The 57,671-nt window shown below is 34.8% G+C and carries 50 protein-coding genes, 4 riboswitches and 1 other annotated feature (2 of these 55 only partly in view); of the genes, 10 read left to right on the top strand and 40 right to left on the bottom strand.

The features are described 5' to 3' along the window. From CLOST_RS02415 to CLOST_RS02385, 7 genes are all read right to left on the bottom strand, one after another. Positions 1-1,384, bottom strand: the start of a protein-coding gene (locus tag CLOST_RS02415; RefSeq protein ID WP_013360680.1) for an efflux RND transporter permease subunit. Its footprint begins 1,760 nt before the window's first position; the window shows 1,384 of its 3,144 coding nt (coding positions 1-1,384); it begins with the start codon at positions 1,382-1,384; the stop codon falls past the left edge of the window. A gap of 3 nt (positions 1,385-1,387) precedes the next feature. Then, the gene (locus CLOST_RS02410; RefSeq protein ID WP_013360679.1) at positions 1,388-2,545 is read right to left on the bottom strand and encodes an efflux RND transporter periplasmic adaptor subunit; all 1,158 of its coding nucleotides are present in this window, start codon (positions 2,543-2,545) and stop codon (positions 1,388-1,390) included. A gap of 44 nt (positions 2,546-2,589) precedes the next feature. Continuing rightward, on the bottom strand, positions 2,590-3,204 hold the full coding sequence (locus CLOST_RS13435; protein ID WP_013360678.1) for a TetR/AcrR family transcriptional regulator: 615 nt from the start codon (positions 3,202-3,204) through the stop codon (positions 2,590-2,592). A gap of 349 nt (positions 3,205-3,553) precedes the next feature. Beyond that, entirely contained in the window at positions 3,554-4,429 is an 876-nt protein-coding gene (locus tag CLOST_RS13430; protein ID WP_013360677.1) for a copper amine oxidase N-terminal domain-containing protein, read from the bottom strand. 193 nt (positions 4,430-4,622) lie between these two features. Further along, on the bottom strand, positions 4,623-5,828 hold the full coding sequence (locus CLOST_RS02395) for an ABC transporter permease (RefSeq protein WP_041487080.1): 1,206 nt from the start codon (positions 5,826-5,828) through the stop codon (positions 4,623-4,625). Positions 5,829-5,831: 3 nt separating this feature from the next. Next, the gene (locus tag CLOST_RS02390) at positions 5,832-6,545 is read right to left on the bottom strand and encodes an ABC transporter ATP-binding protein (protein WP_013360675.1); all 714 of its coding nucleotides are present in this window, start codon (positions 6,543-6,545) and stop codon (positions 5,832-5,834) included. A 99-nt stretch (positions 6,546-6,644) separates the two neighbouring features. After that, positions 6,645-8,030: an efflux RND transporter periplasmic adaptor subunit gene (locus tag CLOST_RS02385; protein WP_013360674.1), complete on the bottom strand. Its 1,386-nt coding sequence runs from the start codon at positions 8,028-8,030 to the stop codon at positions 6,645-6,647. Between the two features lie 206 nt (positions 8,031-8,236). Between CLOST_RS02385 and CLOST_RS13425 the strand changes: the two genes are divergently transcribed. Beyond that, positions 8,237-9,460: a C40 family peptidase gene (locus CLOST_RS13425; protein ID WP_013360673.1), complete on the top strand. Its 1,224-nt coding sequence runs from the start codon at positions 8,237-8,239 to the stop codon at positions 9,458-9,460. Positions 9,461-9,484: 24 nt separating this feature from the next. On the opposite strand, the gene CLOST_RS02375 is transcribed toward CLOST_RS13425, so the two are convergent. From CLOST_RS02375 to CLOST_RS02330, 10 genes are read right to left on the bottom strand one after another with little or no spacing between them, the layout of a single operon-like run. Then, on the bottom strand, positions 9,485-9,883 hold the full coding sequence (locus tag CLOST_RS02375) for a GtrA family protein (protein WP_049779742.1): 399 nt from the start codon (positions 9,881-9,883) through the stop codon (positions 9,485-9,487). Continuing rightward, complete coding sequence (locus tag CLOST_RS02370; RefSeq protein WP_013360671.1) at positions 9,867-10,283, bottom strand: sugar 3,4-ketoisomerase; 417 nt, start codon at positions 10,281-10,283, stop codon at positions 9,867-9,869. The genes CLOST_RS02375 and CLOST_RS02370 overlap by 17 nt, the downstream gene beginning before the upstream one ends. Before the next feature lie 34 nt (positions 10,284-10,317). Then, on the bottom strand, positions 10,318-11,409 hold the full coding sequence (locus CLOST_RS02365; RefSeq protein ID WP_013360670.1) for a DegT/DnrJ/EryC1/StrS family aminotransferase: 1,092 nt from the start codon (positions 11,407-11,409) through the stop codon (positions 10,318-10,320). Next, the gene (locus CLOST_RS02360; RefSeq protein WP_041487079.1) at positions 11,393-12,898 is read right to left on the bottom strand and encodes a glycosyltransferase family 39 protein; all 1,506 of its coding nucleotides are present in this window, start codon (positions 12,896-12,898) and stop codon (positions 11,393-11,395) included. The genes CLOST_RS02365 and CLOST_RS02360 overlap by 17 nt, the downstream gene beginning before the upstream one ends. Beyond that, positions 12,885-13,898 (bottom strand): hypothetical protein, encoded by a 1,014-nt coding sequence (locus tag CLOST_RS02355; protein ID WP_013360668.1) that lies wholly within the window; start codon positions 13,896-13,898, stop codon positions 12,885-12,887. The genes CLOST_RS02360 and CLOST_RS02355 overlap by 14 nt, the downstream gene beginning before the upstream one ends. A 26-nt stretch (positions 13,899-13,924) precedes the next feature. Beyond that, positions 13,925-14,857 carry a glycosyltransferase family 2 protein gene (locus CLOST_RS02350; RefSeq protein ID WP_013360667.1) on the bottom strand — a complete coding sequence of 311 codons (933 nt, stop codon included), beginning with the start codon at positions 14,855-14,857 and terminating at the stop codon, positions 13,925-13,927. A gap of 2 nt (positions 14,858-14,859) precedes the next feature. Continuing rightward, complete coding sequence (locus tag CLOST_RS02345) at positions 14,860-15,417, bottom strand: acyltransferase (protein ID WP_013360666.1); 558 nt, start codon at positions 15,415-15,417, stop codon at positions 14,860-14,862. 27 nt (positions 15,418-15,444) lie between these two features. After that, a complete protein-coding gene (locus CLOST_RS02340) occupies positions 15,445-16,458 on the bottom strand; it encodes a hypothetical protein (RefSeq protein ID WP_013360665.1) in 1,014 nt (337 codons plus the stop codon). 17 nt (positions 16,459-16,475) lie between these two features. Beyond that, positions 16,476-17,078, bottom strand: coding sequence for a retron system putative HNH endonuclease (locus tag CLOST_RS02335; protein ID WP_013360664.1), 603 nt, complete (start codon positions 17,076-17,078; stop codon positions 16,476-16,478). Beyond that, positions 17,065-18,159, bottom strand: coding sequence for an AAA family ATPase (locus CLOST_RS02330; RefSeq protein ID WP_013360663.1), 1,095 nt, complete (start codon positions 18,157-18,159; stop codon positions 17,065-17,067). Before CLOST_RS02330 ends, CLOST_RS02335 begins: the two co-directional genes overlap by 14 nt. A gap of 179 nt (positions 18,160-18,338) precedes the next feature. On the opposite strand from CLOST_RS02330, the gene CLOST_RS02325 reads away from it, so the two are divergent. Continuing rightward, complete coding sequence (locus CLOST_RS02325; RefSeq protein ID WP_162091637.1) at positions 18,339-19,121, top strand: DUF3298 and DUF4163 domain-containing protein; 783 nt, start codon at positions 18,339-18,341, stop codon at positions 19,119-19,121. Between the two features lie 162 nt (positions 19,122-19,283). Here the strand turns inward: CLOST_RS02325 and CLOST_RS02320 are convergent, their stop codons facing one another. The 5 genes from CLOST_RS02320 to lysA all read right to left on the bottom strand — a co-directional run bounded on the left by CLOST_RS02320 (position 19,284) and on the right by lysA (position 26,367). Continuing rightward, a complete protein-coding gene (locus CLOST_RS02320) occupies positions 19,284-21,278 on the bottom strand; it encodes a thioester domain-containing protein (RefSeq protein WP_013360661.1) in 1,995 nt (664 codons plus the stop codon). Positions 21,279-21,376: 98 nt separating this feature from the next. Further along, a riboswitch (cyclic di-GMP riboswitch) is annotated at positions 21,377-21,465 on the bottom strand. 209 nt (positions 21,466-21,674) lie between these two features. Beyond that, positions 21,675-22,946 (bottom strand): hypothetical protein, encoded by a 1,272-nt coding sequence (locus CLOST_RS14070; protein ID WP_013360660.1) that lies wholly within the window; start codon positions 22,944-22,946, stop codon positions 21,675-21,677. 98 nt (positions 22,947-23,044) lie between these two features. Then, positions 23,045-23,137, bottom strand: a riboswitch (cyclic di-GMP riboswitch). Between the two features lie 113 nt (positions 23,138-23,250). Beyond that, a complete protein-coding gene (locus tag CLOST_RS02310; RefSeq protein WP_013360659.1) occupies positions 23,251-23,793 on the bottom strand; it encodes a sigma-70 family RNA polymerase sigma factor in 543 nt (180 codons plus the stop codon). Between the two features lie 247 nt (positions 23,794-24,040). Then, a complete protein-coding gene (gene rfbB, locus CLOST_RS02305) occupies positions 24,041-25,090 on the bottom strand; it encodes a dTDP-glucose 4,6-dehydratase (RefSeq protein WP_013360658.1) in 1,050 nt (349 codons plus the stop codon). Between the two features lie 11 nt (positions 25,091-25,101). Then, positions 25,102-26,367, bottom strand: coding sequence for a diaminopimelate decarboxylase (gene lysA, locus CLOST_RS02300; RefSeq protein WP_013360657.1), 1,266 nt, complete (start codon positions 26,365-26,367; stop codon positions 25,102-25,104). Between the two features lie 126 nt (positions 26,368-26,493). On the opposite strand from lysA, the gene CLOST_RS02295 reads away from it, so the two are divergent. Both CLOST_RS02295 and CLOST_RS02290 read left to right on the top strand, forming a co-directional pair. Beyond that, positions 26,494-27,207, top strand: a complete 714-nt coding sequence (locus tag CLOST_RS02295) for a DUF4412 domain-containing protein (protein ID WP_013360656.1) — start codon at positions 26,494-26,496, stop codon at positions 27,205-27,207. 158 nt (positions 27,208-27,365) lie between these two features. Continuing rightward, on the top strand, positions 27,366-28,712 hold the full coding sequence (locus CLOST_RS02290; protein WP_013360655.1) for a M20/M25/M40 family metallo-hydrolase: 1,347 nt from the start codon (positions 27,366-27,368) through the stop codon (positions 28,710-28,712). 128 nt (positions 28,713-28,840) lie between these two features. Here the strand turns inward: CLOST_RS02290 and CLOST_RS02285 are convergent, their stop codons facing one another. Continuing rightward, entirely contained in the window at positions 28,841-30,829 is a 1,989-nt protein-coding gene (locus CLOST_RS02285) for an elongation factor G (protein ID WP_013360654.1), read from the bottom strand. 413 nt (positions 30,830-31,242) lie between these two features. Here CLOST_RS02285 and CLOST_RS02280 point away from each other — a divergent pair, with 413 nt between their 5' ends. Then, complete coding sequence (locus CLOST_RS02280; protein ID WP_013360653.1) at positions 31,243-32,427, top strand: pyridoxal phosphate-dependent aminotransferase; 1,185 nt, start codon at positions 31,243-31,245, stop codon at positions 32,425-32,427. Positions 32,428-32,482: 55 nt separating this feature from the next. Here the strand turns inward: CLOST_RS02280 and gcvPB are convergent, their stop codons facing one another. The 5 genes from gcvPB to CLOST_RS02255 form a co-directional block, all read right to left on the bottom strand. Next, positions 32,483-33,940: an aminomethyl-transferring glycine dehydrogenase subunit GcvPB gene (gene gcvPB / locus CLOST_RS02275; RefSeq protein ID WP_013360652.1), complete on the bottom strand. Its 1,458-nt coding sequence runs from the start codon at positions 33,938-33,940 to the stop codon at positions 32,483-32,485. Beyond that, the gene (gene gcvPA / locus CLOST_RS02270; protein WP_013360651.1) at positions 33,937-35,280 is read right to left on the bottom strand and encodes an aminomethyl-transferring glycine dehydrogenase subunit GcvPA; all 1,344 of its coding nucleotides are present in this window, start codon (positions 35,278-35,280) and stop codon (positions 33,937-33,939) included. The genes gcvPB and gcvPA overlap by 4 nt, the downstream gene beginning before the upstream one ends. 3 nt (positions 35,281-35,283) lie before the next feature. Then, positions 35,284-35,664: a glycine cleavage system protein GcvH gene (gcvH, locus tag CLOST_RS02265; protein WP_013360650.1), complete on the bottom strand. Its 381-nt coding sequence runs from the start codon at positions 35,662-35,664 to the stop codon at positions 35,284-35,286. Between the two features lie 111 nt (positions 35,665-35,775). Beyond that, positions 35,776-36,873: a glycine cleavage system aminomethyltransferase GcvT gene (gene gcvT / locus CLOST_RS02260; protein ID WP_013360649.1), complete on the bottom strand. Its 1,098-nt coding sequence runs from the start codon at positions 36,871-36,873 to the stop codon at positions 35,776-35,778. Between the two features lie 185 nt (positions 36,874-37,058). Further along, a riboswitch (glycine riboswitch) is annotated at positions 37,059-37,161 on the bottom strand. 133 nt (positions 37,162-37,294) lie between these two features. Then, positions 37,295-37,594 (bottom strand): hypothetical protein, encoded by a 300-nt coding sequence (locus tag CLOST_RS02255; protein ID WP_013360647.1) that lies wholly within the window; start codon positions 37,592-37,594, stop codon positions 37,295-37,297. A gap of 257 nt (positions 37,595-37,851) precedes the next feature. Between CLOST_RS02255 and CLOST_RS02250 the strand changes: the two genes are divergently transcribed. The 4 genes from CLOST_RS02250 to CLOST_RS13415 are packed head-to-tail and all read left to right on the top strand — an operon-like array spanning position 37,852 to position 41,693. Next, entirely contained in the window at positions 37,852-38,934 is a 1,083-nt protein-coding gene (locus tag CLOST_RS02250) for an HlyD family secretion protein (RefSeq protein ID WP_013360646.1), read from the top strand. Positions 38,935-38,945: 11 nt separating this feature from the next. Then, positions 38,946-40,094, top strand: a complete 1,149-nt coding sequence (locus tag CLOST_RS02245) for an ABC transporter permease (RefSeq protein WP_013360645.1) — start codon at positions 38,946-38,948, stop codon at positions 40,092-40,094. After that, positions 40,087-41,190 (top strand): ABC transporter permease, encoded by a 1,104-nt coding sequence (locus CLOST_RS02240; protein ID WP_013360644.1) that lies wholly within the window; start codon positions 40,087-40,089, stop codon positions 41,188-41,190. The genes CLOST_RS02245 and CLOST_RS02240 overlap by 8 nt, the downstream gene beginning before the upstream one ends. A 5-nt stretch (positions 41,191-41,195) precedes the next feature. Continuing rightward, a complete protein-coding gene (locus tag CLOST_RS13415; protein WP_013360643.1) occupies positions 41,196-41,693 on the top strand; it encodes a MarR family winged helix-turn-helix transcriptional regulator in 498 nt (165 codons plus the stop codon). Positions 41,694-41,845: 152 nt separating this feature from the next. On the opposite strand, the gene CLOST_RS02230 is transcribed toward CLOST_RS13415, so the two are convergent. The 11 genes from CLOST_RS02230 to rfbA form a co-directional block, all read right to left on the bottom strand. Then, entirely contained in the window at positions 41,846-43,549 is a 1,704-nt protein-coding gene (locus tag CLOST_RS02230) for an MASE3 domain-containing protein (RefSeq protein WP_013360642.1), read from the bottom strand. A gap of 238 nt (positions 43,550-43,787) precedes the next feature. Next, positions 43,788-45,041 carry a serine hydroxymethyltransferase gene (locus CLOST_RS02225; protein WP_013360641.1) on the bottom strand — a complete coding sequence of 418 codons (1,254 nt, stop codon included), beginning with the start codon at positions 45,039-45,041 and terminating at the stop codon, positions 43,788-43,790. Positions 45,042-45,188: 147 nt separating this feature from the next. Continuing rightward, positions 45,189-46,340 (bottom strand): 3-isopropylmalate dehydrogenase, encoded by a 1,152-nt coding sequence (gene leuB, locus CLOST_RS02220; protein ID WP_013360640.1) that lies wholly within the window; start codon positions 46,338-46,340, stop codon positions 45,189-45,191. Positions 46,341-46,363: 23 nt separating this feature from the next. Beyond that, positions 46,364-46,873, bottom strand: a complete 510-nt coding sequence (gene leuD, locus CLOST_RS02215) for a 3-isopropylmalate dehydratase small subunit (RefSeq protein WP_013360639.1) — start codon at positions 46,871-46,873, stop codon at positions 46,364-46,366. Position 46,874: 1 nt separating this feature from the next. Next, the gene (gene leuC / locus CLOST_RS02210; protein ID WP_013360638.1) at positions 46,875-48,143 is read right to left on the bottom strand and encodes a 3-isopropylmalate dehydratase large subunit; all 1,269 of its coding nucleotides are present in this window, start codon (positions 48,141-48,143) and stop codon (positions 46,875-46,877) included. 23 nt (positions 48,144-48,166) lie between these two features. Beyond that, on the bottom strand, positions 48,167-49,870 hold the full coding sequence (leuA, locus tag CLOST_RS02205; protein WP_013360637.1) for a 2-isopropylmalate synthase: 1,704 nt from the start codon (positions 49,868-49,870) through the stop codon (positions 48,167-48,169). Between the two features lie 146 nt (positions 49,871-50,016). Next, positions 50,017-50,267: a binding site (T-box leader), on the bottom strand. A gap of 86 nt (positions 50,268-50,353) precedes the next feature. Further along, on the bottom strand, positions 50,354-50,815 hold the full coding sequence (gene ribH, locus CLOST_RS02200) for a 6,7-dimethyl-8-ribityllumazine synthase (RefSeq protein WP_013360636.1): 462 nt from the start codon (positions 50,813-50,815) through the stop codon (positions 50,354-50,356). Further along, the gene (locus tag CLOST_RS02195; protein ID WP_013360635.1) at positions 50,812-52,029 is read right to left on the bottom strand and encodes a bifunctional 3,4-dihydroxy-2-butanone-4-phosphate synthase/GTP cyclohydrolase II; all 1,218 of its coding nucleotides are present in this window, start codon (positions 52,027-52,029) and stop codon (positions 50,812-50,814) included. The genes ribH and CLOST_RS02195 overlap by 4 nt, the downstream gene beginning before the upstream one ends. Before the next feature lie 118 nt (positions 52,030-52,147). Further along, positions 52,148-52,825, bottom strand: coding sequence for a riboflavin synthase (ribE, locus tag CLOST_RS02190; RefSeq protein ID WP_013360634.1), 678 nt, complete (start codon positions 52,823-52,825; stop codon positions 52,148-52,150). 79 nt (positions 52,826-52,904) lie between these two features. Continuing rightward, positions 52,905-54,053, bottom strand: coding sequence for a bifunctional diaminohydroxyphosphoribosylaminopyrimidine deaminase/5-amino-6-(5-phosphoribosylamino)uracil reductase RibD (gene ribD, locus CLOST_RS02185; protein ID WP_013360633.1), 1,149 nt, complete (start codon positions 54,051-54,053; stop codon positions 52,905-52,907). Positions 54,054-54,261: 208 nt separating this feature from the next. After that, a riboswitch (FMN riboswitch) is annotated at positions 54,262-54,380 on the bottom strand. Positions 54,381-54,431: 51 nt separating this feature from the next. Next, positions 54,432-55,295, bottom strand: coding sequence for a glucose-1-phosphate thymidylyltransferase RfbA (gene rfbA, locus CLOST_RS02180; RefSeq protein ID WP_013360632.1), 864 nt, complete (start codon positions 55,293-55,295; stop codon positions 54,432-54,434). A gap of 171 nt (positions 55,296-55,466) precedes the next feature. Between rfbA and CLOST_RS02175 the strand changes: the two genes are divergently transcribed. Next, entirely contained in the window at positions 55,467-55,664 is a 198-nt protein-coding gene (locus CLOST_RS02175; RefSeq protein WP_013360631.1) for a CsbD family protein, read from the top strand. 67 nt (positions 55,665-55,731) lie between these two features. Here CLOST_RS02175 and CLOST_RS13410 read toward each other — a convergent pair whose 3' ends face one another. Beyond that, on the bottom strand, positions 55,732-57,671 hold the 3' portion of the coding sequence (locus tag CLOST_RS13410) for a methyl-accepting chemotaxis protein (RefSeq protein ID WP_013360630.1). 292 nt of this gene lie beyond the right edge of the window; 1,940 of the gene's 2,232 nt are visible here — the last part of the coding sequence; the start codon falls outside the window, past its right edge — the gene reads right to left on this strand; the stop codon is at positions 55,732-55,734.

Below are 57,671 nucleotides of genomic sequence, written 5' to 3'. Positions count from 1 at the left end.
AAAGCTGCTTGAATATAATCGCCGTAAATCCTTCTACGAAAACAATTGGAAGGAAAACTGCTACAGTAGTTAATGTCGAAGCAAAAACCGCCATACCTACTTGCTTTGTTCCCTCAATTGCAGCTTTTTCCATTTGATAGCCTTCTTGCTCAGCTAAACGGTAGATGTTTTCAAGCACAACAATCGAGTTGTCAACGAGCATCCCTACTCCAAGTGCCAATCCACCAAGAGATATAAGGTTTATACTTAAATCAGCAAAATACATAAGTGCAAAAGTTGTTACTATAGATACTGGTATTGCTATACCTACAATAAATGTAGATCTTATATTCCTAAGGAAAAGGAATAAGATTATAACAGCTAAAAGTCCTCCTCCAACTGCACTAGCTACAACATTGCTGATAGATTTGTTTATAAACTCACTTTGGTCCATAGCAATTTCCATATTTATATCTGGATATTCTGCTTTTAATTTACCTACTTCTAGTAATACAGATTCAGCAACCTTAACTGTATTTGCAACTGATTGCTTACTTACACTAAGAGAAATACTGCTTTCTCCATTATATCTAGACATCGAATTAATATCTTTATATTTTTCTTCAACAGATGCAACGTCATAAAGTCTTATACTCTCTCCACTTCTAAGTGTAAGCGGGATATTTCTTATTTCATCTACAGTTCTAAATTCACCTGTAGTACGTACAATCAGCTCTTGATCTCCTCGTTTAACTGTCCCTCCAGGAAGATTTAGATTTTCACTTCTCAGCACATTTTGAATCTGAGCTATGCTTAGGCCATATCCTGAGAGCTTGGCTTGATTAAGTTCAACTCTGATTTCTTTTTCTTTTCCACCAGAAGATGAAACTGAAGCAACTCCATCTAGTCTTTCTATTCTACTTGATATATCATCTTCAACTATGCTTTGAAGCTTATCTATAGGCATTTGAGACGACATACTAAGTGCTATTACTGGCATTGCGTTAGGGTCAATTTTAAGCACCATAGGAGTTCCTGATCCATCAGGCAAGGCTCCTTTTACCATATCAACTTTTTCTCTCATCTCTAGAGCTGCAAAGTCCATATTGGTTCCATATTGAAATTGAACTATTATAATTGAGCTTCCTTGTCTAGAATAAGAACTTATTGCATCTAAATCCGAAACCGTTGAAAGTACTTGTTCTAGAGGCTTTGTTACCAGAGTTTCCATCTCAGCTGGAGCTACTCCAGAATAATCCACACTAACTATAGCTACAGGGACTTCTATTTCGGGATATAAATCCACCGGCAACCTGTTTAAAGACACAAGCCCTAGAAGTACCGCTATTAGCATTAACATAACTGTTGTTACTGGTCTTTTAACCGACATTCCCGATACAAACATAATTTATTCCTCCTGCTTTACAACGCTGACTAATGCCCCATCCTCTAGGAAATTTTGTCCTTTTACAACTACTTCCATACCTTCGTTTAAGCCTTCAGTGATTTCTACCATCTTACCATTGTCTAGCCCTGTCTTTACTGAAATTAATTTTGCTTTATCTTTCTCTATAATATAAACAATTGTATTTCCTTCTTTTACTACCACTGCTTCAGATGGAATAGCTATTACTTGATTTCTAGACTCTGTAGTTATATTTATCTCTGCAAACATACCTGCTTTTACTTCGCTAGGTGGGTTTGAAACTAAAATTTCCACAGGATATGTCAAGCTTCCTTGACTTGGAGGTAGTATTTCCTTAACTTTACCTGATAAAATAGTGTCTCCTGCTGATTTAACATTAATATCCATAGCTTCTCCAACTACAAAATATTTAATTAAATTCTCTGATACATCTACCTTCATAGTGAGATTCGCTAAATTAGAAATTTTAATTGCTGGTCCCCCTCCAAATACATTTCCTGAATTTACATTTACAGCTGTTATTGTTCCGCTTATAGGTGCTGTAACAGTAAAATCACCTAGTGCTATATTGGCATCAGAAAGGCTTCCTTTTGCTGTATCTACAGCAACTTGAGCTTGATAATACTGAGTCTTTGCAAGCTCTAAACTAAGTGGTGAAGCTGCAAGTTCTGCTTGCTCTAGCTGAGTAAGTGGTATAGCTCCTGCATCATAAAGCTGTTTGCTTCTTTCATAATTAAGCACTGCGTTGTTGTATTGCTGCTCAGCTCTTTCCATAGATATTCTGGCAGTTTCTACTGCTGTTTGAGCATTTTCAACAGCTGCCTTGGCATTTCTAACTGCTGATTGAGCATTTTGAGAATCCAAAGTAAAAAGCACTTGTCCTTTACTTACTACTTGTCCTTCTTTTACAGAAACGTTTGTGACCTTGCCCATAACCTTCGGCACCACATCTACCTCGTCAGATGCTTTAAACGAACCTGATATTGTCGTTTCAACCGATATATCATCAAGTACAGACTGCATAGTTTCTACTGTTATCTTCTTTTCTTCTACCACCTCTGGTTCAGCCTTTTTACTGCAGCCTGAAACTACAAGTGAAATCATCAAGATTCCAGAAATCAAATATTTAAGTTTCTTCATAATTACCTCCTAAAATGTATCGTAAATGTTATCGTGTGCTAAAATCAGTTTCTATTTCTAACTCCATTTAAGAAAATATCAATTGCTATTTTTACGTCCTCCTCAATACTTACATTTTCATCTCTCATGCCATGTACATGCTCCATAAAAATAACAAAAATCATGCCGGAGAAGTATCTCATAGCGCTTCTTGTATTTATATCATCTCTAAATACACCACGCTTAAAAAAGTTATCAAAGGATTTTGTTAATATATCATTGACCTTTTCTCCTATTTCTTTTCTAAATAATTCCTGAATCTCATTATGAAATGAAAGCTCATTCATAAATATCATGATAATGCTCTTATGCTCCTCCATGAGTTTGTATCTATTCATTACAAGCTCATATAAAAATTTTTCTATGGATTCATCCTTATATTTCTCAGATAAATCAACGAGAGGCTTAATCGCAATATCTTCTGCAAACATCTCTATTCCATAAGTTGCTATATATAAGAGCAAATCTTTCTTAGTTGCAAAATATCTGAAAATAGTACCTTCAGAAACTTCAGCTCTTTTTGCTATCTCACTAGTAGATGTAGCTGAATATCCTTTCTCACAAAACAATTCACAAGCTGCAGATGATATTTTCAATTTCGTCTGCTCCGATTTTTTCACTTAATCAACTGCCTTTCTATACAGAAATAAATATTAAAGTCCACGAAGTAATATGTAGTTATCAGTATTTCTATAAGTCCTTAGTGGATTATAAATAAAAATAAGTGAGTGCTCACTCATTTTAAGAATTACTTTTCTATTCTACACCACATAGCGCTCGGTATCAATAGTAAAATCACATAATTAATGCAATTCTAATGTTAAAAAAGAGTAACAAAAATAAATTGTCTAAAAATAACTTTTTAGCACAAAAAAACTTCCAAATAAGATGATGTAAGTATAATTACACTATCTACTTGGAAGTATTTTATTCGAAATTCTTATTGATTTAAAATCCTGCTATTTGAAATTACTTTGAAACATAAGCTTTTGCAAACTCTTCATACGAAACTGGAGTCATCGCTAGAGTCTTTTGACCAGTGCTTGAAGTATCTTTTAGCAGTATGATTTTCCTGCCATTATAAGTAAGCTCTTCCATATTAAAGGTTCCACTGATTAAATCTGAGCTTATGGTAACTGAGCTTCCACTTACAGTATAAGTACCTTTGCCTATAGTACCTGAGGTGATTCCTTTGATATCTGCATTCATTGAGCTGTTAAACTGAATAGCAAAACGCTGTTTACTTAGGTTTTCAGCAACATAGGTCCCTGATAGTACATTTGATTTTGGAGCTGTATCCTTTGCTGGTGCTGTAATGCCTGGAACAGTAGGTGGTACTACTGGGTCTACTACAGGAGGAACAACCGGGCCCACTCCTGGTATAGTAGGCTGAAATATATCTGGAGCTAGCCCCGTAGATACGTAAGCAGCATAATTAACACCATCCCACGCTACACTTGAGCCTAAATATGATGAAGCAAAAGCAAGTGGCACCATAGTTCTGCCATTTATAATCTGAACAGGAGTGTCCATAGTAACTGACTGTCCATTTACCTTTGCACCTGTTTTATTAATAAATAATTCTACTTTTAAATCCCCTTTTGTACCTGTTACCTTTTGCTGAGGTTCATCCCAAATAACAGTAGCTCCAAGAGCTGAAAATAAAGCATTAAATGGAACCATAGTTCTACTGTTTCTAATCACTGCCGGCTGGTCAGTCATAAGTGGAACCCCATCCACAAATATCTGTACTGTAGAAGGCGCCGCTAAGCTTGTAGTTGCTGTTATTAAGCTAAATAAAGCTAAAAATATAAAAATAAAAATCGATTGTCTGAACTTGTTCATCATGACCTCCTGAAATGATATAAGCGCACAAACCATATGTGATTTATGTTTCATTTGTTTTGTATAAATTGTAATAGCCAAAGTAAAAGAGAGTAAGTTTACTCTCTTTTTATACTTTATCATTATAAATCAAATATACTATATTTATGTTACAAATTAATAACTAATCCAAGATATTTTTTATACAATCTGCTTATTCATAACGAAGGGCATCTATAGGGTCGAGTTTTGCAGCTCTGTTTGCAGGATAAATTCCAAAGAACATACCTACTACAGCAGAAAACACTACGGCAATAATCACTATCCCTGGTGAAACAACTGGAGGAACTGATAAAACTAGTGAAACAATAGAAGCAAAGACTATTCCAAGAGTTGTTCCTATTATCCCTCCCGTTGCCGAGACTATCATAGACTCAACTAAAAACTGGAGTAAAATGTCTTTTCTTCTTGCTCCTAAAGATTTTCTAATACCTATTTCCTTAGTTCTCTCCGTTACGGAAACTAGCATAATATTCATAATACCTATTCCTCCTACCAAAAGGGAAATAGCCGCTATAGCTCCTATGGCAAGTGAAAGAGTGCTCAGTATCTGATCTATACTATTTTGCTCGCCTTGAGTTGTATTTACAATATAAAACCCAGGCTCTCTTTTTTTCATTTTAGCTAGAAAATTAGCAATACTATCTCCTACTTCTATGGAAGATTTAGATTCATTTATTTTCATATCTATACTACCCATGTACATTAGCTGAGATGAAAAAATCGAGTAGGGCATATACATTGTAGTGCTATCAGAGCTCATCATTCCATCAAAAATGGATTTTTTCTTTTCATATACACCTACTATTTTAGCATCTGCTGGCTGACCTTCTACAGATATTCTAATAGTTTTTCCAACAGCGTTTTCTCCTGGGAAAATTTTATCTGCCATAGCTTTATCCACGACACTTACATATCTTCTGGATTTGATATCAGCCTCTGTAATAAATCTTCCTTTAACAAGGTCCATATTGACCATTTTTTCATAGCCATTTGCAACGCCTTCTGTACTAACCTTTGCTTTTTTTCTTCCACTTATAGCTTCAGTGTTTTCATAAGTAGATGGAGCAAGATAAACTATATCTTCCTTATATTTTGCTTTTACTTTATCTATGTCTTCCATTGTAAAGTAATCCGAATCTCTTATTTCTTCCGAGTAAGGCATGTAAATTACTACTCTGTTTTTTCCAAAGGCTTCAAACTCTTTTGCAATAACAGCTTTTGAGGTTTCACCTAAAGATGCTATGGTAATAACCGATGAAATACCTATTATTATACCTAGCATAGTCAAAAATGACCTCATTTTATTAGCCCGTATACTAGACAGGGCAAGCTTTATATTTTCCATTATAAGTAACATTTTTTACCTTCTTTCATCACTTACTATCTGTCCATCTTTAAAGGTAACTATCCTATCTGTATACTCAGCTATATCTCTCTCATGAGTAACTATGATAACAGTTTTACCTTCTTCATTTAGATTCCTAAATATCTCCATAATCTCTATACTCGATTTCGAATCTAGGTTTCCAGTTGGCTCGTCAGCTAGCATTATAGGTGGCTCATTGGCAAGAGCTCTAGCTATTGCCACTCTTTGTCTTTGCCCACCTGAGAGCTCATTTGGCATATGGTGAATTCTATCTCCAAGTCCTACCTTTTCAAGTAACTGCTTGGCTCTTTCATGTCTGTCATTCGCATGCATCTTTGCATATATCATTGGTAGCTCTACATTTTTTACAGCAGAGGTTCTTGCAATTAAATTAAACGACTGAAATACGAAGCCAATTTTCTGGTTTCTTATAAACGAAAGCTCATCCTCTGATTTTTCCTTAATATCTATTCCCTCTAAGAAATAGTTTCCCTTTGTAGGTCCGTCTAGGCATCCTATTATATTCATTAGAGTTGATTTACCTGAACCAGAGGTTCCCATTATAGATATAAACTCACCTTTTTCTATAGTCAAATCGATGCCTCTTAGTGCCTGAACCTCTACACTTCCCATTATATAAATCTTATATAACTCTTTTAGCTCCAATAAAACATCTTCTGAGTTTTTACTTTCCACTGAAGTTTGCATAGCTTTCTCCTTTTATAATTAGTATGCAAGACTCCTGTAGCTACATTAGCAATTGTTACTGCTTGAATAGTCAGGATTGCTCTTGCTTAATTATTAATCTTAATTTTCAGTCTTGATTTCAGCTCCCATTTCTGGCATTTTCTCCACCTTCATTCCATCTATATAGCTTGGATCAGGAGATAGTACTACTGAATCATTTTCCTTAAGCTCTGATGATATGACCTCAAGCTCTACATCGCTTTCTAGTCCTAGCTCAACAGGCACTCTTTTTAGAACGTTATCTTTTTCTATCACTAGATAATTTTTTCCATCTTCTTCTAAAACAGCTTCATAAGGCACCTTAAATACGTTATCTTTTTGCTCAATCATAATTTTTGCAGAAGCAGTAACTCCAGCTATTAGTCTTGGGTCCTCGTCTACTATATCAAGTATAACTGGTATAACCATTTCCTTGCTGTTTCCACCTTCCTTAGGCTCTCCAGTTGGTGAAATATTATATACAAGAGCATTTACTTTATCACTGCCAAGCACATCTGCAGATATTTCAGCTCCTAAACCTGCTTTTATGCTTCCGATATCAAATTCACTTATAGATACCTTCATTCTAAGGTCAGATAGATTTTCTACTACAAACAGAGGTTTATTGTCATCGCTGGCTTGAGGAGTTCTTCCTAATCTAGCATTAACTCTAGTAACAGTTCCGCTTATTGGGCTTTTAATATACACCTTTTCCAAATCCTGCTGTTTCTGATTCAATTGCTCTCTTTTTATTTCTAGAGCTTTTTTGTCAGAAGCTTTAGGCGACTGTTCATCTATAGTTTTCTGTACATCCAATTTTGCTTTTCTAAGCCCATCCTTAGCAAGCTCTAATGCTATTTCTGATTTTTGAACGCTAATCTCAGCTTGAGTATATTCTTCCTTTGGAATAGCTCCACTTTCAAATAGTGCTTTTTTTATTTCAAGCTGTCTTTTAGCTTCATCGTATTCTATCTGAGATTGATTCACAGAAATATTAGCAGAAGCTGTCGAAGTATCTAGCTTTGACTTTGAATCTATATTTTCTTTATATTGTAGTTCAGCTAGCTCCAAATCCTTTTGCGATAGATTTATTTCTTGCTTTAAATCCTTATCATCTAGTACAGCTAATACTTGACCTTTTTCTACATAATCTCCTTCTTTAACATTGATTTGAACTATTTCATAATTTAGTGATGAAGAAATTTCTGCACTGTCAGTTCCTTCTATTTTTCCAGTTATGGATAGACTATGCTCTATAGTTCCTTTTGTAAGAGGCATAGTTGTAACCATAGGATTTTGTTCTCCTTTACTTTTGCTCCATGCAAAAATAGAGGCTCCTAAAATCACTATTATAAGTACTGGGATGATAATTTTTTTCTTGCCTTTAAAAAACTTTTTCTTCTCTTCTTTTACTGAATCCTGTTCACTAGTTTTTTTGAAACGATTTTTTAGTTTTTCTAAACCCATTGTATTTTCTCCTTTTTTTATAATGTACACAATTAGTGTATTGTTTGTAATAATACACTAATCATTATACAGCACATAATTGATTTTGTTTTCAAAAAAATCAAACTGTTACTTTTTTGTAATTAAAGGGTGTTATTTAAAATTTTTTTGTGTTATAATTTTTTAGTACCATACCAAAATAACCAGAAAGTTTGGAGGAAGTTCTTATGATTAAAATTTCGAAAGAAATCAAGAGAAAACTTCTGCAAAATAGAATATACCTATTTTCGCTAGCTGCTCTTGTTTGTCTTTTAGGCTTTTTAGTCTACTACCAACCCGGTGTAGGTTATGAGGTAAAGCTAAATGAAAAACATGTTGGATTCGTAAAAAGAATCTCTCATGTAGAAAAAATGATGACTCAGCTCGATACAGAGCTTCGTGAATCAAAAGGTAAGGATATCACTTACGAAGCAAATCTCGAGTACAACAAAGGGAAGTTAAATGGAAATGATTTGACTGAGCAAGAAGACATGAAACTATCTGCTATGTCTGCTTTGGAAATCAAATCACCAGGCTATCTAATTAAGTCAGACGGTAAGGTACTCATGGCGGTAAAGGATGAAAAAACTGCCCAGAATATATTAGATGCCATCAAAGCTCCATTTGTAGCTTCAAAACAAAATGCAAAAGTAGAATTCGTTCAAGAAGTAAATCTAGTAAAAGCTGAAAAAATCAACATAGAAAAAATCTTAAATAGCTATCAGGCACTCGCAATAGTTAAGTCACCAACAAGCGCTTCTACAGTTTCTCGTTCTAGTGTTAGCAGAGAAATTCCTGAAACAGAAGTAGCAGAAGAAGGTAAGCCTCTGATAGATGTTAAGGTTACTTATCAGGATAATGTAAATCTACCAATATATAAAGCAGAGCAAAGAGTAGCCGACTCTACCCTGACTGAGGGAACTACAAAAGTTAAATCAGAAGGTACAAACGGCATTAAAGAAGTAGTTAGAGAAGTAGTAGAAATAAACGGTGAAGCTGTCGAGAAAACTGTTATAAGCGAAACAGTTGTTGAGCCTTCATCACCTAAAATCGTAGCTTATGGAACAAAACCAAAGGTTTCAGGAGTAGTAGCAATAGCAAAAGATTACATAGGAGTACCATATAAATGGGGTGGAACCACTCCAAAAGGCTTTGATTGTTCAGGCTTTACTCAATATGTATTCAGAAAAGCTGGAGTTAGCCTTCCAAGAACATCATCAGCTCAAGGCAAGGTAGGAACTAAAGTATCTAGAAGCGAGCTTCGTGCTGGAGATTTAGTAATGTTCCCAGGCCATGTAGGTATCTACATCGGAAGTGGAAAATTCATTCACTCTCCTAGCCCTGGAAAAAGCGTTCGTATAGACGATTTAAGTACAAGAAAGAACTTCCTTTACGGAAGAAGAGTAAATTAAGCAGATAAAATTAAGGCCTCTTCATTATGAAGAGGCCTTTTTAAATGTCCAAAGCTTTTGAAGTACATAATTATAAAATAGAACTAAACACGTCACACCGATTTGTCCAAGCACTGGATTAAATCCAATTAGGTTTACAAGAGCATATAGCAGCCCCGTATTTATAACAAGTGCGGTAAGATATACACTTACAAACTTAGAAAGATTTCCTATTGTTTTTTCTTCCTTGAAAACGAACTTAGTATTTAGTAGATAGCTTACAGCTATACCTGCTATATACGCCAGTATGCTAGCTAAAATATAGTATAAATCCAATCTTAAAAGCAAAATATAAATTATAAAGGAAAAACCTGTATTAATTGCTCCCACAAGTGCAAAGCCGAAAAAACTGCTGTTTTTTATCTTATTAATCAAGTTTGCCATCATTCACTTCCCTGACAAATTCATCATAGTCTCTTATATATTCTGAAGCATCATAAGACATGCTAGATAATACCAGTAAAATAGAGTCGCTAGAGAATTCGCACATATCCTTCCACACCATTTTATCGAGATAAACTCCCTGATGGGCTTTATTTAGAATTACGGTATCCTTTTGCCTTCCATCATCTATCACTATCTTGACACTTCCTTGAAGATTTATAAGCATGAACTCAGACTCTCTATTAGCATGCTGTCCTCTTACTACACCGTCCTTTGTTCCGTAGATATAAAAAATACGCTGAATTAAAAACGGAACCTCTTTATTACTTTCTGCGACAACTAAATGACCTCTAGGATCTCCTAGTTCCTGAAAATCTATAACTTTAAACTTTTTATCCATACAACTCTCCATTTCCTCAAAAACCGAATTCTTATTAATACTTATTTAAGCATTTTATGGCATAGTCTACTTCTTCTTTAGTCATTCCGTTGTAAATAGGCAAACTCACTACCTCGTTCGCATAGCTTTCTGTTATAGGATAATCCCCTTCTTTATATCCCAAATACTCGTAAGCCTGACTAAGATGAGGAGGTATGGGATAATGAATAACGCTTCCTATATTACATTCATTTAAATAACTGATAAATTCTGCTCTATCTTTTACCCTTACTACAAATAAATGCCATATAGGCATAGCCTTGTCCAAAATTTTTGGCAAAATAATCTTAGGGTTATCAACTTCACTTAGGTACCTTTTAGCTATATCTATACGCTCCTTATTTAGTTCATCTAGATATTTTAGCTTCACTCTTAGAAGACCTGCCTGAAGCTCATCTAGTCTAGAGTTATATCCTACAACCTCATTGTAGTATCTTTTCTCACTGCCATAATTTCTAAGTACTCTGATTTTATCAGCAAGCTCGCTGTTATCAGTTACTATAGCTCCTGCATCTCCAAAAGCTCCTAAATTTTTGCTCGGATAGAAGCTAAAGCAGCCTATATCTGAAAATCTTCCTGTCATGATGCCATCATAGGTTGAACCATGAGACTGAGCGCAGTCCTCAACCAAGTATAGCTTATGCTTATCACATATTTGCTTTATACTTTTCATATCACAAGGCTGTCCATATAAGTGAACTGCCAAAATTGCTTTCGTTTTTGAGGTGATAAGGCTTTCTATCTTTGATGCATCTATATTGTAATATTCATCTGGCTCACAAAATACAGGTACTGCATTGTTCATGCTTATTCCCATCACGCAGGCAATATATGCATTTCCAGCAACTATAACCTCATCACCAGCTTTTATATCAAGTGCCCTAAAGGCTAGCACTATTGCATCTAGGCCACTCGCTAATCCAACGCAGTGACGGCTTCCTAAATATTTAGCAAACTCAGTTTCAAACGCTTCAACCTCTTTGCCAAGTATATACCATCCACTTCTAAGCACCTCTAAAGCTTTAGCTTCATATTCCTCTTTATGCATCATAAACTGTCTATCTAAAACATTAAACGCTACCTTCATAAGTACTTCTCCTTTCGCCTATCGATGCCGCCGCAAGTGCTGTAATCATAGGCATTGCTATATATCCGTATCTAGGCTGCATTTCTATAAGGGTATGAAGACAAACAAACCCTACAAACAAAATCAGCCCAAAATAAAATTCCGGTTTAATTTCATTTTTATAGTAGCCTCTTGCAAGCTTCAGCATTATAGCTAGAATAAGAGCGCTGTAAAAAGCCTGCACATAATAAAAATGATAATTGAGCCATACTAGCATATCATTTGTCGCTTTAGGATTAGATTCAAGCTCTACTGTAGACCAGTAAAGTCCTCCAAAATCTCCGGCCCCCCACTGAGTGCGGTACTTGTTCGAAATAAGAGTAAGCACCTTATCCTTATCCGATAGCCTTTGCTCTAATCTTTTTCTAGCTTCTATCTCAGCCTTATCATAGTCAAAGCCAACATCTCTAAGCAAGTCATAATCTTCCTGATTCCACATTCCATTGCTCTCGTGATTAAACCCTGCATTTATATATAAAATAAGGTTTCCGCCAGTATCCCAGGTAGGCTTTTGGAATACTCCTGCCCATATAAAAATATAATTTAATACAAAAGTAGTCACATACATAGCTACTAGCATAAGTACGAGACATAAAGGCCCTAAAAGCGCTTTATCCAGCTTCAAAGGCTTCCCTTTTTTTCTTTTTTGAATTAGAGAATATGAAGAAAAAATAAGCATATGCATTATAATTGCTATTACAAATATTGGACCTACAGATCTAAACAGATTTCCAAGCGAAAGCAGTGCTCCTACAGCCACCAAATAAAGAGGATGAATTTTCTTCTTAAAAACCTTTAAATAAAGTAGCACCGCAAAATAAAATACTGGGGCTGCTAGATTTTGAGAATCCAAAATATTATTAAAGAAAATAAATGGAGAATTTATAGCCATGATAAAAATAGCAGTAGCTTTTTTTCCATTTGATAACTCTCCAGAAATCAAATAAACCAATAAAGCTGTCAGAAGTGACAAGCCTATATTTACAAACTTCATCGCCATAAGACTAGAGCCTGTAATCATATGAATAAGACTATAAAACAAGGTAGTAAAGGCAAGATGAGGATAGGTATAAAGATATCCGTTTTTTTGAAATCTGCTGAAATTTCCCTCAGCTATTTCTCCAGCGCTTTCCCACATACGTCCAAAATCTGAAATCTGAATAGTACTCACTGAGTTTGTCCAGTAGAGTCTTATTAGCAGTCCAGCAAATATTATTATGCCAATAATAGCATAATAAACTGCCTTTTTATTTTTAAATTTATCCATAAAATAATCCACAGCTATAAATATAAGTAAAAAGCCTAAAGTAAGAACTAAGCTTTTAAGCACTGGAGCTTTAAAGTTTGGAGATGCTATGTAGTTTATATATACGAAAATTGACAAAAATAGAAAAAAACTAAGTATTATTAGCGCCTTAGAAAAAAGGTCTTTAATTTTAGTCACTATCATAGCTCCCCCTAGTCTGCCATAAAAATACAGGCTTAAAATTCGTGTGACAACCTATAGTCTTTTTGAATCTAAGTAGTCCATGACTTATTTTATCATCTGCCGTTGATGGACCTATATCTACATAGTCATAGCCTTTTTCTTTGTAGTACTTTACTACATTCATTGCTAAAAACTCCATCGGTCTAAGATTAGAGTATTCATCTAAAGCTCCCCAGTAAACTACTTGAACTGCATTAGAGCTAATCTCAAAAACTATTGCGGCTGCTATATCCGTCTGCTCACTTGAGACAACGAAGGCATCTACCTTGGATTTATCCATGATAGATATATCTAAAATCTGCTGATAACTCATAGCTAGAGGATAGCCCTTTTCAGCCCTATTTAGCTTGATAACTTCATAGGCATTTTGAAGAAAGCTATCATCATTAAGTCTGATAACTAGATTTGACCTCATAGCTTTATTCAAATTTTTTCTAAAGCTATGGGCTCTTTCAGATACAAACTCATCTATATCCGTAATCTCTTTTAGATTATAGTAATTGTTTACATGAGAATATTGTAGCTTAAAGCCTTCATCTAGAACTAGTCCCATGCTTATAGCAAGTGTTTCATCATAAATATCCGGAGCGAGGATAAGCCTAAAATCTGCATCTAGCTCATTTGCCATAGATTTTAAGCCATTTATACATCTCGCTTTATCTAGGTCATCTATTTTAGGGTTAAAATAAAAGGTAGAAAAAGGAGAAGAATAAGGTATGCAAAGCATAGCTCTCCCACTATTATCCCTTAATCCAACTATGCAGTAGCCTATTGCTTTAGACTCCTTCAAAAATCCTAAAAAGTAAACCTCATCTGCATTTTTGCTGTGATATAAATGAAAGTCTTCGCTATCAAAAAACAAAACCTCGTTTGTCTTTAAAGCTTTGAATCTAAAGTCAAAATCCGTTTTACTGCATTTAGTTTTTTCATTTGTAGCTATATCATAAAAACAATAGACCATATAAATTCACTCTCAATCTCTTTTACTTACTCATCTATTCCATGAGTTTCTTCTACTATGTAAGTAGGTCTTCCTCTGCTCTCATCAAAATTTCTCCATAGATACTCCCCTATAACTCCTAGAGTAAGCATCTGTATTCCAGAGAGCATTAGTAGGGTAATCATCATAGTAGTCCAGCCTTGAACAGGCACATTGAACATAAACTTATTCACAATCAAAAATACTGCTAAGATAAATCCAACTATAGAAATAAATATACCTAGCGTAGATATAAATCTGATAGGGACATAAGAAAAAGCCATAAAGGAATCAATAAAGAGCTTAATTTTCTTTGATAAAGTCCATTTAGACTCCCCTATTTCTCGTTTTTTTCTCACATAGTAAATCTTGTCCATTTCAAATCCAGCCCAGAGCACCTGTCCCACAATAGAAGAATTTTTTTCATTCATGGATACCAGTACATCTCTTACTTTTTTATCGATAAAGAAACAATCAAAGCCTCCACTAGGCATGTCTTTTAGTGCATATTTTTGCATCAGAGAATAATATGTATTGGAAAACAGTTTTTGAAAAAAACCATCCTCTCTGTCCTTGCGAACTGCTATTACTACTTTTTTGCCTTGCCTCCATTTTTCATACATCTCTATAATTATTTCCAGAGGTTCCTGAAGGTCAGCAGCTACCATAGTCATGCAGTCTCCAGTCGCATGAGCAAAGCCTGCAAGTATAGCTGTATGTGAACCAAAATTTCTAGACAGCTTGACTACCTTGAACCTATCATCTTTTTCTCTTAGCTCTAGCAGAGCTTTATATGAACCGTCCTTTGAGCCATCATCTACGCAGACAATTTCAGCTTCAAAATCAGTTCTTGATAGGATTTTTTCTTTCATTTGCTCATATAAGTGAGGTATATTTAGTTCATTGTAATAAATTGGAACTATAATTGATACTTTATCCATGCCTACTCCTTTTCCAAATCTCTAATCTTTCTTGCTGGAACTCCTGCATATACGCTATATGGCTCGACATTAGAGTTTACAACTGCCCCAGCTCCTATAACACTGCATCTTCCAACTCTTACACCTGGAAGAATCACGACATTAGCCCCTATCCACACTTCATCCTCTATATAAATTTTAGCTTCCTTAGTAAGCTTTTCCTTTACATAAGGCAAGGTGTTGATTTCCTTTCCGTTGCCGGCTGCTGCCTCTGTAACTAAAGTCAAATTGGGTCCTATAGATACATTATCTCCTATTTCTATGCTATATCTATGATTTGCTGATACTATGATTTTCATACCTAAATTAGCAAAGCTTCCTTCGCCCATCTTTACACCTAATCTATCAAAATACAGCTTCCTAATTCTAGCATCAGTATAATAATTTGCAATTAGTTTTTGAAGCCTAGGTGGCATAATATCAACGCTTGATTCTAAAGCTTTATAAATCAGATTGTCCCAAAAGCTCCAAAAAACTTTGTCCATGCTACTAGCTATATTATTTAGTTTCTTTTCATCCATAGTTTATCCTCTTTATTAGCAATTTTTCTATAGCAAAATACTGTTGTCAAAAGCTTTTATATGTCCCACAATATAGTCCATATCCTCTAAATCATACCTCTGGTCTATAGGCAGAGCTAAAAGATAAGTCGACAAATAATGTTCAAAGCTGTTACTTTCTACTCTAGAAAGAACATCCTTCCACCAATGTGGTACATAAATCTTCTTACTAACTAGATAGGCTCTTAAATCCTTATGCTCTATAAGCATGGGGTATACCATAGGCGCTTCAAAGCTGTGCTCAAGATTTAGCTTATTAAGGTCTTTCAGTTTTGAATGAAGATAGTAAAAATTTCTCTGTCTTTTTAGCTTTACCTCTTCATAGTCAATGCTTTCAAGAATCCTTTTGCTGAGTTTTGACATTCCTATAGGATTAAAGTCATCAAACCTATCTTCATTTTTCATATTGTCAAGATATGCGGCGTTCGCTCCCTCTTCTATTCTTTTTAAAAGATGAATAGCATGAGGATAGGATATATCGCTTTCTAAATCTATTTTTTGAATGCCATCCTTGATTAAATAGCCACCGTCGTTTACACCAAAAAACTTTCTGGCAGAATAAAGACTGTAAGCTCCTTTAATTGGCTTTGCAAAAAAAGCCTGAGTATTGTCCATTAGAAAATTCTTATGGCAATTTTTTAGCTTCTTTATAGTATTATTGCTTGCAGTTCCAAAATAATTAATATATAAGAAGGCTTCGTCCTCAGTAGTTTGTCTATCAAATATAGGCATAAAATTCTCATCTATATTATAAAACTCAAACTCTAAATTAAGAGGCTCAATAACCTGAAGCATACTAGTACATAAATAATGTGGCAAATACAGCTTTTTTGCTTTCGAAGCTTTTATTGCATGATAAATAGCTGCCCTTCCAGTATTTACCTCAACTACATCAGGTCCATAATAATAAGATTCCTTGCGAGGAAGCTCTAGCTCCATATATCCGCCTATTTCCTTTACTTTATAAACAATATCCTCTGCCTTGTAATTTAAATCAGCCATTTTTTTCCTTCTTTCATCTATTTAAGCATATAATCCAATAAGCTTGGGAACTGCTTTAAAAAATGTCTTATATCTTCTTTCTTCATAAATTTAAGTAAGTTATCTATTTCAACTATCACACGCTTTCTTGCATCAGTTAGTCTTACACTGTTTAAGCCTAGCAAATCTAGACTTTTATACGCTGGAGTATTACTATCTTTTATTCCTTCTTTTGGAATTATCTCTCCAGTCATAAGGTCATAAATAAAAAAAACATCTGGTGAAAAATTAACTGGATCTATAAAGCCTTCGAAATAGTGGCTTCCTTTTCTTATCCCACAGCTTTCCTTAGCATTACATGAAACAATCATATTGTCATAATCCAAATCATCTTCTGGAAATCTAGATTGCGGCTTGATATGTTCAATATGCGAGCCATTGGCATTGTCTGAATTCACAACAATCTCTCTCTCGCAATAAGCGCAAAAACATCTCGAAGATTTGCACTGCTCATTATATGCAATATAATGACGTAAATCCTTTCTCATATCTCCACGCATATTCTTATAACTGGCATTAGACTTTTCTTCTATAAATTCTAGTAAAAAATCTGGAGGATCTGCCTTTTTAATGTCCAGCATTTTTTAGTCCCTTTCTTCTAGCTATTTCTATATTAACCAGTAAAATATCCTGGTCTATTGTCCCTATGACTCCTGTAATATCTTCATATAATAGTTTAAACTCTTCAGTTTCGTAAAGCTCATTTCTAACCATGCTTTTTAACTCATCAATTTTCTCTTGGATGTGAGGATGCCTAGTTGTCGAAAGTCCCATGATATCAAGCAATATCATATCTGCTGTAACACCATAGGTCTCATCTAGATTCTCACCATTTATTACCTTTACCCATCTCTCTTTTTTAGATAGAATTTTGAGTGATTCTCTTTTCACTGATGAAATAATGTGTGGAGAATGGGTAGCTATGATTATTTGGTTATCTTTACCTATATTTTGATATACTTCAACTATTCTTTGCTGCCATGATGGATGAAGCGAAATCTCTGGCTCATCTATCAAAATCACACAACCTTCAGGCTCTAGAGATTTAAGAGATAAAAGCCTAATAAACAGCTGTTTCTCTCCAGATGAAAGCCCGTTAATATCAAACTCTACTCCTGACTCATTTCTAAACAGCGGCATCTTGGTTTTAGGGTCTTTAATTCCTACCAAATAAACATCCATATCTAGAATTGAAAAAATAGAATTTATTTCATCGCACACTGCATCTATACTCTTTCCTACCGTTGTTTCTGGATTCGAAAAAATCTGCTTATCAAAAGCCTGCTTGATATATGAAATTATATCATGAGTGCTTTTATCATCAATACAATAGGCAAGAGGTATCTCATCAGCTTGATTGGAGTTATGAATACTTTGAAATCTCACCTCAGATGGAAGATAAATCATTTTAGGTGCTTTCTCAAGTTCATCTTCATTTATATCTAAATGTAAATTTACTGTATCTTTTTCATCTAAACAGAATTTGTTATCCTCTAGCTTTTTAAATGTCTTGAAAATACTAGAAAGCAGAGTAGTTTTACCTGAACCATTAATCCCAGCTAAAATAATAGTATCTAGAATTTTTTTATCCTCTGTTTCAAAAGAAATAGTATTGCTATCAAATATAGGATGATTATCAAATACAACATCTAAAACCCTCACAAGCTTCACCTCTTTCCAAAAATATCATACCATATTTACTGTCATTTTTCTTTAAAGAATATGTAACTAATCATTAAGTCCTAAAGATTATAATGTAATAAAGTACTTAGTTTTGATATAATAGAAACATATAAGGTTAGAAAGAAGGCATTAATGTGAGAAAATTACTTTTATTAAATATGATTACCATCATAGTTGTCACACTAACTGCTTGCTCGGTAATTGAAAAACCTGAAAGCTTTACTAATGCAGTAACATCTTCTAAAAAAAATGCTAGCTACGATGCAAAAGCTACTGCCTCTTTGCCTCAGCCAGTTGAAATACGGATAGAAAGTGATTTTGGAGAAACTGAAGCCTTTTCTTATGATATTAAATACCCAGTCATATCAAATCTTCAGAATCAAAATACTCAAGCAGCTTTGAATTTAAAGCTAAAAAATCAAGTATACAACTACATGAACAATATTAAATCACTATCAAAATCAAACTCAAAAGCTGAATCGTTTGTTCCTTACTCTGTAACTACTGATTTCGAGATAAAAACCTCAAATCAAAACATATTGAGTATGGTTGCCACATACACGCAGAACACAGGTAAAGCAAATCCTGTAACTGCCTTGGCTACTTACAATATAGATACTTCTTCTGGAAAAGAATTGAGCTTAGAAGATTTATTCAAATCTGACTTTGATTATAAAAACGTTATAAACAAAGAAATTACAAATCAAATAAAAAAAGATATTTCTGGAAAAGTATATTTCCAAGAAAAAAATCTTAGATTTGTAAGCATAAGTCAAATGCCGCAATTTTATATAGAAGATGGAAATCTCTACATTCAGTTTGACATTTATGAAATAGCTCCCTATGCTACAGGCACTCCTGTTTTCCTAATACCAAACGAAATAATATATTCTGGGCTTAAAGAACAATATAAGCCCATGCTCTTAAATCAAGTTGATTAAAGCAATAAAAATATATAAGTATTAAAGTAATTATCTATTCTGTTCATAGACAAATAACCTATTTTTCAATCCAATCAAACTAAATTATTCCCATAAAAAAACTGCCCTTTATGAGCAGTTTTTTTATTTAAACATAAAATATTTAATGTTCATTTTCGAAAACTATTTCTTTCTAATCTTTAATCCCGTAGCTATTAAACTTGCTCCTAAAGCATATAGAAGTTCTGGTGCAAATCCTCCTGTTTTAGGAAGAACAGGTGCTGGTGCATCAAGTGGAACTTCTTCTTCTATTATTTCTTCTTCAGTCTCCATAACTGGCGGAGCAGATAAAGGAGTTTCTTCATCTATTACTTCTTCCGTTTGTTCTGCTGAAGCTAGAGTAGCTACAGGTAAAGCTACTGGTATAATTTGTGGTGCTGCAAGAGGTGTAGCTTCATCCTCTATATCTTCATCATCGTCGTCATTGTCATTTTGTGCCACTGGAGTTGTAGGTTGTGGTGTTGGATTAGTAGGCTCTGGTTGCGGTTCTACAACTGGAGGATTAGTCGTTCCTCCTCCGCCACCTGGTGTTACTGGTTCATCTTCTCCTGGTTCATCTTCTCCTGGCTCATCTTCTACTGGTTCATCTTCCCCTGGTTCATCTTCTCCTGGCTCATCTTCTCCTGGCTCATCTTCTCCTGGCTCATCTTCTCCTGGTTCATCCGGGTCTACTAGTTCTACTTTTGGTGCAGTGTACTCTATTTTAAACATTTGTTTTAATGTTGGTAAATTGTAGCTCATAAGCATTGGTGTACTAACAAGTCTTTGAGTGTTTTTATTATCCTTTGTTGGCACTAAGTCATATACATCTTCAACTGCATATGTTCCTTTTATTACAATTTTTGCTTCAATCTCAGCATTTTTAGTTTTATCTTCAATAGCATTCTTAAAGCTCAAAGATTTATTACCATTTCCTAAATCCACTACCGTATAGGCGTTAGTATCCAGCTGATTTCCATTTACGAATACTTCTAAGAAAGTCTGTACTTGCTCATTTACTCTATTTAATATAGAGTATGTATAATTTACTGATACTTCACCATTTTCTAACTTAACGGCAGTATTTTCATCAGTCGCTTTCGCTTCTATTTTAAGATTATTTTTAGAAGGGTCACTTTCTTTTTGTTTAGATAGGTACTCTGCTAATTTAACAACTTTCTCATCTTCAACTCTCTTTTTTATCCCTAAAAAACCTTTTTCCCAATCATAATCAACAAATTTTTTATTAGGATTATCTAACTTCCAAACTGCCATCTGTGTTGCTGCGATAGCATCTTCTTCTGTTAAATTATTTATTTGATTTTGTGTAAGATATTTTGATGCATCTTTTAATAATTCACTTCTATAAGTCTCAATATTTGTATTCGGATCATAACCATTTAAAACTATTCCTCTTAATTTCTCAGATGTTTTAATATCTTTACTATTTTGAGGTAATTCTTGCACTGAATACTTTGAATTATTTTTAAGGTTTGTATCTATATCATTACAATACGCCGTAACATCTTCTTTAGAATCTTTAGTATTTTTTAAATCAAATACTTTTGTTTCATATTCCTCATCATTAAAATCTCCCCATTTTGGAACTATTTCAGTAATCGTTTCACCTTCTGTTCCTGTATTGCTATATTCAACTTCCTTTGCTATGATTTTATTACCATTTTTATCGACATTTTGTGTTTCTTTATAATCCACAATCTCAACCTTAGCAGGTTCTACTTCTATTATTTGAGGAGGATTTCCATCTTGCGGTGGTGTTTGCGTTCCTCCATCTTGCGATGGTGCTTGTGATCCTCCATCTTGCGATGGTGCTTGTGTTCCTTCATCTTGCGGTGGTGTTTGTGTTCCTTCATCTTGCGATGGTGTTTGTGTTCCTTCATCTTGCGATGGTGTTTGTGTTCCTTCATCATGCGATGGCGTTTGTGTTCCTTCATCTTGTGATGGCGTTTGTGTTCCTTCATCTTGTGATGGTGCTTGTGTCCCTCCATCTTGTGTCACACCGCTATCTGACTGTGCCGTAGGAATTTCATCTGCGTATGCCATTATCCCATAATTAGAAAATAGCAACGATCCCATTAATAACAGTGCTAATAATCTGTTTTTTTTCACCTTTCTCATACATTCCCTCCATCTTTAAACTAAATTAAATAAGCTTGTTAGATGGTAGCTGGACTATCATTGCTTTGTCTAAGCCAATAAAAAAACCGCCATAAAAATATGGCGGCTGGACTATCATTGCTTAAAACTAAGCTTTAGACTCCTTGCTTTGCGTCCTACAGTTTCCCATAGTTTGCCTTTTTCATTAAGTAGGATTAAATAACTATTTTGTTATGTAGTATTAACTAGTTATTAATCACTAAAACAATTCTATATTAAAAAAATTCAAAAGTAAATAATTTTTTTCTATATTTTGTAAACATGAAAAAAAAACTGCTCTAAAAGCTGAGCAGTTTAACGATTAAAATTTAATTTATAATTATATTTGTGTTAAATAAGATTTGATAGTTTTAAAATTTATTTTCTAAACTTAAATCCTACACTAATTAAGCTTAAGCCTAAAGCATATAGAAGTTCTGGTGCAAATCCACCTGTTTTAGGAAGTTCTGGTGCTGCTAGTGGTACTTCTTCTTCTATTATTTCTTCTTCAGGTTCTTCGACTTGAGGTACTCCAAGAGGAACTTCTTCTTCTACTATTTCTTCAGGAGTATTTATAGAAGTTACAGTTGCTACAAATACATCAGGTTCTCCTGGTAATGCTAAAGGAGTCTCCTCTTCTTCAATTACTACTACATCATCATCATCGTCATCATCTTCAGGAACTGTTGGTTCTTCAGGTTCTTCAGGTTCTTCAGGGTTTTCAGGGTTTTCTGGTTCTTCTGGGTCCTCAGGATCTTCTGGGTCTTCTGGATCTTCAGGGTCTTCAGGGTCTTCAGGGTCTTCTGGATCTTCTGGATCCTCAGGGTCTTCTGGATCCTCAGGGTCTTCTGGATCCTCAGGGTCTTCTGGGTCCTCAGGATCTTCTGGTATCACTAATCCAAATAAGAAAGAGAAATGGCTAATAGCAGCGATACTATCATTCTTATTTACTGCTGGATGCAATCCACTATCAGAACTGATTGTAGGATCATAAACATATAGATAACCTTTAGTTCCGTCTTCTCCTTGTCCACCTTTTACATATACTTTATATACTGTTACATTTGATGAGCTTGTTTCCCAAGATAGATACTTCGCATCTTCACTTACAAACCACTTAATAAATTCTTCATTATCTAATGAAATAGTTCCACTACCTCTTGGAGAATCATCAACTTTTTCAGTTTCATATCCAGTTTCTTCAAGCTTAAAATTAGCTTCATCTATTGGTTGCTGAGCTGCTGGTCCTGAATACTGAACATCTACATCAAGGATTTCTGGAGCTTTCATTAAAGACATTGGTACTTCTTCATTTTCAATAATTTCTTCAATCTCTTCATCAATAACTTCTTCTACTATTTCTTCAATAGGTTCTTCCTCAATTATTTCCTCCACTATTTCTTCCTCGATTACTTCTTCTATTACTTCCTCTTCTTCAAAAGGTTCTTCTTCTATTACTTCTTCTTCATTCTCAGGCTCTAAATTATTCTCCGGTTGTTCTTCGTTTTGTTCCTCATCAACTACTTCTTGTTCTTCTTGCTGAATTTCAGGGGGTATTTCACTATCTGCGAATACTCGTTGAGCGTTAAATGACCAGCCTAAAAATGCTAATACCATGATAATTGCTAAGAATCTTCTGTTTTTTCTCATTTTTGACACCTCCATCCATTAAACTTAAAAACCAAGTTTTGGATGGCAACGGGACAATCATAACTTATCTTAACTCAAAAAGCCGCCATATAAAAAAATATGGCGGCTGGACTATCATAACTGAGTTAGTATTCAGTCTTAGACTCCTCGCTTTGCGTCCTACAGTTTCCTGTAGTTTGCCTTTTTCATACAAATTGGGAAATTCTAACTAAAGGAGTACGAATATATTACTAATTCTAGTTACTTTAAATATACCCTGAATAAGTATATTAAAACATAGTTTATAACATTATTTTACGTTAAACTATAAACAAATTAAAACTCTAAGCTTTTTTATAGCATTTCTTTTTAATTCTTTTGCATAGACATAGGAAACATCGAGTTCCTTAGCTACATTTTTTAGTAAGCTCTTCTCCATAATGTGCCTTTCAACTACATATCTTTCTTTATATGAAAGACCCTTTAATAAATCTTCTAGTTCGATATCGAAATAACCATGGTCATAATCTGATTCCATAAAGGTCTCATCGTATTCTACTAAATCCGCTACCTTAGCTTGTTTTCTTTTCTCATCATAGTAATAACATCCTAGCATTCTTTTCATATATCCCATAAATAATATATTTCTTTCCAGTTCATAATTATCAATTAATTCAATAGTCCTAACATATCCTAGCTGAAGTAAATCCTCATCTACATATCCAAAATAGTGTCTTATTTTTTTCTTTATCAGAGGAGTAATGTAAGCTAAAAGCTGTCTTAGATATTCTTGTTTATCCCAAGTAGCAGTAGCTTCCTTATAGCCTATAAGCGCTTGTTCTATATCTTCGTAAGTATTTGTCTCCATTTCCTTACCTCCTATCTCTGTACAACTATCGAACATATGTTCTGTTTCTACTATACAATATGCATTTATTTTTGAAAAGGTAGGAAAAAAGTTCAAAAAAATATCCTATATCATTAGCTTCTTATCTACATATTGTGTAGATGCTAATAATCTAGGATATAAAAATACTTAACTATTAAATTCGTATAACAATTTTTAGCCTAAGAAGCATTTATAAAAAATAACTTCTTTAAATTATAATCCACAATTACCTTCCTTCATACATTTTGCTATAATAATTTCTGTATTCTGAAGAAATAATCTTCTCTATCCACCTAGGATTGTCTAAATACCATTTTATCGTTAGCTTTATACCTTCATCAAAAGTGTATTTAGGCTCCCATCCTAGCTCTGTACTTATTTTTGTATTGTCTATTGCATATCTTCTATCGTGTCCTAATCTATCTTTTACATGAGTAATTAAAGTTTCATCTTTTCCTAGCACATTTAAAATCAATTTTACTATATCCAAATTTTGTTTTTCATTATTCCCACCAATATTATAAACTTCTCCAAGCATTCCTTTATGAAGCACAGAGTCAATAGCACTGCAGTGATCCTCAACATAAAGCCAGTCTCTCACTTGTTTCCCATCGCCATAAACAGGAAGAGGTTTATCATTTATCGCATTATTTATCATTAGAGGAATTAACTTTTCAGGAAATTGATATGGTCCGTAATTATTAGAGCACCTTGTAATATTAACAGGAAGTCCATAGGTTTCACTATATGCTCTTACTATCATATCAGCTGAAGCTTTGGAAGCCGAATAGGGACTGTTGGGATTTAGGCATGTTGTTTCTTTAAAAAGTCCCGTTTCACCTAAAGAGCCATAAACCTCATCTGTCGATACCTGAACAAATTTAACGCCCTTTTTATACTCTTTGCAGTACTTATCAAATAAATCTATTTTCCAAAAATCTTTAGCAATATCAAGTAGTGCCTGAGTTCCCATTATATTTGTTCTAAGAAAAACTTCAGGGTCTTCTATGCTTCTATCAACATGGGATTCTGCGGCAAAATTAACCACCATATCTATGTCAAATCTTCTAAAAATACTTTCTACTAGCTCTCTATTACAAATATCTCCCTTAATATGCTTGTACCTAGCATCTCCCTCTATATCCTCTAGGTTCTCTAGATTTCCAGCATAAGTAAGTAAGTCTAAGTTTACTATTCTGTAATCGTGATGCTTTAGCATATATTTAATAAAGTTTGAGCCAATAAATCCAGCTCCACCTGTTACTAGTAAGTTCACACTTATCTCTCCTAACCTAAATCGTTTTTAAGTAAATCCTCGTAGGACTCTCTTTGCACTATCAGTCTGTCTTCTTTATCATGAATCATAACCACTGCAGGCTTTGCAAGCTTATTGTAGTTGCTCGACATACTATAGTTATATGCTCCAGTTCCCATAACTGCTAGTATGTCTCCTCTTTCTACTTTAGGAAGATTAATATCCCAAATTAATATATCTCCGCTTTCACAGCACTTTCCAGCAACTGTTACTAGCTCAGTATCTTCATCATACATTTTATTTGCTATGCAAGCACTGTATTTGGCTTGATAAAGTGCTGGTCTTGGATTATCTGCCATACCTCCGTCTATGCATATATATTTCCTAACTGACTCAATATTTTTTACACTACCTACAGTATAAAGAGTAATTCCTGCTTCAGCTACTATATATCTTCCTGGCTCTATAAAAATATTCGGTCTTATTATCTCATATTTATCAATTAAAGCTATTACTTCTTCCATAATTGCATCTGTAAAATATTCAAGTGGCATAGGTTCATCTTCAGCCGTATATCTTACTCCAAATCCCCCCCCGACATTTAAATCCTCTATTTCATAATCATACTTGTCTTTTATTTCTTTAATAAGCTCCATAGCTTTTTTTGTTGACTCTACATGGGCCTCATTGTCAAAAAGCTGTGAGCCAACATGAAAATGAAAGCCTTTAAAATCAATATGCTCTGATTTAATTGCCAGTTCTATAGCTTCATCTAAGTCTTTGCTGGCAAAAGAAAGTCCAAATTTTGAATCTAGCTGTCCTGTACTTATATATTTATGAGTATGTGCCTCCACATTTGGAGATATTCTAAGTAAAATTTTTGCAGTAAATCTTTCTCCTGCAAGCTCTATTAATAGCTTTAGCTCACTTATTCCATCTACTACTATTCTTCCTATTCCTCTTTCTAATGCAAATTCCAATTCATCTTTTGATTTGTTGTTTCCATGAAACATTATTTTATCTGGATTTATTCCAGCATCTAATGCCGTATATAGCTCTCCATAAGATACTACATCTATACCCATTTCTGATTTTTTAATTATTTTAGCCATTGCTTTAGTCAAAAAAGCCTTACTAGCATAATATGCATATGTACGAGGGTATTTATCTAAAAAATTCACCTTAATATAATCTATTTTTTCTTCTATTATATCCTGGCTCATAACATAAAGCGGTGTAGAATATTTTTGCGCTAGATATACACTGTCAACTGAACAAAACTCAAAATTCTCTTGCATAGTTCCCCCTCCTTAGTTTTATATACGACTGATTACTTAATTTTATATATTATACCTTTTTATCTTCAATTATTATAGCATTTTATCTATCATAGGATTAAAATAGTATAAAAGGAGGTTGTGATAATGAAAAAGATTGCAATTGCATTATTTTTATCAGCTATATTAGGTACATCTGTATTAGCTGGATGTTCCCCTAAGGAAGAAGCTCCAGCCCCAGATACTACAAAGGAAGAAGCTGCTCCAGAGGCTGAACAACCAGCAGCTGAAGAAGAATCTGCTGACCTAGCAGAATTATTTAAAAAAGGAGAAAATGCATTTAAAGATGGTATTTACTATGCACAGACCTTTACAATGGCAGACCAGCAAAGTCAGATGAAAACTTGGCATAAAGGAGATAAAGTGAAAAGCAGTATAGTTGCTGATGGCGACGAAATGATTAACATAATAGATTCAAAAACAGGTGAATTCATCACATATAGCGCATCTGAAAAAACTGGAATGAGATTCAAAGCAGATTCTGGCGACTCATCGTTCATGCCTGATACCAGCATGACTGATATTGCTTCAGTAGATGAGCAAGTAGATACTGCGACCTTTGAGGTAGTAGGGGATGAGAAAATACTAGGCGAAAATTGCGCAGTTATTTTATCAAAAGACAAAGCTACAAATGAAGAAGTGAAGCTTTGGGTTAGCAAAAAATATGGCATAACTATGAAAATGGTAAGCAAAGGCGTGGATGGTAGCGAGATGACTATTGAAGTCACTGAGCTAAAAGTAGGAGATATTAACGACTCAGAATTCGAAGTTCCTTCTGATGTTGTAATCGAAGAATTTTAAATCTCAAAAAATTACTTGAATATAATTTTTATTAAAGTGACTTTAGGGTAAATATATTATGAACCATCTATTATTGCAATCAAAATTGCTAATGGTTCATGCTTACCTTGTTATCTTTATAATAAGGAAGTTATTTTACAAATAGGAGGATTGATTATATGATGAAAAAAGTTTCTGCGTTTGCTTTAGCTTCACTAATTATCGTCACACCAATTTTTTCAAATGCTCTTACGAAAGATCCCGATGCAGGAGAACTTGCTTATAAGCATGTTGTTGAGCTTTCAGACGAAATAGGTGATAGAACTCAAGCAACAAATGGCGAATATGATGCAAAAGACTATATTGAAGATGTATTTATGGATTTGGGCTATGATACTAAGCTCCAAAGCTTTGAAATTCAAAGAACAAAAGACGATAAACCGTATGATACTGTAACATCATATAATGTTATTGCAGTAAAACCAGGTGAATCTAAAAGAGAAATCATCATAGGAGCTCACTACGATTCAAAAAACAATACTGGAAAAGGTGCTGACGATAATGCTTCTGGAGTTGCTGTAATGCTTGAAACTGCTGAAAAAATATCAGACCTTAAAACTCCTTATACTGTTAGATTTATTGCTTTTGGTGCTGAAGAAAGCTTCAAAAATAGCGATAATATTAAAAATGGTGGATTAAATGGCTCCTCATACTATGCGGAAAACATGACACAAGCTGAAGTAAATAATACTGTAGCTATGATCAACTTAGACTCTCTGCTTGCTGGAGACTTCATGTATGTTTATGGTGATTTAGGCAAAAAAGGCTTTGTAAGAGAACAAGCCTTAGCAATTGCTAAAGAGCTTGGACTTGATTTAGAAACAAACCCCGGACACAATAAAGACTATCCAGCTGGTACAACTGGAGACTGGAGTGACCATGCTCCTTTTGTTGAAAGAGGAATCCCTTATGGATACTTTGAAGCTACAAACTGGCATTTGGGTGATATGGATGGATATACTCAAACCGAAAAACACGGTGAAATCTGGCATACAGAAAATGATAATCTAGATTTTCTAGAAAGAGAGTTTCCAGGTAGAGTTGAAGAAAGATTAATGACTTTCTCAAATACACTTACTGAGCTAGTACTCAACTTTAATCCAGCAGAATATAATTCTGTAAAAATTAAAATAGGTAAAGACGAAATCAAGAATAATGGAAAGCCTGAAAAAGCAGCTAAAAAACCATTTATAAAAGAAGGTAGAGCTTTAGTTTCACTTGATGTTATAGAAAAAGCTATGAAGCTAGAGGTTTCAGTTTCAAATAACGAAAAAGAACTTACTATCAGCAAAAATGGAAAAACTGTAGTATTCGACTTAGATACAGAGAAAACCTATGACAAAGATTCGAAAGCAGTGATTACTGAAGATGGTGATATCTTTGTAGCTGTAAATGAAATTGCTAAGGTTTTAAATGGCAATGTTAAGTGGGATGCGAAGGACAAATCAGTGGAAATAGTTTACTAGGTAAATAAAAATTTTAAGTACTTCATTGAAAAGAGCTTGCGGATTCGCAAGCTCTTTTCACTATAATTAAACTTTCATAAGAATCTGTATTTCTCAAATCTATTCTAGTTTTCTATCTGAATATATTCTTAATGCTCTTCATTTTTTCTTTCTTCGATAATTTTCTGTGCTAACTGGCTAGGAACTTCATCGTATCTTTCAAATTCCATCTCAAAATAACCTTTTCCTTGAGTCATAGCCTTTAGGTCAATAGCGTACTTAAAGGTTTCTGATTGTGGAGCTTCTGCCATAATTAATTGTTTCGTCCCTTTGAAAGGCTCCATACCAAGTACCTTACCACGTTTCTTGTTGATATCTCCCATGATATCTCCCATAAATTCTTCAGGAACTACAATCTTAAGCTTCATTACTGGCTCTAGAAGTACTGGTTTAGCTTCTTCCATACCTTTTTTAAATGCCATATTAGCAGCTAGCTTAAAAGCCATCTCGGATGAATCAACATCATGGTATGAGCCATCATAAAGTACAGCCTTGATGTTTGTAACTGGGAAGCCTGCTAGTATTCCTTTTTCCATAGATTCTTTAAGTCCTTTTTCTACAGCTGGAATATAGGATTTTGGTACAGACCCTCCAAATATTTCCTCTGCAAACTCAAATGGCTCTGATGATGGACCAAATCTAATTTTAACATCTCCATACTGTCCATGCCCACCACTTTGTTTTTTGTGCTTGCCTTGGACATCGGATTTACCCTTTATAGTCTCTCTGTAAGGAACTTTTAAATCAAGTAGCTTAACCTCAACGCCAAATTTATCTTTTAATTTATCCTTTAATGAGTTAACGTGAATCTCACCTTGTACACCTAGAACAGTTTGCTTAGTCTCAGCATTTCTCTCCCATGTAAATGAAGGATCCTCTTCCATCAATCTTTGTAGTCCCGAAGAGATTTTTTCTTCATCCCCTTTATTAGTCGGCTCTACTGCAACAAGCATCTGAGGTTTTGGGAATACCAAATCATCATAGCTCTCGTGCCCTGATTTCGAAGATAGAGTTTCACCTGTGGAGCTATCTTGAAGCTTTGTAAAAGCAACGATATCTCCAGCCCTTGCTTCGGACATTTCTTTATATTCTCCATTAACTAAGGTAAACACCTTAGGAATTCTCTCTTTGTGGCCTTTCTTAACATTATAAAGCTCAGATTCTGGCTTTAAATGTCCTTCGTGAATTTTAACAAAAGATATCTTTCCAACAAATGAGTCAACTATAGTTTTGAAAATTTGACCTGCAAACACATCGGATTCTTTTATATCTTTTTCATCTAGTGGTGATGGAAGATAATCCCATATCATATCTAGTAGAGTATGAACTCCGATATTTTTAGCTGTTGAGCCGCAAAGTACAGGAATTACATCTCCTTCTAATACACCTTTTCTAAGTCCTTTGTGTATCTCCTCAGTTGTAAACTCCTCACCAGCAAAATATTTTTCCATAAGTGCTTCATCGGATTCAGCAACTGATTCCATAAGCATTTCTCTTACTGGAGCTATTATATCATCCATATCAGTTGGCATATCTACATTTACACACTCTTTACCATTATATTCTCTTGCAAACATATCAACTACATTTATAAAGCCCTTAAAAGCTTCTGCTTTACCCCAAGGTACATGAAATGGAGCAATCTTTTTGCCATAGCGTTCTCTTAATTGGTCTAAAATCTTGTCGTAATCGGATTTTTCACTATCGATTTTATTTACAAAAATAAAACGTGGAGTTTGGTATTCATCTGTAATTTCTAAAGCCTTATCGGTTCCAACTTGTAAATCTGTGGTTCCATCTACTACTATAATTGTGCCTGAAGCTGCTGCCATAGCAGACACAACCTCTCCATCAAAATCAAAATAACCAGGAGTATCTAAAAAATTGTACTTGTGATCATTCCACTCTAGTGAGTGTAGATTCATAGAAGAAGTTAGCTTGGCTTCATCAGTTGGTTTAGAAATCCTATTTGTAAGCTTGACAGTATAGTGAACTGCCTCCATCAAATTTGATTTCCCTGACCCACTATGTCCAAGGATTGCAATGTTTCTGATCTTGTCACTCTCGTAAACCCTCATAATACATTCTCCCCTCTTTATGATTAAATCTGTCCATTGACAGAATATTTAATCATTTTGCGTTAAATTTTTTAAAATTCAAACAATTTTACTTCTTGAAGATAATTATATCCATATATTGCTATAAAATCAACAACTTTGCAAAAAAGTAGGACCCTCGGGGAAAGGGTCCTAAATGGGGGGTTATTTTATGGGCTAGATAACATCATCATCAAGATTTGTTATCTTATTTTAATATATACCATTTTAGTATTAATTGAAACACTTTTTTTTAAAATTACATAAAAAAATTCATTTTTATAATCTCATGGATTTAATAATGCTTATTTGTTATAATAAACTTACTTAATAATAAAAATATTCTAAATTATATGCATTTCGTATTATATTACATATTACAAAGGAGAGATAAAATGATTTCTAACAAAATGCAGTCACTCGTTGCAAATAGCTCTGTAATTCGTGCTATGTTTGATGAAGGAAAACGATTGTCAAAAATTTATGGTGAGGAAAATGTTTTTGATTTCAGTTTAGGAAATCCTAATGTTGAGCCTCCAGAAGTTATAAAAGAATCTATAAAAGATATATTAGACAATGAAGTAGCTACCTATGTTCATGGCTATATGAACAACTCCGGCTTTGAAGATGTAAGAACTACAATTGCTGAGCATGAATCAAAAAAACACGGTATGAATATCAGCTTTGAAAGCATTGTAATGACAGTTGGTGCAGCTGGAGGACTAAATATAATTTTTAAAACTCTTCTAAACCCTGGCGATGAAGTAATTACATTTGCTCCATTTTTTGGAGAATATAGAGCATATTCAGCTAACTACGATGCAAATCTAGTTGTAGTTGAGCCTGATATAGATACTTTTGAGCCTAATATTGAAGCTCTCAAATCTGCTATTACGCCAAAAACTAAAATAGTTATAGTAAACTCACCAAACAACCCTACTGGAGTAATTTATTCTGATGCGGCTCTTACAAAGCTTGCCGAAGTGCTTAAGCAAAAAGAAGAAGAGCTTGGCATTGATATTTTCCTAATATCAGATGAGCCATACAGAGAAATCGTATATGATAATGCTGAGGTTCCATGTCTTCTAAAATACTATAAAAATACCATCATAGGCTACTCATACAGCAAATCTTTATCACTTCCTGGCGAGCGTATAGGCTATCTAGTAGTTCATCCTGAGATTGCTGATTTTAGTGATGTTATGGGTTCTCTAAACGTTGCTAACCGTATTCTTGGCTTTGTAAATGCACCATCACTTTTCCAAAGAGTAGTTGCAAAGAACTTAAATGCCGAGGTAGATGTTAATGTATACAAGAAAAATAGAGATGCCCTTTACAATCACCTAGTAAGTATAGGTTTTGAATGTGTAAAGCCGCAGGGTGCATTTTATTTGTTCCCAAGATCTCCTATTGCTGATGATAAAAAATTCTGTGAAGATGCTAAACAGTTTAATCTTCTTTTAGTTCCAGGCTCTGCATTTGGATGTCCAGGACATTTTAGATTATCTTATTGTATATCTTATGAAAAAATAATAAATTCTCTACCAGCATTTGATAAACTAATCGCATTATATAAATAATCTCCATAAAAATAAGACCTCTGCTATTAAGGTCTTATTTTTTTATTTGAACTTATTATAAAGAAGGTTTGTAAGTTAATACTGGCTTTCTTGCTGCCAGTGCCTCATCTATTCGACTAGCTGGCGAATGATGAGGTGCTGTTTTAAATATCTCTGGATTTTCTTTTGCTTCTTTAGCAATTTGCTTCATGGCATTTATAAACTCATCCATAGTTTGCTTGCTTTCTGTTTCTGTAGGCTCTATCATTATTGCACTGTCTACTATTAGAGGGAAGTATACTGTAGGCGGATGGAAGCCATAGTCAATAATTCTCTTTGCAATTTCTAAAGTAGTAATCCCTGTTGATTTATCTTTGATTCCAGCAAAAATAGCTTCATGCTTGCAAAGCTTATCTACAGCTAGCTGATAATCATCTTTTAGCATTTGTCTCATATAATTTGCATTAATAACTGCATTTTCCGATACAGCTCTTAGCCCATCTGCTCCCATACTCAGGATATATACATAAGCTCTAAGAAGAATACCAAAATTCCCATAAAAACTTTTAATCGATCCTATGCTGTCTTTTTTGTCATAGTTTAGAATATACTTATCGTCTACTTTTTCAACTTTAGGAACTGGCAAGAATTCAGCAAGATGTTTTTTTACTCCCACTGGTCCACTTCCTGGTCCCCCACTTCCATGAGGTGTAGAAAATGTTTTGTGAAGATTAAGATGGCACACATCAAAGCCCATATCTCCAGGTCTTACTATCCCCATGATAGCATTCATGTTTGCTCCATCGTAGTATAGTAGTCCTCCTGATGCATGCACTAGGGAAGCCACTTCTTCTATTTGAGTTTCAAAGAAACCAAGTGTACTTGGATTAGTAAGCATAAATCCAGCTATCTCATCACTTAGTACAGCTTTTAATTTTTCTATATCTATACTGCCATCTGCATTTGTTTCTAGCTCTATAACTTCAAATCCAGCAACATTAGCGCTCGCAGGATTAGTACCATGAGCAGAGTCAGGAACTATTATTTTAGTTCTTTTTTCGTCACCTCTATGCATATGGTAGGCTTTTATAAGCATAAGCCCTGTCCATTCTCCATGAGCTCCAGCAGCTGGCTGAAGAGTAAATTCATCCATTCCAGTTATTTCAGATAGCATATTTGCTAGGTTGTACATTATTTCTAGCTCTCCCTGAACTGTTTCTACTGGAGAAAGTGGATGTACCCCTGAAAATTTATCATTTGCTGCTATTTCTTCATTAATTTTAGGGTTGTACTTCATGGTGCAAGAGCCAAGTGGATAGAATCCAGCATCCAAACTGTAATTTTTCTTTGATAAATTAGTATAGTGCCTCACAGCATCGAGCTGACTTACTTCTGGAAGATTGGCTGATTTTTCTCTTAAATACTCTTTCGGAATGAGAGAATCTTCAAAAGCAAAATCTATATCAAGCTCAGGAAAATCAATAGCTTTTCTTCCATGAGCAGATAGTTCAAATATCATTTTATCGTAGCTCATCTTACACCTCCTATTACACTTACTAATTTATCGATTTCTTCCTTAGTTCTTTTTTCAGTTACTGCTATCAAGATAGCATTTTCAAGCCCATAATCTGTACTCGAAAGACTATATCCACCTAAAATTCCAGCTTCAAGCAAAGCCTGAAGTACTTTTTCTGAAGAAGCTTTAGTTTTTATTGCAAACTCCTTAAATATAGGTCCTTCAAAAAGAGCCTGCACATTCTCTAGCTTTTGTAGCTCCTTGTAAGCATAGTTTGCTTTATTAAGGCATGATTTTGCTACTTCTTTAATACCTTCTTTTCCTACTACAGCCAAATACATCCCTGCTCTTATTGCATTTAGAGTCTGGTCGGAGCAGATATTGGATGTTGCATCCTGCCTTCTTATATGCTGCTCTCTGGCTTGAAGTGTGAGTACAAAAGCACGGTTTCCATTTGAATCTACGCTTTGTCCCACTATTCTTCCAGGCATCTTGCGAAGCAGTTTATCCTTTACATTTATAAATCCAAGAGTAGGTCCACCAAAATTAAGTGGAAGTCCTAGATCTTGTCCGTCTCCTAGCGCCATATCTGCACCTAGCTCACCTGGCGATTTAAGAAGCCCAAGAGCAATAGGGTCTGTATACAGCATCATCAAAGATTTATTTTCATGAATTATAGGTTCATACTTACTTATATCTTCAATTATTCCGAAAAAATTCGGATATTGGAGCAGTACTCCTGCAGTGTCCTTGTCTAGCTTAGATTTTAGGTCATCAATGTCGGTTTGACCCTCTATTGATGAAACTTCCACTACATCCATATTTCTATATTGGAAATAGGTTTTTAGCACAGCTCTAGTTTCAGGAGATACCGTGTTTGAAACCAGCACTTTTTTTCTTCTTGTGCTTACGCAGGCAAGTACACTAGCCTCTGCCGCTGCAGTTGCTCCATCGTAAAGAGAAATATTAGATACATCCATTCCAGTAAGCTCACATATCATGCTCTGATATTCAAAAGCTGCTTGAAGTGAGCCTTGACTTATCTCAGGCTGATAAGGGGTGTATGAAGTAAAAAATTCTGCTCTTGATATTAGCTGTGGAATTACTGATGGAATATAGTGGTCATAGATACCCGCTCCTAGAAAACACACCTTATCCTCTATACTTGTATTTTTTGAAGCTATGTCCTTAAAATGCTTTCTGATTTCAAATTCTGATAGCGAATCCGAAAGATTTAGTTTCCTTGAAAGCTTTAAGCTAGCTGGAATATCTTCAAAGAGCTCCTCTGTAGATTTAACCCCTATGGTATCTAGCATAGCTTTTATTTCTTGCTCGGTATTAGGAAGATATGGATGCATTTATTATGCCTCCTTTTCATACATAGCAATATATTCGCTCTCACTCATAAGCTCATAGCTTTCTATACTATTCTCTAATTCTACTGCCATAATCCAAATATCATTGGCATCTTGGTTTATTTTTTCTGGCTCATCACTTAGTGCTTCATTTACTTCTACTACCTTTCCATCTACTGGCATAAAAATGTCAGAAGCTGCTTTTACAGATTCAACCACGCTAAATACATCTCCCAAGCTAAATTCACTGTCTACTTCTGGTAGCTCAACATACACAATTTCTCCAAGAGCCTTCTGTGCATAATCAGTGATTCCTATATAAGCTACATTTCCTTCTACCTTTATCCACTCATGATCCTTTGTAAAATACACCTTGCTAGTTGACATATCAACATCTCCTCACATATAAATTTGAATTAAATACCTATAAATCAATATTCATTTTATTAAGAAACTAAATAAAATTTACGTCATATTTATAAAATGCCTAAATTATACCTATTTTTTATAAAAATTTCTGCTTACTATCTTCGCTGGCACCTTTTTATTTCTAATATCTATATAAATCTCATTGCCTAGTGCTACATACTGGGCATCAATTAGTGCAAGCCCTATGCTTTTTTGAAGAGTAGGTGACTGATAGCCTGTAGTAACTATTCCTATTTTGTCATTTTCGAGATAAACCTCATAACCATGTCTTGAAATTCTCTTGTCCAAAAGCTCAAAACCGACTATCTTTCTTTTTAAACCTTCTGATTTTTGAGCCTTGAGAGCTTCCTTTCCTATAAAATCGTCCTTATCGAGCTTTACAAAATATCCATAGCCGGCTTCTATAGGTGTAATTTCATCTGAAAGCTCGTTACCATATAGCGGAAGATTTGCTTCAAATCTTAAAGTGTCTCTAGCTCCTAGCCCTATTGGAAGAATGTCTTCTTCTGGGCTTTCATCTAGAATTAGCTTCCATAGCTTCACAGAATCTTTAGCTTCACAGTAAATTTCAAACCCATCCTCGCCTGTGTAGCCTGTTCTAGAAACTATAGTATTAATACCTTTTATATCAACATTTCTAAGAGCATAAAAAAACTTAATCTCGCTTAAATCTGTATCAGTAAATTTTTGAAGTATAGCTTCTGCCTTTGGTCCTTGAACAGCAACCTGTCCTATGTTATCTGATATGTTGTTTATATTTACCTCATATCCAGTAGTATGATTTACTATCCATTCGTAGTCTTTAGAAATATTGCCAGCGTTCACTACTAGCATAAAATCATCCTGAGAAAATTTATAAACTAAAATATCGTCTACAACAGTTCCATTTTCATAACACATAAAGCTATATAGAATTTGATTATCCTCTAATTTACTTATATCATTAGTACAGATTTTCTGGCAAAACTCCTCTGCATCTTTACCTTTTACTTCTATTTCGCCCATATGAGACACATCAAATATTCCAGCAGAGGTTCTTACCATTTTGTGTTCCTCAGTAATCCCTTTGAATTCTATGGGCATCTCCCAGCCTGCAAATGGTACAATTTTAGGGTCATAATTGCCATACACCTCAAATAGTGGTGTTCTTTTAAGTCTTTCAGTCACAAATTTTCCCTCCTCATTCTATTAATAACCTGCATTAAAAAAATTTCGCCCAATAAAAAAGAGAATATAAAGACACTAAAAAAGCATCTCCATATTCTCTGTTTTTTTCACCTGAGAGATTCTATCACATAATATCTGCGATATTGCTCCTACGGATATCCTATAACGGGATATTTCCAGAGTTCCATCAGTTACCGGTCCTGTTGCCTGAAAGCTTCTACATATAGGCTGGATGAGCATATAGTATTTCTTCTTCGGCTCTCATAAGAGATCTCCCGATAACCTCAATTGGTAAATATTATCTTTATGGAATCGTATTATACTCTGGTTTTAAAAAATTTGCAAGCCATTTTAAAAATTTTCTGATTATAACTATCCAATTAATTGTGTAATGATTGTAACTACATAATTATATAAATGACTATCCTTTTAATATATGATATGGTATAAATTTGGTGTCATTCACCTCTTTATTGTGTATAAAAATTATCAAACACTCTCTACTTTCGAAGACTCCATAAGTTAGATTTTCCTTAGCTGTTTCTAGCTTACTTGCGTACTCTTGAGCTGATTTATAAAGATGATATGCAACTAGCTCCGGGTGGGTTCTAAAAAGGTATTCTTTAGCCTCTTTAAGACAGGCGTGTGGACCATATTGTCCTGTGATTACTATATCGTACTTTTCTATAGCCTCATCAGCAATCTTATTCATGTTAATCATAATTCTTCCTCCCGAAATTGTTATTTTTTTATCTATTTATATATATTATACCCCTATTTTAAATTTTAATCGATATATTTTTAACAATTTTACAAACTTAATCTTTCTTACAATTCTGTTATATTAGTTCAAAAATATTTTTAGTAAATATATTAACTTTTTTTAGTAAATATATTTACTATTTTATTGATTAGGATTATAATACTCTTCGTAGTTTAATTTCGCTTTAATACATTTAATAAAAGGAGAGTTCTATAATGACTAAACAATTTACACTTACGAGAAAGTTACTTGTATTCTTTATAATTTCGTCGCTATTATTATCCTCAGTGCTTACTGGATGCACTACTTCATCAGCCGAGGATTTAAACCTTCTTCAAGGAAATCTCGAAGCTGAGGATGTGGATATAAACACAAAAATTCCTGGCAAGATACTTACAATTGAGGTCGAAGAAGGACAATATATAGAAAAGGATGATGTAATTGCAACTATAGATGCTAAGGATTTAGCCGCAAAGCGAGAGGGTTTAGTTGCTCAGGCTAACGCAGCGCTTGCTGCAGTTGATATTGCAAAAGCTCAACAGCAAGCTGCTGAGGGACAATTAGAAGCTGCTAAAGCTCTTTTATCAAAAGCTCAAAATGGAGCCAGAAGCGAAGATATTCAAAAAGCTCAAGCAAATTACGACATTATGAAAAAAAGTTATGATAGAATTCTTGCTCTATATGAAGAAGGAGCAGTTGCTTTAGCCCAGCTAGATGAAATAGAAACCAAGCTCAAAGTAGCTGAGCAAGATTTAAGCATTGCAAAAAGTGGAGCAAGAGCTGAAGATATAGAAGCTGCAAAAGGTCAAGTTGCCGCTGCACAAGGACAAGTAGCCGCTGCTGCTGGAAGCGTTATTGCTGCAAATGAAAAATATACTCAGGCAACTGCAGGAATTACTGAAGTAGATACTTATATAACAGATGCTGCAATTAGAAGCCCTCTTTCTGGCTATGTAACTAGTCTAAACTGCTCTGCTGGAGAAATGCTTTCAACTGGTATGAACCTAGCAACTATAACAAATCTAGACAAAATAACTTTAACAGTTAATGCAGATGAAACTCTCCTTCCAAAATTCAAGGAAAACCAAGCAGTGAAAGTTTCAGTCCTTAGCTACAAGGATGAGGAGTTTAATGGAAAAATAGTGCAGATTAATAAAAAACCAGATTTCGCAATCAAAAAAGCCAGCAATGAAAATGGAGATTTCGATTTAATAACCTATGGAATAAAAATAGAAATTGAAAATAAAGACCAAAAATTAAGACCTGGTATGACAGCATTTATAAACATTGAAGAATAGAAGGGTTTCGTATGAATATAAACTTTAAAAAATATATAGCTCCCTTGATACTCATACTTATCTTTCCAAATCTAGTTAACATTCTCACTTGTTACTCTATGAAGGAAAAACAGCTAAGGTACATTCCCAGCGCTGTATATCTTGGAGACAATACAAGTATGACAAGGGATATAGTAAGAAATCTTAAAAGCAGTGAAACATTTGATGTGCAGTATATAGTAGACGACCCGAATGAAGTTGAAGCTTTGATGAGAGATGGAAAAATCCTATTTGGATTAATCATCCCTCAAAACTTTACTAATGATATCAAAAACTTCAAATCTCCTAAGCTTACTACTGTAATAGATGGAACTCAGTTATCCCCAGCTTCCTTTACAAAAATAGCTTCCTCTGAGCTACTTATGACTATAAAAGCTGGAGCAATGATGAGTACCTATCAAGGAAAGCTCAGTATGTCAGAAACTGAGGCTCTAAACACGGCCATGCCTATTAACATAGTAAATAGATTAATAGGTAATCCAACCAGAAATTATATTAATTTTTTGCTTCCAGGTATGATGCTAGCAATAGTACAGGTTGCTGTAGCAATGAATGCAGCTTCTTCTAAAATTGTAAAAAAATCATCTGGAATTATTGATTTTTTCAAAAATGTAATGAAAAATTTAATTGACTATGGAATTTTGGGAATAGTTTCAGCAGTTTTAGTATTAGCAGTTCAGCATTATATTTTTGATGTTCCAATAAAGGCATCTTACACTAGCGTTCTATTGCTACTTATAGTTTTTATGCTAGCCGTAGTATCTATGAGCCTTCTTATAGCTAGTATTTTTTCAAAAAAACAAGTATTTGCAACTCAAGTAGCTGCAGTGTGGTTCATCCCTAGCTCTATACTTTCGGGCTACTCATGGCCACTTATCTCCATGCCAGATTTTTTTAGACAGATAAGTAGCTTTATGCCCTACACTTATTTTGTAAGCACCCTTAGAAATCTTATGCTAAAAGGACATTCCTATGATTATACGAATAATATCGCTATGCTTCTTATTTTAACTCTAGGTTCCTTAATTCTTAGCTTAATTAGCTTTGTAATCAGAAAACAAATACTAAAAAGAAATATTACATTAAAATCTCTGTCAGGAAGGAAGGTTTTGCATGACTAATTTTATAAGCGAATTAAAAAAGTTTTTCACTGTACCTAAAAACCTTCTATTCATGATAGGAATACCCATGATTTTTACAGTTTTCTTTGGAAATGTATATAGAAATGACTATCTAAATACTATCCCTATCACAGTTTACGATATGGATAACAGCTCTCTTTCACGCTCATTAGTTGAGGAATTTGATAAAAATCCTCGTTATACCGTCGACTTTTATTCAGAAAATCTAGATGAAGTAAAGCAAGCTGTGGAGTCCACTCAAGTTTATATGGGAGTTATTATTCCTTCAGATTTTGAAAAGGATGTCAAATCCAAAAAAAGTTCGAAAGTAGCTTTGATAGTAGATGCAACCAATATGGCAGTTGCAAACAATGCCCTTGCTTCTGCTACTGAAATAATAAGCACTGTAAACGCTGGTGTGAATCTTCAGTTCCTAGAAGGAAAAAATGTTCCCCCATCACTTTCAAAACGTTACGTAAATATATTTGAAATGAATAATAGAACACTTTGGGATCCTAAGCTATCTTATAAATATTATGTAATGCCTGGTATGATTTTAGTTCTTGTTCAGCAACTATTTCTATCTATATTTGTCGTAAATGTAATAGAAGATAAGACCAATATATTTTATAAAATTTTAATCCACACTATAATATCCTCGCTTACATTCTTGATATGTACCAGCTTGCTCAAGCATGTGCTTGGAATAAATATAATAGGAAATATGCTCACATCTACTTTTCTATCTTTTATGTATCTGATATCATTAAGTAGCATAGCTTTAGTTCTTGCTCTTTCTATTTCCAGTCCATTAAGAGCTACTCAGCTTTGCATGCTATTATCTGTACCTAGCTTTTTAACTGCAGGCTATGTATGGCCAGTTATGAAAATGCCTCAGCTTAGTGTATATATTATCAAGGCACTATGGCCTCTTATTTATATGATAGCTCCACTTAGAGACTATCTAATCAAAGGCGCATTACCTTATTATTTTAAATCGAATATGCTTCAAATGACTATATTTGCTTGTATATGGTTTTTTATAGCTTTTTTAATTTCGAAAAAATCTAGGTCCTGCTTAGATGAGGAGGATTAACTATCATGTTCCAAGATTATGATTTTCAAGGATATATAGATGCTTACTCATTTATAGAGTTTTCATCAGGCCAGACTATAATAAATATATTAAAAACTGAACGAATCATGAGAATGGTATATGATAGATTATTTGAAAAATACAATATATCTGAGCCAAAATTCTTTGTTATCCTACTTCTTAGCATTCATGAAGCAGACGGGATGCCTCTTATAGAGCTTGGTAAAAATATGATGGTAAGCCGTGCAAACATGACCACCTTAATCGACCGTATGATAAAGGAAAACCTAGTAGAAAAACGAAAAAATGCAGATGATAAACGTTCTATAAAGGCTCATCTTACACCAAAGGGAAGACAGCTTTTTGACGAGATAAAAGACCTTCATATGGAGTTCAGTCAGCGCATGACTAAAGCTCTCACAGAAGAAGAAAGAGCCACTCTAAATAGTATCTTAAAAAAGCTTCAAGAGGATATCGTTCAGGATTTTTCAAAAACAAAATAATGTATGGATATTGCAATACAAAAAGACCCTCGATTTGATAATACTATCTCAAAAGTAAAAATGTAATTAAAAGTACATTATTTACTTTGAGATATCATATCGCTTTAGGGTCTTTTTTCTTGATAATATTGGTAATATTATACTGTATGATCCTATGGAGATATCTTTTCAATTACGCAATAGGTTATATCATCGTCTTGTCCAGAGTTATTAATATTTTGAACTATTTGTGATTTTAATTTGTTGTTTAGAATAAACGATGGACTAACTCCTATGCTGTCAATATATGCTAGTAAGCTATCTGCCCCCCAGAAATCTCCATCCTGCCTTCTCATTTCAGTAAGTCCATCTGTATGAATAAGCAATTTTTCTCCAAACTTAAGCTCTATCTCATAATCTTCAAAATTTGGTTCAAACACGTCTCCTAGCTTACATATAGGAAATCCACTTTCTATCTCTAAGAACCTTGGTTTTGAATCTTGAGAAATCAGTATAGGATTGCAATTTAGTCCAGCCGAAGACAAAATAACCTTGTTATCATTTTTATTATACATTCCATATAGCATAACTATGTGTATCTCGTCAGGAAAGTTTGACTTATTAAACAAGCTATAAAAATGATTAAGCACAGCTGCAGGAGAAAAAATAGAAGCCTCTTTATAGTTTATTCTCATGCTCTCCCCTATGCTTTGAGCAGCAAAGACTCCTAGCATAGCGGCTGCAACTCCGTGTCCTGATACATCCATAATGTAAAATCCAATATTTTCGTCATCTATGCTGAAATAATTTACATAATCACCACTGAGCTCCTCACATGGAAAAATTTCAAAATTAAATCTCAAATCATTAATAACTAAATCTTTCCTCGGAAACATAGCTTTTTGGATTTCACTGGTAGATGCCAAATCATCCTTAATCTTTGTGTTTATAAATTCAAGTTCTTTGTTCTGCTTGTATATTTTTGCAGTTTGCTCTTCCATAGCTATTGTCATATCGTTTATGTCCAAAGTAAGCATTTCCTTTTGTTCGAAAATCTGCTGGTAGGGTCTACGCACATTTTTTACAAATACTGCCCTAAAAATATACCCATAGGAAAGTATCTTAAAAATATGACCTGTTATATTTAAAGTATCGTAAACGTTGACATAGAGCATAAAACAAACCTCTGCAAATAGCCCTAGCATAAGACCTGATAGCATGTAAATATTTGCAGTAGTGTACTTACCTTCAGAACGATTTACATAAGCAAATATATCAATAATAAATATTGTCGTAATTATATATTCCCATATTACTTTGGTATTTGTTAATCCTTTTCCTTTGATAATAAGAGGTGGCATCTGCTCCACATAGGTTACACTTAGCAAAAACACAACTCCTACTACTAAAATCCCTACAATTATTGAATATCCTTTTTTAATAGAAGAAAGAGCATCTTTTTTAGTGGTATAAGCTATAAAAAGTCCTATTCCAAGTATAAACCTTGAGAAAATCCAAAAATATGTAGGCGTTTGAATATTTTCTGGAAACAAGCTATACATTCCGTTGTAAGTCAGCATGTGGAATATATCTAGTAGTCCTGTTATAAAAAAAGTATTCGCTAAAATTAGTGAATACCTTCTATAAAAAATATCATATGTAAAAAAGAGCACAACAAATATAGAAAATGAAATAAGAGCACTCGCTATTTCAGTAAAAACATGAAACATAAGGTAAGTGTCCTGAGATATCTTAATTTCCACAAATCTGTTTATAAAAATACTAAATAAGAAAATAACTACGCTACTTGCGACAACTGTAGATAAATAGCGAATTGTCTTTTCTGATTTATCACTAGAAGCAACTTGGCTTTGCATAAGTAGCCCTCACTTTATATGTAATTTTGCTTTATTATACCATAGAAGTATTGATTAAAATATTACAAAACAATAAACAAAACTCCCCCTACTCTAGCATATACAGCTAAAACAAGGAGAGTTTCAATTAAATATAATTTTTTTAATACATACTATTTATTTTTCTAATTATAGACACAGCAAATTTTTTAGTATTTAGGAGCAATCTATTAATTGTTCTTATGGGTGTATTTCATCTTTATTCAAACGAACCTGCTGGATATAAGGGAAAGTTTGCAATTAAATTTCTTGCTTCATCCTTACAGCTAGCTAAGTTGGCTTCGTCATGAGGAGCATCAGCAACCTTGTTCATAATATTAGCAATTTGCTTGATTTCTGCTTCTTTTAAACCTCTTTGCGTCACAGCTGTAAGGCCTATTCTCACTCCACTTGTCACAGCTGGGCTTTCTGGATCAAAAGGAATCATATTTTTATTTACTGTAATTCCTATAGAATCTAATGCTTCTTGAAATACCTGTCCTGTTATTTTCTTTCCTCTTAGGTCAGCTACGAGAAGGTGATTATCTGTCCCTCCACTTACTATCCTAAATCCATAGCTTTCAAGCTCTGATGCTAGGCACCTAGAATTTATAACTACTTGCTTCATTATAGCCTTAAACTCCTCAGAGCCTGCATACTTGAAGGACCAGGTTTTTGCTGCCATAGTATGAAGATGCATAGAGCCTAACGCGCCTGGAAAAGTTCCTTTATCAAGTAGCTTGGCATGTTGTTTTTTGCAAAACACCATTCCACTTCTAGCACTGCAAAATGTCTTTGTAGTAGATGAGGTTACAAAATCAGCATGGGGAATTGGACTAGGAATTACTTTAGCTGCAACAAGTCCAGCTATATGAGCCATATCCACCATAAAATAAGCATCATTCTCCTTTGCAATCTTTGCAATTCTTTCATAATCTATAAGCCTAGAATACGAGCTTCCACCTGCAATTATAAGCCTTGGCTTCAGTGCCTTTGCTTTTTCTTCTATATCTTCGTAATTTATCAGCTCTGTGTCCTTATCAATAGAATAAAATTCAAAATCATAAATTCTACTCACCCAGTTTGCTGGTGAGCCGTGTGTAAGGTGGCCGCCTTGGTCTAATCTCATGCTGAGCACCTTGTCTCCTGGCTTTAGTATAGCTGCAAACACGCTATAGTTTGCCGTAGAGCCTGAATAAGACTGAATGTTTACATGCTCTGCTCCAAATAATTCCTTGGCTCTTTCCCACGCTAACTCTTCTAGCTTATCAGCTAAATGTGAACCTGCCTGAAATCTTTTGCCAGGATATCCCTCTAGAGTTTTGTTTGTAAATACACTTCCTGAGAGCTCCATCACCGGAATAGGAACTGTGCTTTCTGATGCAATCATCTCTATATTTTGTTCTTGGCGCCAAAGCTCCTCATCCAAAATTTGAGCTAAAATAGGGTCTGTTTGCCTAGTGATTTCTAACATGTTAACCTCCTTGAGCAATTTATATATTACCTAATTATCTCAAATATTCAGAATTTTCGCCATACTAAAAAGCAGAATTAAAGATATATCCAGCTTTTTAGCATTACGGCTCTCATATACCAGTAATCCAAAAGTGCTAAAGGATTTCTAGAAGCTTGTATTATTCGCAAAAACTTTATTTTCAGCCTGTATCATATTAGTAATTAGACTTCCCATCTCTTTACATCCCATAATCATAGAGCTTACACTTTCTCTGCCTTCTTCTGATTTAATAATTTTATACGAGTCTTTTATATCATAGGTTCTATATCCTGATTCCAAAACCTTTGTGACGGCGTTTTCTATACATCTAGCTTCTTCGATTAGTCCAAAAGAATGTCTTAGCATCATGGCCGAGGACAATATAGCCGCAATTGGGTTTGCAGTGTTTTGCCCTGCAATATCAGGTGCTGAACCATGAATTGGTTCATACATTCCAAAGTTTCCTTCTCCTAGACTTGCTGAAGGCAGTAATCCTATAGAACCTGTAATCATACTAGCTTCGTCTGATAGTATATCTCCAAATATATTGGAGGTTACCATAACATCGAATTGCCTAGGGTCTTTTATAAGCTGCATAGCGGCATTATCAACATACATATGTGTAAGCTCTACTTCAGGATAATCATGAGAAACCTCAGTAACAACTCTGCGCCATAGTCTTGAGCTTTCCATGACATTGGCTTTATCTACGCTTACTACTCGCTTTTGACGGTTCATAGCAGAATCAAAAGCTCTTATAGCTATTCTCTTGACCTCGGCTTCACTGTAGGACTCTACATCATAAGCCTTCATCCCATTTTTACTGCCCTTCCAGCCTTTTTCTCCAAAATAAATTCCACCAGTAAGCTCTCTTACTATAAGTATATCTATGCCATCTCCTATTATCTCCTCTTTCAGAGGGCAAGCATTTTTCAGTGCCATATGAATTGTTGCTGGTCTTAAATTCGCATATAATCCAAGCTCTTCTCTTAGGCCAAGAAGTGCAGTTTCCGGTCTTGCTTCTCCGGAAAGGTCATCCCATTTCGGTCCACCTACTGCTCCGAGCAGTATGCTGTCACTAGCTCTGCATAGGTTTACCGTAGCCTCTGGAAGGCACTCTCCTGTTTCATCTATTGCTATTCCTCCAGCTAGAGCTTTATTGAATTCAAACTCATGTCCAAAAATCTCTCCTGTTTTTTCTAGTACCTCACATGCCGCTCTACACACCTCTGGTCCTATTCCGTCTCCTTCAATTACCGCTACCTTAAAGCTCCCCATAGTAATCACCTCTCCTTATAGATTTATTTGCCTTTATCATTACTTGATAAGTTCATTCTGGTTTGCTTTACTAGTCCATCCGCTTTCATTATCTCCTCTATAAATGTTGGAAAGCCTTGAGCCTGATACTCGCAATTCTTTGTAATATTTTTTATTATTCCTAAGCTAAAATCGACTTCTATTTCATCACTATCTTCTATATTAAGCGAGGCTTCTCTGCTTTCTAGAATAGGCATCCCTATATTAATAGCATTTCTATAAAAAATCCTTGCAAAGCTCTCAGCTATAATGCAAGATATCCCTGCGCATTTAATAGAAAGAGGAGCATGCTCTCTAGATGAGCCGCAGCCAAAATTTTTGCCTGCTACCATAATATCTCCAGCCTTGATTTTATTTACAAAGTCAGAATCTATATCAATCATGCAGTACTTTGCTAGTTCCTCTCCACTAGACACATTAAGATATCTAGCTGGAATAATTACATCTGTATCGATATTATCTCCGTATTTAAAAACCCTACCTCTAGCCCTCATATTATGCCTCCTTTAGTTTTGCTGGATCTATAAGCTTTCCTGCTATTGCTGATGCCGCTGCTACTGCTGGACTAGCAAGATAAACTTCACTTTCCACATGTCCCATGCGACCTACAAAATTTCTATTGGTTGTAGATATACATCTTTCTTTGCTAGCAAGTATGCCCATATGTCCTCCAAGACAAGGACCACAAGTCGGCATTGAAAATATTGCTCCAGCATTTATGAAATCTTCAGCATAGCCAGCCTTTATACACTCCAGATACACCTTCTGACTTCCAGGAATGATAATAGTTCTAACTCTTTTATTAACTTTTTTGCCCCTTAAGATATCTGCTGTGATTTTCATATCTGATAATCTTCCATTGGTGCATGATCCTATAACCACCTGGTCAATCTCAATTTCATCTGCTTCATCTATCGTAACAGTGTTTTCTGGCAAATGAGGAAACGCTATAGTTGGTCTGATGCTTGAAAGATTTATATTATATATCTTTTCGTAATTTGCATCCTCATCCGCTTCATAAATTTTATATGGCTTAGTGCTGTGTATATCTATATAATCCTTTGTTTGCTCGTCAAATGGAAAAATTCCATTTTTCGCACCTGCCTCTATAGCCATATTTGCAATTGTAAATCTATCGTCCATAGATAGTGACTTAATTCCATCTCCTGTAAATTCCATCGACTGATATAAAGCCCCATCCACGCCTATCATACCTATGATGTGAAGTATTACGTCCTTTCCACTTACATGTTTTGAAAGACTTCCTGTAAGATTGAACTTGATTGCGCTTGGAACTTTAAACCAAGCCTCTCCAGTTGCCATACCTACTGCCATATCTGTGCTTCCTATTCCTGTCGAAAAAGCCCCTAAGGCTCCATAGGTACAGGTATGACTGTCCGCTCCTATTATCACCTCTCCTGGAGCTACTATTCCTTTTTCAGGAAGTATTACATGCTCTATTCCTACATCTCCTACATCATAAAAATGCACTATATCCTTTTCATATGCAAATTCTCTACACACCTTACACTGCTCAGCTGCCTTTATATCTTTGTTTGGGGTAAAGTGGTCAAGCACTATAACCACCTTTTCTTTATCAAAAACTTCACTTGCTCCAGTATTATTAAACTCTGGTATCGCAACTGCTGTTGTTATATCATTTCCCATAACTATATCTAGTTTTACTTTTATAAGCTCCCCTGCCTCTACATATTTTCTGCCAGCATGGTCTGCCAAAATCTTCTGCGTCATCGTCATTCCCATTTTATCTGCCTCCATCTAGAAATTTATGCTATATCTTCTTCCTGAGTATCCATGTCCTTAGTTTGCTGAGCTAAAATCATTTTATTAATCGCACTTACTACAGCTCTTAGTGAAGATTTTCCTACGCTGCTTGAGGTTCCAGCTCCATAAAACCTTTCTCCTGTTTCATTTTTTAGCTCTATATACGATATAGCTTTAGCCTTAGTTCCATACTCCATAGAGTGCCCTCTGTAATCTACTATATCAATATCCATGCCAATAATTTCTTTTAGGCTGTTGCAAAAGGCTGAAACAACTCCATTTCCTTCAGCTTGTACATAGTGCTTTTGCATATTGTATTCAATCTCAGCTTCAATAAAAACTAAATCCCAATCAGAGTCTACGCTTTGCGTCTTATGGTAATTCAGTTGAAGTGGAGTTCTGATATCTACATATTCGTTTAAAAATACCTCATAGATTTCCTCAGCGCCAATCTCAGTCTGCATCTTATCGGAATAAGCTGTAATTACTCTTCCAGCATCTTTTTGAAAATCCTTAGGAATATAAAGCCCGTAATTTTGTTCTAGTATAAAGCTCACTCCGCCTTTGCCAGATTGTGAATTAATACGAATTATTGGCTCATAGCTTTTTCCTATATCCTTTGGATCTAGTGGAAGATAAGGAACTTCCCAGTACTGGGCTTGTTTATTCATTCTTGCCATTCCTTTTTTGATAGCATCCTGATGTGAGCCTGAAAAAGCAGTAAATACTAAGTCTCCTGCGTAAGGATGTCTAGGGTGAACGTTCATAGCTGTAGACTCCTCATAAATCTCAATCATGCTATTAATATCGCTAAAGTCAAGCTCTGGATTTATGCCCTGAGTATATAAATTCATTCCTAGATTCAAAATATCTGCGTTTCCTGTTCTTTCTCCATTTCCAAATAAAGTTCCCTCAACTCTATCTGCTCCTGCCATCAAGCCTAGCTCAGTAGCTGCTACACCAGTTCCTCTATCGTTGTGAGCATGAAGGCTGACTATTATATTTTCTCTAGATTTAAGATTTCTGCACATGTATTCTATTTGGTCTGCATAAGTATTTGGAGTTGCCATCTCTACTGTAGACGGTAAATTAATAATCACTTTCTTATCTTTGGTCGGCTTCCACACATCTATTACAGAGTTGCAAATTTCAGCAGCAAAATCCATTTCAGTCCCTGTAAAGCTCTCTGGCGAATACTCGAAAGTAAAATTTGTTTCTGGATTCTTTAGTGCTAGCTCTTTTATTGCTCTTGCTCCGAACACTGCAAGCTCTATAGTTTCTTCTTTGCTATTTCTAAATACAACCTCTCTTTGAAGCGTTGAAGTTGAATTATATAAATGCACTACAGCATTTTTAGTTCCCTTTAAGGCTTCGAAAGTTTTATTTATAATCTGGATTCTAGATTGAGTAAGCACCTGAATAGTAACATCCTCAGGTATGTAACCTTCTTCAATTAAAGTCCTTGTAAATTCATATTCAGTATCTGAAGCGGCTGGAAAACCTATTTCTATGGTTTTAAAACCCATTTTGACCAAATATTCGAAGAAACGTAGCTTTTGTTTTAAACCCATGGGTGTAATGAGAGCTTGGTTGCCATCTCTTAAATCCACACTGCACCACTGCGGAGCTTTTTCTATTTTTCTCGATGGCCAGTTTCTATCCTCAAGCACAATCGTTTCATATCCCTTGTATTTTTTATAATTCATTGCTACCTTCCTCCTTGTATTTTAGTTAATATTTATTTAACGAGTGATTAGACCAACAGGAAATCCAGCTATAAATGGCTAGAAAGATTGCTTGGATTCCTGTTGGTAATAGAAAATTGATAACAAAAAAGCCTTTCATCCCTATAAATAGAGATGAAAGGCTAAGCCCTCCACGGTACCACTCTTGTTCACTTCATGCGAAGTGCACTCATATAGATACTTGCCGTAAGCATAATATCCTGTCCTTGATAACGGTGGACTGCCGGTACCGCCTACGAAAAAAAGTTCAGCGGACCACTCAAAGGCGAGTTCCCCTTTTGCCCCATTACTGTCTCACACCACCCGACAGCTCTCTGGAATGTTTCAAAAGCGTACTATTCCTTATCAACGTGCTTGTATTTAGTTGCTCAATTTTCTTAGAAACTAATCTATCACAGGTTGGATATACTTGTCAAACATTTTTTCAAAATATTTTAAAAATTCTTACATAAGCTTTAAAAGATTAATCATTTCTATAGCTGTAACCCCAGCTTCAAATCCTTTATTCCCAGCCTTTGTACCTGCTCTTTCTATGGCCTGCTCTATAGTGTCAGTAGTAAGCACTCCAAAGATTACTGGAACTCCTGTCTCAAGGGATACATTTGCCACTCCTTTACTCACCTCTGATGCTACTACATCAAAATGAGGCGTAGCTCCTCTAATTACTGCTCCTAAACAGATGACTGCATCATAATTATTTGAGCTTGCTAGTTTTTTTGCAACTAGAGGAATTTCAAAAGCTCCTGGTACCCATGCCACTGTTATATCATCTTCTGAGGCTCCATGACGAACAAGAGCATCCTTTGCTCCCTCTAATAATTTAGAGCCTATAAATTCATTAAGTCTTCCTACTACAATCGCAACCCTATGACTAGAAGCCATCAACTTTCCTTCGAATACATTCATTTTTCTACCTCCTGTTTTTTAAAATTATCTAACATATGTCCCATTTTTTCTTTTTTTGTCCATAAATAAAAATCATTTTTTTCATTGTGATTCATTTCAATAGACACTCTATCTGTAATTTCCAAGCCATAACCCTCTAGCCCACTTATTTTTTTAGGATTATTGGTCATTAGTTTTAGCTTTCTAACTCCTAAATCATATAAAATCTGAGCTCCTATGCCATAATCTCTCATATCTTCAGGAAAGCCTAGCTCTAGATTTGCTTCTACAGTATCCTTTCCATGGTCTTGAAGATTATATGCTTTTATTTTATTAATAAGGCCTATTCCTCTTCCTTCTTGTCTCATGTACAAAAGGATACCTCTTCCTTCTTTTTCTATAAGCTCTAGAGCTTTTGCCAGCTGGTCTCCGCAGTCGCATCTAAGTGAGCCAAAAGCATCACCAGTAAGGCACTCTGAGTGTACTCTAACTAGTACATGTAGCTCCGGATTAATTTCTCCTTTGACTAGAGCCACATGATGCTCACCAGTGAGTGAATTTACATAACCCTTCATAACAAAATTTCCATATTTTGTAGGTAGCTGAGATATAGCTTCACACTTTACAAAAATTTCATTTTTCCTTCTATAGGCTATAAGGTCAGCTATTGTAATTAACTTCAAATTATGTAGCTTTGCAAACTCTATGAGTTCAGGCACTCTAGCCATAGTCCCATCATCATTTAAAATCTCACATATAACCCCTGCAGGCTTTAGTCCTGCTAGTCTTGCAAGATCCACTGCTGCTTCAGTATGGCCTGCTCTTACTAGCACTCCACCATCCTTTGAGCAAAGTGGAAATATGTGTCCAGGGCGAGTGAAATCTTCTCCGCTTACTTCATCATCCATAAGCTTTGTTATAGTTAAAGCTCTTTCGTGTGCGGATATCCCTGTGTGAGTCGTTTTATAATCCACAGACAGAGTAAATGCAGTTTCCTTTGGATCTGTATTGTTGCTCACCATAGCTCCTATCTTAAGCTCATCAAGCCTAGATTTAAGCGTAGGCATGCATACTAGTCCCCTGCCATATTTGACCATGAAGTTAATATCATCACCAGTTGCAAACTCTGCTGCCATAAGCAAATCGCCTTCATTTTCTCTATCCTCATCATCCACTACAACTACCATCTTGCCATTTTTTATATCCTCTATTGCCGATTCTATACTATCAAACATATTATCCCTCCAAAATTCTCAATATCGATGATGCTCTGACTCAAAATGATATATAACTTAGACTTTTAACATATATAAACTTTTAATATCCTTACATTTTTAAATTAATTTATTCTACTTATAAAAATCCATTTGAAGCTAAAAATCCCATATCTAGTTTACTTGGTTTCTCTATATTATCCTCAGTTAAATTTGAACTCAGTATATTTGAATTTGCTACAAAGATTTGAATGTATTTGCCAATCATATCGCATTCTATATTCACCATTTGACCTGGCATTGCTTTTTCTAGAGTAGTCATTTTCTTTGTATGTGGTATCACAGAAACTATAAAGCTTCTCTTCGTAACGCTAGCAACAGTAAGTGATATACCGTCTATAGAAACTGAGCCTTTTTCTATGATGTAAGGCAGTAGATTTTCACTTAGCCCTATTTCAATTAAAACTGCATTTTCATCTGGAGTAATTTTTATGATTTCACCAGTACTGTCTATATGTCCAGAAACCATATGCCCGCCTAGTCTATCTCCTAGCTTTAGTGCTCTTTCCAAATTCACCTTTGAGCCTTTTGTAAGTCTGTGAAGATTCGTTCTTTTTATAGTTTCGGGCATGACATCTGCCGTAAAGTTGTCAGCTGACTTTGATGTGACTGTAAGACAGATTCCATTTACAGCTATACTATCACCTATGTTCGCATCCTCTAGGACTTTGCTTGCCTTGATTGAAACTGAGGTTGATTTGCTACCTGGTCTTATATTTAAAATACTCCCTGTCTCTTCTATTAGTCCTGTGAACATCTTAAGCTCCTTTCCATATTCTAAGCAATTCAGTTAATAGCTTTGAACTAAATATTAAATCACAAACAGTCTAAAGCATTTATTTTATATAACCTTCGACTACAAAATCATTTTCAATATGAGTGAAATTCATAGATTTAAGATTTATGACCTCGCTCATACTGCTTGCTCCATATCCTCCTATAGGAGATTTTGCATTTGTTCCTCCGATAATTTTAGGAGCTATATATGCTCTAATCTTATTTACTAACTTAGCTTCAAGTAATGCTGCGCTAAGCTGTTCTCCTGCTTCAATCAAAATACTGTCCATTCCTAAAAATCCAAGCTCTTTCCAGAGCTCCTCTAAATCCACCTTGCCATCCTTTGATTTTGTCATGATTATTTTGGCTCCGTAATCCTCGAGCTTTCTGAGTTTTCCATCGCTAGCTGCCTCAGTAACTGCTATATAGGTATCTGATTTTGAATCGAGATTTATTATTTTAGCATCAAGACTGATTCTAGCTGCCGAATCCACAACTATTCTATGAGGCTCTCTTCCTTTTGAGTCAATAAGTCTTACATTAAGCGAAGCATCATCAGAGAGTATGGTTCCTATCCCTGTAACAACTGCACTTACACTGCTCCTTAATCTATGCACATCGGTTCTTGATTTCTCGCTAGTAATCCATTTGCTGTCTCCTGTGTGACAAGCTATTTTTCCATCTAGGCTCATGGCGTACTTTAGTATCGTAAAAGGAAGATTCGTAGTCATATAGTGGATGAAGACTTCATTTTGAATCTTTGCCATCTCTTCTAACACGCCTACAGTTATTTCTATATTGCTCTGCTTTAATTTTTCTATTCCGCTTCCAGATACAAGAGGATTGGGGTCAGTAGTCGCAACAACAACTCTAGCTAGCTGATTCTTAATTATTGCCTCCGTGCACGGTGGAGTCTTGCCTTGATGACAGCAAGGCTCTAAGGTAACATACATAGTTGCACTCTTTATATCCTCAGTAGCAGAATTTATTGCTTCAATCTCTGCATGGGATTTTCCAAAAGCAGTGTGATAACCTTCACCTATTACCTTGCCATCTTTTACTATCACTGCTCCGACCAAGGGGTTTGGATTTACATATCCTCTTCCTTTTTCAGCAAGTGAAAGAGCTAGTTTCATAAATTTTTCATCCGATTCGAGCATATCAATAACTCCCATATCTACATCAGTCCTTTCATTTTTACTAATCATTTATTAATATAATATTTATAATTATTTTTAAATACTTAAGAATATATCTTTTCTTATTATTCAATACTCATTCTATTCGCAATAGGAATCTAGCTAATATCAAATTACATTTTCTTATAAATCATGTTTATATATATTAATCTTCATAAAAAAGCTCTGGATATCAAAAAACATCCAGAGCATAATAGACCAAAAAATCTACATATAAAATCATCTTCTCCCATCCAGACTTTACTGTCGGTCTTGGAATTTCACCAAGTCAACCACTTTCGCAGTTCGCGGACTTTTACCGCCGGTCGGGAATTTCACCCTGCCCTGAAGAATATATTAAGTTGTATTATCATCATAAAAATATCACATACAAAATAAAAAGTCAACTTACTTTATTAAGTCCATCAAGTACTGTCCATAATCAGTTTTTTTCATCGGTCTTGCAAGTTTATTTAACTGTTCATCTGAAATATAGCCTTTTTTGTAGGCTATTTCTTCTATGCATGCTATATATAGCCCTTGTCTTTTTTGGATTGCCTCAACAAAATTAGAAGCCTCTAATAGAGATTCATGAGTCCCCGTATCTAGCCAAGCAAGTCCTCTACCCATAATCTCAACCTTTAGGTCTTTATTATTAAGATAATGCTCTATAACTGAAGTTATTTCTAGCTCACCCCGTTTTGAAGGCTTGACATTTTTAGCTATCTGGCTGACTTTATTATCAAAAAAGTATATGCCAGGAACTGCGTATGAAGATTTTGGATGCTCTGGTTTTTCTTCAATTGAGATAGCATTCATATCACTGTCAACTTCTACTACTCCATATGCTCTAGGATCTTTTACATAGCAGCCGAATATAACTGCTCCCGAATCTAAATTAGAGGCATTATGTAAGACATTTACAAGATTTGCTCCATAAAAAATATTATCCCCTAAAATCAAGCACACAGAATCATCTTCTATAAATTCTTCCCCTATAATAAAAGCTTCTGCTAGCCCCTTTGGTTGATTTTGTACAGCATAGGAGAAATCCATCCCTATATCAGAACCATCTCCCAGAAGCTCTTCAAAATCAGAAATGTCTCGTGGCGTTGAAATAATAAGCACCTCTTTAATTCCTGCGAGCATAAGCACTGAAAGAGGATAGTAAATCATTGGTTTGTCATAGACTGGAAGCATCTGTTTTGAAACAGATTTAGTTATAGGATAAAGCCTAGTGCCAGATCCTCCTGCTAATATTATTCCTTTCATGATGTAACCCCTTTCCAAGTTTTATATTAATATATTATCACATTTACAAGTATACGCTTTATTATTATCTACTTGATTATACCGAAATTTTATTTTTTTGTGTAAAAAAACTTATGTAGGGTAGATATAAAATAGAGATAATATATTTTGAAAAATAAAGGAGGCATTACTATGAATTTTGATATGCTAAAAGGTAAATTCAATCAGATACTTGGAGATGCTAAAACAGAGTTTGGTAAATTAACTGACGACGAGCTTAAAATGCTTGAAGGTCAAAGAGATAAATTCATCGGAGTGGTTCAAGAAAAATATGGAATCGCTAAAGAGGAAGCAGAGAAAAAAGTTAATGAGTTTTTGAAAAAATACTAATACCAACTCCACCCATTAAAGAAATCAAAAAAGTCTAGATGCGAATTTGCATCTAGACTTTTTTTGATTAGATTTTAAACTGTGCTACTAACGCTTGAAGCTCTTCTGCAATCTCTGCTAGACTTTCTCCAGAGTTTGCGATTTCCTCAATTGTTGCTGCTTGCTCCTGCATAGAAGCTGATGCCTGCTGAGTTCCTGCCGCATTTTCTTCTGATATAGCAGATAGGTTCTCAGATAGAGATATAATTATATCTTTATTTTGTATCATTAGCTTTGAGGATTCATTTAATTTTTCTATTATGTCATTTACTGAATCTATTGCTCTTGCTATGGCTTCAAATTTTCCTTCAGTGTCTTTTACACTTGAGGTTTGATCCATAATTGTAGTTTGAACCACCTTCATAGTGTCAACTGCACTTTGAGATTTTGCTTTTAGCTCATTAATAACCTCTTTGATATCTGATGTAAAGTTGTTAGATTGTTCTGCGAGCTTTCTGATTTCCTCAGCAACAACAGAGAACCCTCTTCCTGCTTCTCCCGCTCTTGCCGCTTCTATAGCTGCATTTAAGGCTAGAAGATTGGTCTGGTCAGCTATGCTTTGAATCATTGTACTTGCAGTGTCAATTTTTTCTGCACTTTCATTGTTGCTCATTATAATTTCATAAACCTCTTTAGTAGACTTAGTGCTTTGATCAGTCTTTTCTATTAGTGTTTTTAATATATTAAAGCCTTCTTCTTTTTCTTTATCTATAAGAACAGCTGCTTGATTTAAGTCCTTTAGATTCTGAGAATCTTTTTCCATAAGATTGCCCATATCATTAACACTTTGAACAGTATTTTCAGTGTCTTTCGCCTGCTCGCTAGCTCCATTTGCAATTTCTTCTATAGTTCGTGCAACTTCTTCAGATGCATTTGCTGCTTGCTGAGAAGTGGCAGTTAGTTCTTCAGAGGAAGCAGCTACAAGCGAAGATTTATCTATAACCTTTGAAATCATGTCCTTCATGGATGCTTGCATATTGTCTATGGCTTTTGCAATTTCTCCTAGCTCATCATTGTTTGAAAGTAGGCTTTTGTCTATATCATTTGTAAAGTCTCCTTCTGACATGATTGAAATCTGCTTTTTAAGCTTATTTATTACTGCAATTACCTTAGTAATAGTAAAGTATAGTGCTGCTCCAAGCAATAGGAAGATAGCAAGTCCAACACCAATAATCATCATTGTATTTTTAGTTACAGCTTTTTGAACAGAATCAATTGAATATCCTATCTTAACTGCCCCTGCTATATATCCGTTTACATCAACAGGGTATACAACTTCATATACTTCATGAGATTCATAATTTGCTGTAGCAGTATAAATCTTTTTATCTTGAATAGCTGTCTTTGCTCCTATATCATCCACTAGGTAGCCCTCTAGCAGCTCTGGATTGCTGTGAGCTTTCACCTTATATATACTGTCCATATATAGGGCATAGGCTATATTATCGGATTTTGCTATATCTTCAATTATTGCCTGATACCCAAATTTCTGAGTCATAGCATTTATGTCATTAGCAAGAATTCCTACCTGCACCATTCCTCCATTTACGTTATGAACATATCCATACTTATAATAGCTGTTTGTTACAGCACTTTGTCTTATTTCTTCCATGTAATCAGCTAATTTTCCGTCCTTTACAGGAGTAGATATGTGGTCTTCTGGAAAGGTATAGCCTATGCTACTTTCTAGGTTTGAGTAAATTATAGTCCCATTTTGATCCACAAAGTTAATTTCATCAATTCCCATATCCTTTGCTAGCTGGGCTAAAAACTCGTTGCTAATCATTTGCTGACTAGTAATTATTACATTTCCGACCCCTCTTATGGAGTTTTCTAAAAGTCTATTAGCATTGTTGATAGATTGCTGGTTGTCATTGACCCTCTTTACAAATTGCTCAGCTGTAAATACTCCATTATCCTTCATTTGGTCAAACAAACTATCTCTTGTAAGATAAGACGATGCAAAAG

Origin of the sequence: Acetoanaerobium sticklandii (genome assembly GCF_000196455.1) — a bacterium.
In the GTDB taxonomy this organism is placed as follows: Bacteria; Bacillota; Clostridia; order Peptostreptococcales; family Filifactoraceae; genus Acetoanaerobium; species Acetoanaerobium sticklandii.
This window is presented reverse-complemented; position numbering and strand designations above follow the sequence as displayed.

Bases quoted from the DNA above. Each gene is read 5' to 3' on its own strand.
- CLOST_RS02410 (WP_013360679.1), bottom strand. From the start codon at position 2,545: ATGAAGAAACTTAAATATTTGATTTCTGGAATCTTGATGATTTCACTT.
- CLOST_RS13430 (WP_013360677.1), bottom strand. From the start codon at position 4,429: ATGAACAAGTTCAGACAATCGATTTTTATTTTTATATTTTTAGCTTTA.
- CLOST_RS02395 (WP_041487080.1), bottom strand. From the start codon at position 5,828: ATGTTACTTATAATGGAAAATATAAAGCTTGCCCTGTCTAGTATACGG.
- CLOST_RS02390 (WP_013360675.1), bottom strand. From the start codon at position 6,545: ATGCAAACTTCAGTGGAAAGTAAAAACTCAGAAGATGTTTTATTGGAG.
- CLOST_RS02385 (WP_013360674.1), bottom strand. From the start codon at position 8,030: ATGGGTTTAGAAAAACTAAAAAATCGTTTCAAAAAAACTAGTGAACAG.
- CLOST_RS13425 (WP_013360673.1), top strand. From the start codon at position 8,237: ATGATTAAAATTTCGAAAGAAATCAAGAGAAAACTTCTGCAAAATAGA.
- CLOST_RS02375 (WP_049779742.1), bottom strand. From the start codon at position 9,883: ATGGCAAACTTGATTAATAAGATAAAAAACAGCAGTTTTTTCGGCTTT.
- CLOST_RS02370 (WP_013360671.1), bottom strand. From the start codon at position 10,283: ATGGATAAAAAGTTTAAAGTTATAGATTTTCAGGAACTAGGAGATCCT.
- CLOST_RS02365 (WP_013360670.1), bottom strand. From the start codon at position 11,409: ATGAAGGTAGCGTTTAATGTTTTAGATAGACAGTTTATGATGCATAAA.
- CLOST_RS02360 (WP_041487079.1), bottom strand. From the start codon at position 12,898: ATGATAGTGACTAAAATTAAAGACCTTTTTTCTAAGGCGCTAATAATA.
- CLOST_RS02355 (WP_013360668.1), bottom strand. From the start codon at position 13,898: ATGGTCTATTGTTTTTATGATATAGCTACAAATGAAAAAACTAAATGC.
- CLOST_RS02350 (WP_013360667.1), bottom strand. From the start codon at position 14,857: ATGGATAAAGTATCAATTATAGTTCCAATTTATTACAATGAACTAAAT.
- CLOST_RS02345 (WP_013360666.1), bottom strand. From the start codon at position 15,417: ATGGATGAAAAGAAACTAAATAATATAGCTAGTAGCATGGACAAAGTT.
- CLOST_RS02340 (WP_013360665.1), bottom strand. From the start codon at position 16,458: ATGGCTGATTTAAATTACAAGGCAGAGGATATTGTTTATAAAGTAAAG.
- CLOST_RS02335 (WP_013360664.1), bottom strand. From the start codon at position 17,078: ATGCTGGACATTAAAAAGGCAGATCCTCCAGATTTTTTACTAGAATTT.
- CLOST_RS02325 (WP_162091637.1), top strand. From the start codon at position 18,339: ATGATTACCATCATAGTTGTCACACTAACTGCTTGCTCGGTAATTGAA.
- CLOST_RS02320 (WP_013360661.1), bottom strand. From the start codon at position 21,278: ATGAGAAAGGTGAAAAAAAACAGATTATTAGCACTGTTATTAATGGGA.
- CLOST_RS14070 (WP_013360660.1), bottom strand. From the start codon at position 22,946: ATGAGAAAAAACAGAAGATTCTTAGCAATTATCATGGTATTAGCATTT.
- CLOST_RS02310 (WP_013360659.1), bottom strand. From the start codon at position 23,793: ATGGAGACAAATACTTACGAAGATATAGAACAAGCGCTTATAGGCTAT.
- lysA (WP_013360657.1), bottom strand. From the start codon at position 26,367: ATGCAAGAGAATTTTGAGTTTTGTTCAGTTGACAGTGTATATCTAGCG.
- CLOST_RS02295 (WP_013360656.1), top strand. From the start codon at position 26,494: ATGAAAAAGATTGCAATTGCATTATTTTTATCAGCTATATTAGGTACA.
- CLOST_RS02290 (WP_013360655.1), top strand. From the start codon at position 27,366: ATGATGAAAAAAGTTTCTGCGTTTGCTTTAGCTTCACTAATTATCGTC.
- CLOST_RS02285 (WP_013360654.1), bottom strand. From the start codon at position 30,829: ATGAGGGTTTACGAGAGTGACAAGATCAGAAACATTGCAATCCTTGGA.
- CLOST_RS02280 (WP_013360653.1), top strand. From the start codon at position 31,243: ATGATTTCTAACAAAATGCAGTCACTCGTTGCAAATAGCTCTGTAATT.
- gcvPB (WP_013360652.1), bottom strand. From the start codon at position 33,940: ATGAGCTACGATAAAATGATATTTGAACTATCTGCTCATGGAAGAAAA.
- gcvPA (WP_013360651.1), bottom strand. From the start codon at position 35,280: ATGCATCCATATCTTCCTAATACCGAGCAAGAAATAAAAGCTATGCTA.
- gcvH (WP_013360650.1), bottom strand. From the start codon at position 35,664: ATGTCAACTAGCAAGGTGTATTTTACAAAGGATCATGAGTGGATAAAG.
- CLOST_RS02255 (WP_013360647.1), bottom strand. From the start codon at position 37,594: ATGATTAACATGAATAAGATTGCTGATGAGGCTATAGAAAAGTACGAT.
- CLOST_RS02250 (WP_013360646.1), top strand. From the start codon at position 37,852: ATGACTAAACAATTTACACTTACGAGAAAGTTACTTGTATTCTTTATA.
- CLOST_RS02245 (WP_013360645.1), top strand. From the start codon at position 38,946: ATGAATATAAACTTTAAAAAATATATAGCTCCCTTGATACTCATACTT.
- CLOST_RS02240 (WP_013360644.1), top strand. From the start codon at position 40,087: ATGACTAATTTTATAAGCGAATTAAAAAAGTTTTTCACTGTACCTAAA.
- CLOST_RS13415 (WP_013360643.1), top strand. From the start codon at position 41,196: ATGTTCCAAGATTATGATTTTCAAGGATATATAGATGCTTACTCATTT.
- CLOST_RS02230 (WP_013360642.1), bottom strand. From the start codon at position 43,549: ATGCAAAGCCAAGTTGCTTCTAGTGATAAATCAGAAAAGACAATTCGC.
- CLOST_RS02225 (WP_013360641.1), bottom strand. From the start codon at position 45,041: ATGTTAGAAATCACTAGGCAAACAGACCCTATTTTAGCTCAAATTTTG.
- leuB (WP_013360640.1), bottom strand. From the start codon at position 46,340: ATGGGGAGCTTTAAGGTAGCGGTAATTGAAGGAGACGGAATAGGACCA.
- leuD (WP_013360639.1), bottom strand. From the start codon at position 46,873: ATGAGGGCTAGAGGTAGGGTTTTTAAATACGGAGATAATATCGATACA.
- leuC (WP_013360638.1), bottom strand. From the start codon at position 48,143: ATGGGAATGACGATGACGCAGAAGATTTTGGCAGACCATGCTGGCAGA.
- leuA (WP_013360637.1), bottom strand. From the start codon at position 49,870: ATGAATTATAAAAAATACAAGGGATATGAAACGATTGTGCTTGAGGAT.
- ribH (WP_013360636.1), bottom strand. From the start codon at position 50,815: ATGAATGTATTCGAAGGAAAGTTGATGGCTTCTAGTCATAGGGTTGCG.
- CLOST_RS02195 (WP_013360635.1), bottom strand. From the start codon at position 52,029: ATGTTTGATAGTATAGAATCGGCAATAGAGGATATAAAAAATGGCAAG.
- ribE (WP_013360634.1), bottom strand. From the start codon at position 52,825: ATGTTCACAGGACTAATAGAAGAGACAGGGAGTATTTTAAATATAAGA.
- ribD (WP_013360633.1), bottom strand. From the start codon at position 54,053: ATGATTAGTAAAAATGAAAGGACTGATGTAGATATGGGAGTTATTGAT.
- rfbA (WP_013360632.1), bottom strand. From the start codon at position 55,295: ATGAAAGGAATAATATTAGCAGGAGGATCTGGCACTAGGCTTTATCCT.
- CLOST_RS02175 (WP_013360631.1), top strand. From the start codon at position 55,467: ATGAATTTTGATATGCTAAAAGGTAAATTCAATCAGATACTTGGAGAT.